This window comes from Pseudoalteromonas spongiae UST010723-006, from assembly GCF_000238255.3.
In the GTDB taxonomy this organism is placed as follows: domain Bacteria; phylum Pseudomonadota; class Gammaproteobacteria; order Enterobacterales; family Alteromonadaceae; genus Pseudoalteromonas; species Pseudoalteromonas spongiae.
This window is the reverse complement of the sequence record NZ_CP011039.1, coordinates 1,849,799-1,907,469: the sequence shown is the minus strand read 5'-3', so window position 1 is coordinate 1,907,469 and position 57,671 is coordinate 1,849,799. Positions and strand designations below refer to the sequence as shown.

At 41.4% G+C, this 57,671-nt stretch carries 49 protein-coding genes, 13 tRNA genes and 1 pseudogene (2 of these 63 running past the window's edge); 38 read left to right on the top strand and 25 right to left on the bottom strand.

Annotated elements, in window-relative coordinates:
* The 4 genes from PSPO_RS08975 to PSPO_RS21645 all read right to left on the bottom strand — a co-directional run.
* A protein-coding gene (locus PSPO_RS08975) for an SIR2 family NAD-dependent protein deacylase (protein WP_010559783.1) crosses the window boundary here: on the bottom strand, positions 1–572 show its 5' portion. The gene continues 151 nt to the left of window position 1, outside the view; 572 of the gene's 723 nt are visible here — the first part of the coding sequence; it begins with the start codon at positions 570–572; its stop codon lies off the left edge, out of view.
* Positions 565–1,467, bottom strand: coding sequence for a DMT family transporter (locus PSPO_RS08970; RefSeq protein ID WP_010559784.1), 903 nt, complete (start codon positions 1,465–1,467; stop codon positions 565–567). Before PSPO_RS08970 ends, PSPO_RS08975 begins: the two co-directional genes overlap by 8 nt.
* A gap of 298 nt (positions 1,468–1,765) precedes the next feature.
* Entirely contained in the window at positions 1,766–2,539 is a 774-nt protein-coding gene (locus PSPO_RS08965) for a delta-class carbonic anhydrase (protein WP_010559785.1), read from the bottom strand.
* A gap of 42 nt (positions 2,540–2,581) precedes the next feature.
* On the bottom strand, positions 2,582–2,725 hold the full coding sequence (locus tag PSPO_RS21645; protein ID WP_158523440.1) for a hypothetical protein: 144 nt from the start codon (positions 2,723–2,725) through the stop codon (positions 2,582–2,584).
* A 109-nt stretch (positions 2,726–2,834) separates the two neighbouring features.
* On the opposite strand from PSPO_RS21645, the gene PSPO_RS08960 reads away from it, so the two are divergent.
* The 21 genes and pseudogenes from PSPO_RS08960 (at position 2,835) to rlmM (ending at position 23,874) form a co-directional block, all read left to right on the top strand.
* Positions 2,835–2,911, top strand: a tRNA-Met gene (locus tag PSPO_RS08960).
* A gap of 221 nt (positions 2,912–3,132) precedes the next feature.
* A complete protein-coding gene (gene rimP / locus PSPO_RS08955) occupies positions 3,133–3,588 on the top strand; it encodes a ribosome maturation factor RimP (protein WP_010559786.1) in 456 nt (151 codons plus the stop codon).
* Positions 3,589–3,623: 35 nt separating this feature from the next.
* Positions 3,624–5,123: a transcription termination factor NusA gene (nusA, locus tag PSPO_RS08950; protein ID WP_010559787.1), complete on the top strand. Its 1,500-nt coding sequence runs from the start codon at positions 3,624–3,626 to the stop codon at positions 5,121–5,123.
* A 24-nt stretch (positions 5,124–5,147) separates the two neighbouring features.
* Complete coding sequence (gene infB, locus PSPO_RS08945; RefSeq protein WP_010559788.1) at positions 5,148–7,796, top strand: translation initiation factor IF-2; 2,649 nt, start codon at positions 5,148–5,150, stop codon at positions 7,794–7,796.
* A 93-nt stretch (positions 7,797–7,889) separates the two neighbouring features.
* Positions 7,890–8,288, top strand: a complete 399-nt coding sequence (gene rbfA / locus PSPO_RS08940) for a 30S ribosome-binding factor RbfA (RefSeq protein ID WP_010559789.1) — start codon at positions 7,890–7,892, stop codon at positions 8,286–8,288.
* Complete coding sequence (gene truB, locus PSPO_RS08935) at positions 8,288–9,226, top strand: tRNA pseudouridine(55) synthase TruB (protein ID WP_010559790.1); 939 nt, start codon at positions 8,288–8,290, stop codon at positions 9,224–9,226. The genes rbfA and truB overlap by 1 nt, the downstream gene beginning before the upstream one ends.
* A gap of 129 nt (positions 9,227–9,355) precedes the next feature.
* Positions 9,356–9,622 (top strand): 30S ribosomal protein S15, encoded by a 267-nt coding sequence (gene rpsO, locus PSPO_RS08930; RefSeq protein WP_010559791.1) that lies wholly within the window; start codon positions 9,356–9,358, stop codon positions 9,620–9,622.
* Positions 9,623–9,725: 103 nt separating this feature from the next.
* A pseudogene (locus PSPO_RS22020) lies at positions 9,726–9,830 on the top strand (30S ribosomal protein S15); the annotation flags it as partial.
* Positions 9,831–10,157: 327 nt separating this feature from the next.
* Positions 10,158–12,299 (top strand): polyribonucleotide nucleotidyltransferase, encoded by a 2,142-nt coding sequence (gene pnp / locus PSPO_RS08925; RefSeq protein WP_010559792.1) that lies wholly within the window; start codon positions 10,158–10,160, stop codon positions 12,297–12,299.
* A gap of 95 nt (positions 12,300–12,394) precedes the next feature.
* On the top strand, positions 12,395–13,297 hold the full coding sequence (nlpI, locus tag PSPO_RS08920) for a lipoprotein NlpI (protein ID WP_010559793.1): 903 nt from the start codon (positions 12,395–12,397) through the stop codon (positions 13,295–13,297).
* Entirely contained in the window at positions 13,294–14,376 is a 1,083-nt protein-coding gene (locus PSPO_RS08915; RefSeq protein ID WP_010559794.1) for a hypothetical protein, read from the top strand. Before nlpI ends, PSPO_RS08915 begins: the two co-directional genes overlap by 4 nt.
* Positions 14,377–14,621: 245 nt before the next feature.
* Positions 14,622–17,414 (top strand): monovalent cation/H+ antiporter subunit A, encoded by a 2,793-nt coding sequence (locus PSPO_RS08910; protein ID WP_010559795.1) that lies wholly within the window; start codon positions 14,622–14,624, stop codon positions 17,412–17,414.
* Positions 17,414–17,755, top strand: coding sequence for a Na+/H+ antiporter subunit C (locus PSPO_RS08905; RefSeq protein ID WP_010559796.1), 342 nt, complete (start codon positions 17,414–17,416; stop codon positions 17,753–17,755). Before PSPO_RS08910 ends, PSPO_RS08905 begins: the two co-directional genes overlap by 1 nt.
* A gap of 5 nt (positions 17,756–17,760) precedes the next feature.
* On the top strand, positions 17,761–19,263 hold the full coding sequence (locus PSPO_RS08900) for a monovalent cation/H+ antiporter subunit D (RefSeq protein ID WP_010559797.1): 1,503 nt from the start codon (positions 17,761–17,763) through the stop codon (positions 19,261–19,263).
* Position 19,264: 1 nt separating this feature from the next.
* Positions 19,265–19,801, top strand: a complete 537-nt coding sequence (locus PSPO_RS08895; RefSeq protein ID WP_010559798.1) for a Na+/H+ antiporter subunit E — start codon at positions 19,265–19,267, stop codon at positions 19,799–19,801.
* Positions 19,795–20,064, top strand: a complete 270-nt coding sequence (locus PSPO_RS08890; RefSeq protein ID WP_010559799.1) for a K+/H+ antiporter subunit F — start codon at positions 19,795–19,797, stop codon at positions 20,062–20,064. Before PSPO_RS08895 ends, PSPO_RS08890 begins: the two co-directional genes overlap by 7 nt.
* A gap of 5 nt (positions 20,065–20,069) precedes the next feature.
* Positions 20,070–20,399 carry a Na+/H+ antiporter subunit G gene (locus PSPO_RS08885; protein ID WP_010559800.1) on the top strand — a complete coding sequence of 110 codons (330 nt, stop codon included), beginning with the start codon at positions 20,070–20,072 and terminating at the stop codon, positions 20,397–20,399.
* Between the two features lie 484 nt (positions 20,400–20,883).
* The gene (locus PSPO_RS08880; RefSeq protein WP_010559801.1) at positions 20,884–21,795 is read left to right on the top strand and encodes a transcriptional regulator GcvA; all 912 of its coding nucleotides are present in this window, start codon (positions 20,884–20,886) and stop codon (positions 21,793–21,795) included.
* Positions 21,788–22,402, top strand: a complete 615-nt coding sequence (locus PSPO_RS08875; RefSeq protein ID WP_010559802.1) for an alpha/beta family hydrolase — start codon at positions 21,788–21,790, stop codon at positions 22,400–22,402. The genes PSPO_RS08880 and PSPO_RS08875 overlap by 8 nt, the downstream gene beginning before the upstream one ends.
* Positions 22,399–22,779: a DUF423 domain-containing protein gene (locus PSPO_RS08870; RefSeq protein WP_010559803.1), complete on the top strand. Its 381-nt coding sequence runs from the start codon at positions 22,399–22,401 to the stop codon at positions 22,777–22,779. The genes PSPO_RS08875 and PSPO_RS08870 overlap by 4 nt, the downstream gene beginning before the upstream one ends.
* Positions 22,780–22,788: 9 nt before the next feature.
* Positions 22,789–23,874, top strand: a complete 1,086-nt coding sequence (gene rlmM, locus PSPO_RS08865; RefSeq protein ID WP_010559804.1) for a 23S rRNA (cytidine(2498)-2'-O)-methyltransferase RlmM — start codon at positions 22,789–22,791, stop codon at positions 23,872–23,874.
* Positions 23,875–23,936: 62 nt separating this feature from the next.
* Here rlmM and cysZ read toward each other — a convergent pair whose 3' ends face one another.
* Positions 23,937–24,665 carry a sulfate transporter CysZ gene (gene cysZ / locus PSPO_RS08860; RefSeq protein WP_010559805.1) on the bottom strand — a complete coding sequence of 243 codons (729 nt, stop codon included), beginning with the start codon at positions 24,663–24,665 and terminating at the stop codon, positions 23,937–23,939.
* 166 nt (positions 24,666–24,831) lie between these two features.
* Here cysZ and PSPO_RS08855 point away from each other — a divergent pair, with 166 nt between their 5' ends.
* The 8 genes from PSPO_RS08855 (at position 24,832) to PSPO_RS08825 (ending at position 36,752) form a co-directional block, all read left to right on the top strand.
* Positions 24,832–28,254, top strand: coding sequence for an AAA family ATPase (locus PSPO_RS08855; RefSeq protein ID WP_010559806.1), 3,423 nt, complete (start codon positions 24,832–24,834; stop codon positions 28,252–28,254).
* Between the two features lie 128 nt (positions 28,255–28,382).
* On the top strand, positions 28,383–29,108 hold the full coding sequence (zipA, locus tag PSPO_RS08850; RefSeq protein WP_010559807.1) for a cell division protein ZipA: 726 nt from the start codon (positions 28,383–28,385) through the stop codon (positions 29,106–29,108).
* 69 nt (positions 29,109–29,177) lie between these two features.
* Entirely contained in the window at positions 29,178–31,190 is a 2,013-nt protein-coding gene (gene ligA, locus PSPO_RS08845; protein WP_010559808.1) for an NAD-dependent DNA ligase LigA, read from the top strand.
* 3 nt (positions 31,191–31,193) lie between these two features.
* Complete coding sequence (locus tag PSPO_RS08840; RefSeq protein ID WP_010559809.1) at positions 31,194–31,538, top strand: DUF3392 family protein; 345 nt, start codon at positions 31,194–31,196, stop codon at positions 31,536–31,538.
* Complete coding sequence (locus PSPO_RS08835; protein ID WP_010559810.1) at positions 31,535–32,032, top strand: DUF2919 domain-containing protein; 498 nt, start codon at positions 31,535–31,537, stop codon at positions 32,030–32,032. The genes PSPO_RS08840 and PSPO_RS08835 overlap by 4 nt, the downstream gene beginning before the upstream one ends.
* Positions 32,033–32,420: 388 nt before the next feature.
* Positions 32,421–34,724 (top strand): BspA family leucine-rich repeat surface protein, encoded by a 2,304-nt coding sequence (locus tag PSPO_RS08830; RefSeq protein ID WP_010559811.1) that lies wholly within the window; start codon positions 32,421–32,423, stop codon positions 34,722–34,724.
* A gap of 876 nt (positions 34,725–35,600) precedes the next feature.
* A complete protein-coding gene (locus PSPO_RS21640; protein ID WP_010559812.1) occupies positions 35,601–35,765 on the top strand; it encodes a hypothetical protein in 165 nt (54 codons plus the stop codon).
* A 501-nt stretch (positions 35,766–36,266) separates the two neighbouring features.
* Positions 36,267–36,752 (top strand): DUF2919 domain-containing protein, encoded by a 486-nt coding sequence (locus PSPO_RS08825; RefSeq protein ID WP_010559813.1) that lies wholly within the window; start codon positions 36,267–36,269, stop codon positions 36,750–36,752.
* 42 nt (positions 36,753–36,794) lie between these two features.
* Here PSPO_RS08825 and PSPO_RS08820 read toward each other — a convergent pair whose 3' ends face one another.
* The 11 genes from PSPO_RS08820 to PSPO_RS08770 all read right to left on the bottom strand — a co-directional run bounded on the left by PSPO_RS08820 (position 36,795) and on the right by PSPO_RS08770 (position 42,194).
* Positions 36,795–38,072 (bottom strand): M56 family metallopeptidase, encoded by a 1,278-nt coding sequence (locus tag PSPO_RS08820; RefSeq protein WP_084616570.1) that lies wholly within the window; start codon positions 38,070–38,072, stop codon positions 36,795–36,797.
* Positions 38,062–38,442: a BlaI/MecI/CopY family transcriptional regulator gene (locus PSPO_RS08815; protein ID WP_010559815.1), complete on the bottom strand. Its 381-nt coding sequence runs from the start codon at positions 38,440–38,442 to the stop codon at positions 38,062–38,064. Before PSPO_RS08815 ends, PSPO_RS08820 begins: the two co-directional genes overlap by 11 nt.
* A 105-nt stretch (positions 38,443–38,547) precedes the next feature.
* Positions 38,548–40,167: a response regulator gene (locus PSPO_RS08810; RefSeq protein ID WP_010559816.1), complete on the bottom strand. Its 1,620-nt coding sequence runs from the start codon at positions 40,165–40,167 to the stop codon at positions 38,548–38,550.
* 127 nt (positions 40,168–40,294) lie between these two features.
* Positions 40,295–40,370, bottom strand: a tRNA-Val gene (locus PSPO_RS08805).
* A 17-nt stretch (positions 40,371–40,387) separates the two neighbouring features.
* Positions 40,388–40,463 (bottom strand) — tRNA-Val (locus PSPO_RS08800).
* Between the two features lie 19 nt (positions 40,464–40,482).
* Positions 40,483–40,558: transfer RNA gene (locus PSPO_RS08795), tRNA-Val, on the bottom strand.
* Between the two features lie 22 nt (positions 40,559–40,580).
* Positions 40,581–40,656 (bottom strand) — tRNA-Val (locus PSPO_RS08790).
* A gap of 22 nt (positions 40,657–40,678) precedes the next feature.
* Positions 40,679–40,754: transfer RNA gene (locus PSPO_RS08785), tRNA-Val, on the bottom strand.
* 19 nt (positions 40,755–40,773) lie between these two features.
* Positions 40,774–40,849: transfer RNA gene (locus PSPO_RS08780), tRNA-Val, on the bottom strand.
* Positions 40,850–40,868: 19 nt separating this feature from the next.
* Positions 40,869–40,944: transfer RNA gene (locus PSPO_RS08775), tRNA-Val, on the bottom strand.
* A 242-nt stretch (positions 40,945–41,186) separates the two neighbouring features.
* Positions 41,187–42,194 (bottom strand): alpha/beta hydrolase, encoded by a 1,008-nt coding sequence (locus tag PSPO_RS08770; protein ID WP_010559817.1) that lies wholly within the window; start codon positions 42,192–42,194, stop codon positions 41,187–41,189.
* Positions 42,195–42,308: 114 nt separating this feature from the next.
* Here PSPO_RS08770 and PSPO_RS08765 point away from each other — a divergent pair, with 114 nt between their 5' ends.
* The 8 genes from PSPO_RS08765 (at position 42,309) to PSPO_RS08730 (ending at position 46,668) form a co-directional block, all read left to right on the top strand.
* On the top strand, positions 42,309–44,237 hold the full coding sequence (locus PSPO_RS08765) for a winged helix-turn-helix domain-containing protein (RefSeq protein WP_010559818.1): 1,929 nt from the start codon (positions 42,309–42,311) through the stop codon (positions 44,235–44,237).
* 203 nt (positions 44,238–44,440) lie between these two features.
* A tRNA-Ala gene (locus PSPO_RS08760) sits at positions 44,441–44,516 on the top strand.
* Positions 44,517–44,569: 53 nt separating this feature from the next.
* Positions 44,570–44,645 (top strand) — tRNA-Glu (locus PSPO_RS08755).
* A 95-nt stretch (positions 44,646–44,740) separates the two neighbouring features.
* A tRNA-Glu gene (locus PSPO_RS08750) sits at positions 44,741–44,816 on the top strand.
* A 96-nt stretch (positions 44,817–44,912) separates the two neighbouring features.
* Positions 44,913–44,988, top strand: a tRNA-Glu gene (locus PSPO_RS08745).
* A 105-nt stretch (positions 44,989–45,093) separates the two neighbouring features.
* Positions 45,094–45,169, top strand: a tRNA-Glu gene (locus PSPO_RS08740).
* 125 nt (positions 45,170–45,294) lie between these two features.
* Positions 45,295–45,777, top strand: a complete 483-nt coding sequence (locus tag PSPO_RS08735; RefSeq protein ID WP_040642778.1) for a prepilin-type N-terminal cleavage/methylation domain-containing protein — start codon at positions 45,295–45,297, stop codon at positions 45,775–45,777.
* A 243-nt stretch (positions 45,778–46,020) separates the two neighbouring features.
* Positions 46,021–46,668, top strand: coding sequence for a Qnr family pentapeptide repeat protein (locus PSPO_RS08730; protein ID WP_010559820.1), 648 nt, complete (start codon positions 46,021–46,023; stop codon positions 46,666–46,668).
* A gap of 69 nt (positions 46,669–46,737) precedes the next feature.
* Here the strand turns inward: PSPO_RS08730 and gloA are convergent, their stop codons facing one another.
* A complete protein-coding gene (gene gloA, locus PSPO_RS08725) occupies positions 46,738–47,127 on the bottom strand; it encodes a lactoylglutathione lyase (protein WP_010559821.1) in 390 nt (129 codons plus the stop codon).
* A gap of 569 nt (positions 47,128–47,696) precedes the next feature.
* Here gloA and PSPO_RS08720 point away from each other — a divergent pair.
* The gene (locus PSPO_RS08720) at positions 47,697–48,896 is read left to right on the top strand and encodes a type III PLP-dependent enzyme (RefSeq protein ID WP_010559822.1); all 1,200 of its coding nucleotides are present in this window, start codon (positions 47,697–47,699) and stop codon (positions 48,894–48,896) included.
* A 75-nt stretch (positions 48,897–48,971) separates the two neighbouring features.
* On the opposite strand, the gene nth is transcribed toward PSPO_RS08720, so the two are convergent.
* From nth to PSPO_RS08680, 8 genes are all read right to left on the bottom strand, one after another.
* Positions 48,972–49,607 carry an endonuclease III gene (gene nth, locus PSPO_RS08715; RefSeq protein ID WP_010559823.1) on the bottom strand — a complete coding sequence of 212 codons (636 nt, stop codon included), beginning with the start codon at positions 49,605–49,607 and terminating at the stop codon, positions 48,972–48,974.
* 4 nt (positions 49,608–49,611) lie between these two features.
* Positions 49,612–50,310 carry an electron transport complex subunit E gene (locus tag PSPO_RS08710; RefSeq protein WP_010559824.1) on the bottom strand — a complete coding sequence of 233 codons (699 nt, stop codon included), beginning with the start codon at positions 50,308–50,310 and terminating at the stop codon, positions 49,612–49,614.
* Positions 50,303–50,941 carry an electron transport complex subunit RsxG gene (gene rsxG, locus PSPO_RS08705; RefSeq protein WP_010559825.1) on the bottom strand — a complete coding sequence of 213 codons (639 nt, stop codon included), beginning with the start codon at positions 50,939–50,941 and terminating at the stop codon, positions 50,303–50,305. The genes PSPO_RS08710 and rsxG overlap by 8 nt, the downstream gene beginning before the upstream one ends.
* On the bottom strand, positions 50,941–51,996 hold the full coding sequence (rsxD, locus tag PSPO_RS08700; protein WP_010559826.1) for an electron transport complex subunit RsxD: 1,056 nt from the start codon (positions 51,994–51,996) through the stop codon (positions 50,941–50,943). Before rsxD ends, rsxG begins: the two co-directional genes overlap by 1 nt.
* 1 nt (position 51,997) lies before the next feature.
* Entirely contained in the window at positions 51,998–54,673 is a 2,676-nt protein-coding gene (gene rsxC, locus PSPO_RS08695) for an electron transport complex subunit RsxC (RefSeq protein WP_010559827.1), read from the bottom strand.
* Between the two features lie 9 nt (positions 54,674–54,682).
* On the bottom strand, positions 54,683–55,237 hold the full coding sequence (rsxB, locus tag PSPO_RS08690) for an electron transport complex subunit RsxB (protein ID WP_010559828.1): 555 nt from the start codon (positions 55,235–55,237) through the stop codon (positions 54,683–54,685).
* Positions 55,238–55,819, bottom strand: coding sequence for an electron transport complex subunit RsxA (rsxA, locus tag PSPO_RS08685; protein WP_010559829.1), 582 nt, complete (start codon positions 55,817–55,819; stop codon positions 55,238–55,240).
* Positions 55,820–56,011: 192 nt separating this feature from the next.
* Positions 56,012–57,671, bottom strand: the 3' portion of a protein-coding gene (locus PSPO_RS08680) for an EAL domain-containing protein (protein ID WP_010559830.1). The gene runs 272 nt beyond the window's last position; the window shows 1,660 of its 1,932 coding nt (coding positions 273–1,932); its start codon lies beyond the right edge, outside the window; it ends in the stop codon at positions 56,012–56,014.

Below are 57,671 nucleotides of genomic sequence, written 5' to 3'. Positions count from 1 at the left end.
AACGATGTGCCGATGAATACCATTTTATCGGCGTTATACATGCGGTTTTGCGCCTCAGTGATTTGGTACAAATCGGTATAAAATTCATCAAACAGTAAAACATAAGGTTTTAGTGACACATTGAGCTCTGGCCCGTGTTTTGAAATCTTAAAAATATCGAGCAATGATGTTTTAAGGTTTTGCTCGTCAACGTCCTGCCATGGCGCGTTAAAACGTTCAACAACCGGCCCTTGTTCATGATAAAGCGTAACGTGATCAATACGGCCATGAATTGAAATGTAATGTTGATTGCCCGCTTTGCCATCAAGGCCATCTATATTTTGTGTAATGAGGTTTTTGTCGGCTAGCCAATAGTGTGCCTTGTTGGGGCCGTGGTTGCGGTAAGTTACAAAACGCGTGTAATACCAAGCCAAAAACTCCGCCGGATTATGTTGATACATGGCACGGGTTGCCATCTCTTGTGGCGTGTAATTATTGCTGCCAATGGTCCAAAAACCGTCTTCGCCACGAAAGGTCGGTATACCACTGGCACTACTTACACCTGCTCCAGTGATATATAAAGTATTAGTCATATCGCAATGCACTTCTTTTTTTGCTTTTAAGTAGTTTATCGCCAAATTGAAATAAACCAAGACCAGTGACAATAATCACCGCGCCAATAATTAGTGAGGGTGACAGAGGTTCATTGTTTAACAGTGTACCCAATGCAATGGCAAACCCTGGTGTAATCAGTGTGATCAAGGCAACCGTGCTGGCTTCTAACTTTTGTAACACATGAAAATACGCCAAAAAGCCAAGTAGCGAACCAAATACACCTAAATATAAAATTGAGGCGATGGCTCGATGACTCCAACCGCTCGGCGCAAAGGTACCATCCACCAGTAACCAAGTGATAAAAAATAGAGGCGTTGCAATAATGAGTGCGCCAAAGGTGGTTGCCATTGGATGAATAGCCAGCTTTACGGTTTTAACCATCACACCGCTTAAGCTAAAGAAACACACCGCAGCGAGTACACACAAAAGACCCACATCAAACACCGAACCGCCAGCGAGTTGATCTTTACACACTAGCGCTAAACCGCACACCGAGAGCATTAAGGCAATCACTTTTACTTTGCTAAATTTGGCTTCATTTAAAATACGCTGTGCTAGCAAGCCCGATAAAATTGGTGCAAGGCCAAAAACCAGTGAAATAACGCCAGAAGGCACGGACTGCGCTGCAAAGTAACTGAGCATCATGCCGCCATAAATGCCAAGCGCTGAATAGGCGTATAACTTTATCGCTCTGCCATGCCAAGGTAAGCGAATATTCGCAATCGCCATTACAAATGCGCCAAGCACTAGGGCGATTAACATGCGCAAAAATACCGACATGGTTGGCGGAATAGAATCACTGCTCCATACAATGCCAAGCGGCGTGGTTGACCAAATTAGCACGACAAAAAAATACGATACCTTAACAGGCATAATAGCGTTCCTAAATTTGGCAGATAAAAGAAGTGAGAGGGAGTGACTAACCGCTTTTACCTGCGGTTAAATCATTTAACCGCGTTAAGTACGACGTAGCAGGGCATTGACCGTGTTGGCCTGCCATGTATTCCATACTAGATGCGAGTTAAAGAGTGTCATTTATTTTCAATGTAAGTATTCGTTTAAGAAGTTATAGATTCGTTTGGAATGGGAATGAAGTCAAGCAGAAAAAAGGGTAATTAAATTACCCTTCATAAAACAAATGTAACAAGCTATGTTAGCGTGAAACGAAAACTTAGTTAATTGGCGCTAATAACGTTGGGTTGGTTACTAACTGACGCACGCCATGCGCGTGATCTTCTTTAAAAACGTTCGCTTCACACCATTTACCAATAGTATTGATGTTTAGCTTTGCACACTGTGGACGTACATTCCATGTAACTTGAAGTGGTGAACATGATTTTTCGCTAAAGCTTGGGCCTGTAGTTGAACCTAAAAACTCAACTGGCGCACCCGTGTTATTTGGAATATGTTTAGCTTGGTGATAACCGTTTACGACATTGCCGTCGTAGCTTAAGTCGTTAAAATCCAGTGCATCGTCATCATTTACTAAGGTAAATACTTGAGTTTCTACGCGTAGGTCTGGATTTGCACATTTTTCACTTAAGCATGAACCTAAACCTTTACCCGGTTTAACATCACATGAGGTGTGTACCCAATGCACTTCAATGGTGTCCCCCGGTTTTAAGCCTTTACAAATTTTACCTTTTGGCGCTTTTAATTCAGCGGCACTAAGTGACTCAGAGATATTACATTGGTAACCGCCATATTTACCGTCACCTGCAAATAAAGAAAAATCTTTCGCTTTGTGTTCGGCATTTTTATGGAAGTGGATATTACATAAGTTAAGCTGTTCTTTGGCCGGTGCTTTGCTGAAAACTACTTTATTCTCGCCAACTAGGTTATCAATATCGCGCGGTGTTTGCGGGCCAAAGCCCTCACAGGTATCGGCAAGTGTTGTCGTGGCAAAGCTCAATGCGATGGCTGAAAAAAGTGCTTTTTTTATCATTATGGTTTCCCTTAAAAAGTTGTCTCGGCATACGCAACGCACTTATACCGCTGCAAAAGCATTGGCTTTTGGCAAATAGGCGGCGGTGGCAACGTATGGTTCTTTTTCAGGGGAGCGCGAGTGTAGCACGGCGTTTATGGCTTTTTGTGAATTTAATGATTTTTTTAATTGTTTTTTATTTAACATTATCGCAACAATAAAAGCTTGATAAGAGGTTGCTTATTGACTTATGGAAGCTTATAATCCTCACCATATTTTTAGTCGTGCACTGCGTGACTAACTAAGTAGTCATTGGCGCGGGATGGAGCAGCCTGGTAGCTCGTCGGGCTCATAACCCGAAGGTCGTCGGTTCAAATCCGGCTCCCGCAACCAACTACCTGTTACTTTTGTAACTTGCGCGCATTACTTAATGCGCGTTTTGCGTTTAGGCAAAGAGTATTTGCCTAATTTGGTTTTCGACCCGCACCAAGCTTGGCCAACGGCCACACAGATTAGTTTTTGATGTGACGCCCCGCTTGGTTCGGGGCGTTGTTGTATCTGAAACGCTAGAAGTTGGGGCATATGCCCTTTTTTTGTTTGTACGGAGAGATGTTGTGACTAAACTCGAACAAGATTTAATAGCGATGTTTGAGCCTACCATTGAAGATATGGGCTTTGAATTATTGGGCTTAGAGTTGGCGCAAGCGGGCCGCAATTCGACGCTGCGCGTGTATATCGATCATGAAAACGGCGTAAATGTAGATAACTGTGCCGATGTCAGCAGGCAAATTAGCGCTATCTTAGACGTTGAAGATCCGATAACGAATGAATTTAACTTGGAAGTATCTTCGCCAGGCATTGACAGACCATTATTTAAACCAGAACACTTTGTTAAAGCCACAGGTGAAGAAGTGCGTTTACGCACTAAGCTTCCACAAGACGGTCGCCGCAATTTTAAAGGCGACTTAACCCAGGTTAATGGCGATATGATTACGCTTAACATCGACGGTACGGATTGTATGATCATGCTATCGAATGTTGAAAAAGCGAACATCATCGCTAAGTTTTAATCGTGCGAAAGGAATAGGGCAAGCGAGGCAAGAAGATGGCAAAAGAAATACTTTTGGTGGCAGAAGCTGTTTCGAATGAAAAAGCAGTACCACGAGATAAAATTTTTGAAGCACTAGAGTTCGCACTAGCGACAGCGACAAAGAAAAAGCACGAAGGTGATATTGACGTACGTGTAAGTATCGACCAAAAAACAGGTGAATACGATACGTTCCGTCGTTGGATGGTGGTAGAGCCACAAGAAGACGGTAGTTTAGAGCATCCTTTCCGCGAGATTACGTTTGAAGCTGCGCAGGTTGATGAACCTGAAATCCAGCTTGGCGATTTTGTTGAAGAACAAATTGAATCAGTTAAGTTTGACCGTATTACAACACAAACTGCGAAGCAAGTAATCGTGCAGAAAGTACGTGAAGCTGAGCGCGCATTGGTTGTTGAAGCGTACAAAGATCAAGAAGGTGAGATGATCACCGGTGTTGTTAAAAAAGCAACGCGTGACGCAATCGTACTTGATTTAGGTAACAATGCAGAAGCGGTTATTTACCGTGATGATATGTTACCACGTGAAAACCACCGTCCGGGCGACCGTGTACGTGGTTTACTTTATGCAGTTAAGCCAGAAGCGCGCGGCGCACAATTATTTGTAACGCGTTCTAAGCCTGACATGCTAATTGAACTTTTCCGCATCGAAGTGCCAGAAATTGGCGAAGAGATGATTGAAATTAAATCTGCAGCGCGTGATCCAGGATCACGTGCCAAGATTGCGGTTAAGTCAAACGACAAGCGTATTGATCCAGTAGGTGCGTGTGTAGGTATGCGTGGTGCACGTGTACAAGCCGTATCAACTGAGCTATCAAACGAACGTATTGATATCGTGCTTTATGATGATAACCCAGCGCAATACGTAATTAACGCAATGGCACCTGCCGAGGTAGCGTCGATTGTTGTTGATGAAGATTCGCGTTCAATGGATATCGCAGTAGAAGCCGATAATCTAGCGCAAGCGATTGGCCGTAATGGTCAAAACGTACGTTTAGCAAGTCAATTAACTGGCTGGGAACTAAACGTAATGACAGTGGAAGATATGCAGAAGAAGAATGAAGAAGAGTCAGATAAGCTGGTTTCTTTATTCACTGAAGGTCTGGATATCGACGACGATTTTGCAGAGTTCTTAATTCAAGAAGGCTTCTCTTCACTTGAAGAAGTAGCTTATGTACCTGTAGCTGAATTCCTTGAAATTCAAGGCTTAGATGAAGCAACAGTAGAAGAGCTTCGCGAGCGCGCAAAGGCTGCGTTAACTACGCAAGCACTTAAAACAGAAGAGTCTCTAGAGGGCGCAGAGCCTGCAGCAGACTTATTAGGCCTAGAAGGTCTAGATCGTCACCTCGCATTCGTAATGGCGAGCAAAGGTGTAGTTACCCTTGAAGATCTTGCAGAGCAAGGTGTGGACGAACTTGTAGACATTACTGAACTAAGCGAAGAACAAGCGGGTGAGCTAATCATGGCTGCACGTAATATTTGCTGGTTTGGCGACGAATAATTATTGACGGAGGTAAAGTAAATAATGGCAGAAGTAAGTATTGATAAACTCGCCAGCGACATAGGTACAACTGTTGATAAACTAGTGCAACAGTTCAAAGACGCTGGAATTGAGAAATCTCCGTCAGATCAAGTTACTGAAGATGAAAAAGCGCAGTTACTTGATCATTTAAGCCGCGCACATGGTGGTGAAGGTACAAGTGCACCAACGCGCATGACGTTACAGCGTAAGAGCAAAAGCACATTAAGTGTGCCAAGTGGCTCAGGCAAAGCAAAGTCAGTGCAAGTAGAAGTACGTAAAAAGCGCACTTATGTTAAGAAAAGTGCACTAGAAGAGCAGGCGGCTGAGCAAGCAGCAGAGCAGGCACGTATCGAAGCTGAGCAACAAGCACAGCAAGAAGCAGAGTTAAAAGCAAAGCAAGAGGCTGAATTGAAAGCGAAGCAAGAAGCAGAACGCAAAGCAAAAGAAGAAGCTGAACGTAAAGCAAAAGCAAATGCTGAGCCAAAAGCAAAGGCACCTGAAGCACCTAAGATGACCGCTGAAGAAAAAGCGGAAGAAGAACGTCTTCAACGCGAAGCTGAAGAAGCGGCTAAGCGTAAAGTTGAAGAAGAAGCAAAGCGTGCTGAAGAAGAAGCGAAGCGTTTAGCTGAAGAAAACGAAGCGCGTTGGAAAGCGGAAGAAGAAGAGCGTAAACGTCGTGAAGAAACGGCGGATTACCACAGCACTTCATCTGAAGCAGCGCGTCTTGCTGAAGACGAGTCTGACATGAAAGAAGAACAGTCAGCCCGTCGTTCAGGCAAGAAGAAAAAGAAAAAAGAAGATGCACCTGCACCACGCGGTAAAGGTAAAGCAGGTAAAAAGGGCAAGCTTAAAGCGCCTCAGTCACTGCAACACGGTTTCCAAAAACCAACTCAAGAAGTAACGCGTGACGTTCGCATCAGCGAAACAATCACAGTAGCTGAACTTGCTTCTCGTATGGCGGTTAAAGGTACTGAAGTTATCAAGACCATGATGAAAATGGGCGAAATGGTAACAATTAACCAAGTACTAGACCAAGAAACAGCATCACTTGTTGCTGAAGAAATGGGTCACAAAGTTGTATTGGTTAAAGAAAACGAGCTGGAAGAGAAAGTACTTTCAGATCGTGGTGCAGACGGTGAGCAAGCGCCACGTGCACCAGTTGTTACTGTTATGGGTCACGTTGACCATGGTAAAACATCAACACTTGACTACATCCGTTCTAAGAACGTAGTAGACGGTGAAGCCGGTGGTATTACGCAGCACATTGGTGCATACCACGTTGAAACAGACAACGGCATGATCACTTTCCTAGATACTCCGGGTCACGCAGCGTTTACCTCAATGCGTGCACGTGGTGCGAAAGCAACGGATATCGTAGTACTTGTAGTTGCAGCAGACGATGGCGTAATGCCACAAACAATCGAAGCAGTACAGCACGCGAAAGCAGCTGAAGTACCACTGATTGTTGCAGTGAACAAAATCGATAAAGAAGGCGCAGATCCAGATCGCGTTAAGAACGAGCTTTCACAGCACGACGTAATCCCTGAAGATTGGGGTGGTGACGTACAGTTTGTTCATATCTCTGCGAAAGTAGGTACTGGTGTTGATGATTTATTAGAAGCAATTCTAATGCAGTCAGAGCTACTTGAACTAACAGCTGTTCATGAAGGCATGGCATCTGGTGTGGTTATCGAATCACGTCTAGATAAAGGTCGCGGTCCTGTTGCTTCTGTACTTGTTCAATCAGGTACGCTTAAGCAAGGCGATATCGTACTGTGTGGTCTAGAGTACGGCCGTGTTCGTGCGATGCGCGACGAAGATGGTAAAGAAATTAAAGAAGCGGGCCCGTCAATCCCTGTTGAGATTCTAGGTCTTTCAGGTGTGCCTGCGGCTGGTGATGAAGCAACAGTTGTTAAAGACGAGCGTAAAGCACGTGAAGTTGCACTTTATCGTCAAGGTAAATTCCGTGATGTGAAACTTGCACGTCAGCAGAAAGCGAAGCTTGAGAACATGTTCTCTAACATGACCGAAGGTGATGTGTCTGAAGTGAACGTAGTACTTAAAGCAGACGTACAAGGTTCAGTAGAAGCAATCTCTGATGCACTTGTTAAGCTTTCTACAGATGAAGTTAAAGTTAAGATTGTTGGTACTGGTGTTGGCGGTATCACTGAAACTGATGCAACACTTGCAGCAGCGTCAAATGCAATCGTTGTTGGCTTTAACGTGCGTGCCGACGTATCAGCACGTAAAGTAATCGATAGCGAAAACCTAGACTTACGTTACTACAGCGTAATCTACGACCTTATCGATGAAGTTAAGCAAGCAATGTCAGGTATGCTTGCACCAGAATTCAAGCAAGAGATCATTGGTCTTGCAGAAGTACGTGACGTGTTTAAGTCACCGAAAATTGGTGCAATCGCTGGTTGTATGGTTACTGAAGGTCTTGTTAAGCGCAATAACCCAATTCGTGTTCTACGTGATAACGTTGTTATCTACGAAGGTGAACTTGAATCACTACGCCGCTTTAAAGACGACGTTCAAGAAGTTCGTAACGGTATGGAATGTGGTATCGGTGTTAAGAACTACAACGACGTTAAAGTTGGTGACCAAATCGAAGTATTTGAAGTTGTTGAAGTTCAGCGTAGCCTGTAACTTTCACTTCAATAATTAGATAATTCTTTGGGGGCTTTATGCCCCCTTTATGCTATTTTCTCAAATAGTATTTAAGAGGAATAAGAAAAGTTTATGAGAGAATTTTCTCGTACAGATAGAGTGGGTCAACAGATCCAAAAAGAAGTGGCACTTATTTTACAACGTGAAATTAAAGATCCACGTCTTGGTATGATCACTGTGAGCGCAGTAGAAGTATCACGTGATTTATCGTACGCCAAAGTGTTTGTTACAACGCTTAATGATCACGACGAAGAAAAGTCAAAACTGATCATGAAAATTTTAGGCGAAGCACAGGGCTTTGTACGTTCATTACTTGGTAAACGTATTCGCGCACGTATTGTGCCTGAAATTAAGTTCGTAATGGATACTTCATTATTAGAAGGTATGCGCATTTCGAATTTAGTTGATCAAGTAATTCGCGACGACAACGAAAAGCGTGGCGATGAGCCACAAGAAGGTCAAGAAGACTAATGGGGCGTAGGCAAAAAGGTCGTGCAATTGACGGCATTTTACTGTTAAACAAACCAACTGGCATCTCATCAAGTAAAGCACTGCAAATTGCTAAGGGCATTTACTTTGCGCAAAAAGCAGGACATACCGGTGCACTTGATCCACTGGCAACAGGCATGTTGCCAATTTGTTTTGGTGAAGCGACCAAGTTTTCGCAGTTTTTGTTAGATACTGATAAAACCTATGTGGTGCGTGCTAAGTTGGGCGAACGCACTGACACCTCAGATTCAGATGGCGAAATTGTTGAAACTAAGCCAGTTAATATCACTAAGCAGCAGTTAGTTGATGCAGTGAAATCATTTGAAGGCGAATCGGACCAATACCCATCGATGTACTCGGCGCTGAAATATGAAGGCAAACCTTTATATTACTATGCAAGACAAGGCATCGAAGTGCCACGTAAGTGCCGTAAAATCAATGTGTTTAGTTTAACCCTAGACGAAGTTGATTTTGACAATAACGAAATTCAAATGACCGCGCATGTGAGTAAAGGCACTTACATTCGCACTATTGTTGACGATTTAGGTGAAAAGCTAGGCTGTGGCGCACACGTTATTATGCTGCATCGCAGTGCAGTGGGTCATTATCCGGCTGAACAAATGATGACGCTTGACGAATTACAAGCGATTCTTGATGACGCAAAAGCAAACGACATCACACCGAGCGAAAAGCTTGATCCATTATTATTGCCAATGGATACCGCATTATATGGTATGACAGAAGTGTTGGTAACCGATGGGCAGGCGAAAGCGTTTAGTCATGGTCAGGCGGCAACTATGCCAAACCTACCCGACGGTGAGTTTAAAGTTATCCGTCAAAGCGATAACCGCTTTATGGGCATTGGTGAGCGCAATAGTGACGGCCAACTTAAATCTAAGCGTGGATTATCTAACGCTTAGCAATAAAGTATTTACTGCTACTTGTAGTAATTTTAAATGCTGGTAGAATACGCCAGCTTAAACGCTTTGGCTGAATTAGTGATCGGCTAAAGTAAATTCAATTAACTCACTAAATTTTGGAGTCTAACAATGCTAAGCATTCAAGAAAAAGCTGAAATCGTTGCTAAATTTGCACGTGCTGAAGGCGATACTGGTTCACCAGAAGTACAAGTTGCACTTTTAACTTTCGATATCAACAAGCTTCAAGGTCACTTCGCTGATCACAAGCACGATTTCCACTCACGTCGTGGTCTTCTTCGCAAAGTAAGTCAACGTCGTAACCTTCTTGACTACCTAAAGCGTAAAGACGTTGAGCGTTATTCAGCGCTAATCAAAGAGCTTGGCCTACGTCGCTAATCACTTTGATGCCAAAAAAGCAGCCTCGGCTGCTTTTTTTGTGTCTGAAATTCGCGTTTATACGTTTTAAAATAAAGCTTCATTCAAAGAAGTAAGAGTAGTGCTTGTAAGTCAACGTACTTTCATAAACCCGCTTCTTGACACCCTAAAGCGTAAAGACGCCCGGCGTTATTCAGCGCTAATCAAAGAGCTTGGCCTACGTCGCTAATCACTTTGATGCCAAAAAAAAGCAGCTTCGGCTGCTTTTTTTGTGTCTGAAATTTAACAATATATAAGATTAACACCTTGCCATTTGGCATAAAAAAACATGACATAGGCTGCTTTTTTACGCTGCGACACTACCATCTTTCGCGCTATGCAGTATACTAGCGCACAAGTGAAATGCTTGGTGCTAAACAACGCTAAATCATTCACTTAATAAACTGATGCCAATTGTAGTAGTTAATCGATTTTGCTCGCTTAATTTATCGTCAAATACGATTAACTACTGTAATTGGTGTTATTCAAATAGCTATACAAAATAAAGGATTTTTTAATGCAACCAATTATTAAAAAATTTCAGTTTGGTCAACATGAAGTGACTTTAGAGACGGGCGCAGTTGCTCGTCAAGCAGATGCAGCAGTTATCGCGAGCATCGGTGATACAGCAGTACTTGTATCAGTAGTAGGTAAGCGCGAAGCGGCACCTGGTCAAGATTTCTTCCCACTCACAGTTAACTACCAAGAGCGTATGTACGCTGCTGGTCGTATCCCAGGTGGTTTCCTTAAGCGTGAAGGTCGTCCAAGCGATGGCGAAACACTTACAGCACGTCTAATCGACCGTCCAATCCGTCCACTTTTCCCAGACGGTTTCGTAAACGAAGTACAAGTAATTGCAACAGTTGTTTCAATTGACCCAGAAATCAAGCCTGACATCGTAACGTTAATCGGTACTTCTGCGGCACTTGCTATTTCTGGTATTCCATTTAATGGTCCACTTGGTGCAGCGCGCGTTGGTTATATCAATGACCAGTATGTACTTAACCCATCAGCAACTGAGCTAGTTGAAAGTAAACTAGACCTAGTTGTTGCAGGTACTGAAAACGCAGTACTTATGGTTGAATCAGAAGCTGAAGTGCTTTCTGAAGACGTGATGCTTGGTGCGGTTGTATACGGCCACGAGCAATCACAAGCAGCGATTAAAGCAATCAATGAATTCCAAGCTGAAGCGGGTAAGCCAGCATGGGATTGGACTGCTCCAGAGAAGAACGTAACACTTGCTGACAAGATTGCAGCGATTGCAGAAGAGAAAGTAGGCGCAGCTTACTTAATCACTGACAAAGTAGCACGTAAAGAAGCCATTTCTGCTGCAAAAGCTGAAGTTGTTGAAAAACTAACAGCAGAACTAGCAGAAGACGAATCACTAGACGAGCAAGAAGTAGGTAAATTATTCGGTTCTCTAGAGAAGAAAATCGTACGTGGCCGCATCATTGCTGGCGAAAAGCGTATCGACGGTCGTGAACCAGACATGGTTCGTGCACTAGACGTAATGACGGGTGTACTTCCACGTACTCACGGTTCAGCTATCTTCACTCGTGGTGAAACGCAAGCACTTGTAACTGCAACACTTGGTACAGAACGTGATGCTCAGATGATCGACGACCTAACAGGTACTAAGACTGATCGTTTCATGCTTCACTATAACTTCCCTCCATACTGTGTTGGTGAAACTGGTTTTGTAGGTTCACCTAAGCGTCGTGAAATCGGTCACGGTAACCTAGCGAAGCGTGGTATTGCTGCAGTAATGCCAAGCCTTGAAGAGTTCCCGTACTCAGTTCGTGTGGTTTCAGAAATCACTGAATCAAATGGTTCTTCTTCAATGGCATCAGTGTGTGGTACTTCACTTGCGCTTATGAATGCAGGTGTACCAACTAAAGCGTCTGTTGCTGGTATAGCAATGGGTCTAGTGAAAGAAGGCGACGACTTCGTTGTTCTTTCTGACATCTTAGGTGATGAAGATCACTTAGGTGATATGGACTTTAAAGTAGCAGGTTCATCAGAAGGTGTAACTGCACTTCAAATGGATATCAAGATTGAAGGTATCAACAAAGAAATCATGCAAATCGCGCTTAACCAAGCAAAAGCGGCTCGTATGCACATTCTTTCAGTAATGGACCAAGCAATCGACAAGCCAAGCGAAGAGCTTTCTGAGTTTGCACCGCGTATCTATGTTGTTAACATTCCACCTAAGAAAATTGCTGATGTTATCGGTAAAGGTGGCGCAACAATCCGTGCACTTACTGAAGAAACGGGTACAACAATCGAAATCGAAGATGACGGTACAGTTAAAATTGCTGCAACTAACGGCGAAAGCGCACGCGCTGCAATCGCACGTGTTGAGCAATTAACTGCTGAATTAGAAGTAGGTACTATCTACTCTGGTAAAGTTGTTCGTATCGTAGACTTCGGTGCATTTGTTAACGTACTACCAGGTAAAGATGGCCTAGTCCACATTTCACAAATCAGTGAAGAGCGTGTAAACAACGTAGCTGATCACCTAAAAGTAGGCGACGAAGTACAAGTTAAAGTACTTGAAGTTGACCGCCAAGGCCGTGTACGTCTAAGCATCAAAGAAGCGCTTAAGAAAGACGACGCACCAGCTGAAGCAAACGCTGAAGAAAAAGCATCAGAAGAATAAGTCGACTAAATAAGACTTAGCGATAAAAAAGGGGCTGAATAGCCCCTTTTTTTATGCTCTAATAGCAGAGCAGTTAATTTTAAGGATAGATTTTAGTGAATAAATTGAAACGGCTTCTTGCAACTTTAGCGATAGGCGCGAGCCTAGTCGGCTGTCAGGCGACAAATGATGTTGAACAGGGCGACCACCCGGTTGTTAATGTGCCTTTTGCGGGTCCATTACAACACGACTTCCGTAAAGAGTTGGAAATTGCACGTATTAATCAAGCGCTAAATAGTCCTGAAATTACCACCGAGCAACGTGCCGCACTACACCATAAACGCGGTGCACTATACGATAGCGTTGGTTTATCAACACTCGCTCGCCTTGATTTTAACTATGCGTTAAAGCTAAAGCCTGATTTTGCTGAAGTGTATAATTTTACTGGAATTTACTACACCTTAGCGATGCAGTATGAACAAGCCTATGAAAGCTTTGATGCGGTAATCGAGCTATTACCAGAACATCAGTATGCTTATTTAAACCGTGGTATTGCACTTTATTACGGATCGCGTCCTGATTTAGCAGAGCGCGACTTAAAAAAATTCTTAAATGCTGACGATAGCGATTCATATCGTGCTGTATGGGTTTATTTAGCAACGCGAGAAGTAGATGCAACGCGCGCGCTAACCGAGTTACAGCAACATGCTGAAAAACTCGATAAATCACGTTGGTCGTATCAGCTTGTACAATACTTTTTAGGTGAGCTAAGCGAGCGCGATTTATTACTTAATGTGCAAAAAGACTTAACCAGCCACCGTGAGTACTTAGAGCGTTTATGTGAAGCGTATTTCTACCTGGCAAAAGATGCCGTAGCTGATAATAAGCCGCTTAAAGCAGAAGATTATTTTAATTTGGCAATGGCAACTAACGTGTATGAATTTGTTGAATATAAATATGCTCGCTTAGAGCTACGTTTACTATACAGTGACGAGCAAACACCTGACGAAATACAGTGAAGTGGTTAACTGTCCTCTTTTTAAGTAGCTTTCTTACTTCAAGTTACTGTTATAACGAAAAACGCCTGTTACAGGCGTTTTCTGCTTTTCCAAACCCGTATTATGCAACTTTGGCAGAGCGCGCAATATTGCCAAATGTGCAAACTTATCACCATTCAATCGCCCATTTACGTGTCTATGCCAATAATCAAAACGCCGATGCGATGGCGCTGCTTGCCAATGAGTTTTCAAATAACCAACATTTGTACCAATCCACGTTAATCAGCGCGGCAAAGCAGGGCTCACTGATTGCAAGAGAACAGTTAGCTGCCCATTATGAAGAAGCAAAGCAGTGGCAAGCGCTGCATGATTTCCCTTGGCCGCTAACACACAAACAACAGACTCGCGTTGCAATGGCACTTGGTTTACCGCTTGCGGCAACAGCGCATCAATTAGTGCCGATTTATAAAAACGAGCAATGCACGCAAAAGATAATGCTAGCGGTAACTGATTTTAAGGCTTACAACCAGGTCACTCAGCTAAAGCAGCGTTTTGAAAAAGCGTTTTCGCTGCCCGTGTGTTTAAGTCAGCCTGTTTACTTTGATCGTTCTAAATTACGATGTAGTGGTGCAGCCGGAAGGCGCATACGCTGCGAAATACTTGATAAAAAAGCGTTTTCACAGCTTTCGCACGATAAAATCGCATTTTTTAGCGAAATGGGTATTGCTAACGCGTCGGGTAATTATGTTTTTATGCGTTCTCAACAATCAGAGCGTGTATTACTGCATGAACTAATGCACTTGTACGGTTTTATTGATGAGTATCCACTTAAAAAACAACTGGCAAAGCGACTGTGCAATGTGACAAAACCAACTCGCATCGCTAAAAACTTAATTGTTGTGCCAAAGAAAAAAGAAGTTACCCGCACGCTGAAGGTTGACGGGCACACTTGGTATTTGACCAACACCTGTAATCAGGCAGAGGGGCGGGCGTACAAGCCGGTTAAATCAACCTCAAATCTAGAGCTGCTTGATCTGCCACTACCCAATTTATATGAAACTTGGCTAAAACAGGCTATGAGCGAATTTAACAGCTTGTAGTTAAAAGATTTACATCCTTTTTCAATAGTCTTTATTTAGTATTTACACTATATTTATTAAAACTGCGAAATGGCTTGTTTTGTGTTCAATTACATACGCTTAATCTAGACATGACAGGCGTTTTTAACGTATAAATATAAAAATGTATGCATAGCGCAATCACGCGCGGCTACGCAACTTACTTGCTAGCATAACTCACGCTTTAACCTTGTTGTAAAAATAGGGAAAAGCCAAAGGATAAAACTATGTCATTAATGTGGATACCTGTGTTATCCCTATTAGGCAGCTTATTTGCAGCGACGACGAATAAACTTTCGCGTACCTACGCTGCATTATCAATTGCAATATTTCCGGTTGTAGCGCTTGCCATTGTTCTTTATCACACATCAGCTGTGCTTGATGGCAATGTGCTAAGAGAAAGTGTGCAATGGATCCCGCTGCTTGGAATTAATCTCAGTTTTCGACTTGATGGATTAGCGCTTCTTTTCTGCCTAATGATTTTAGGCATAGGTTTGCTAATTATTTTGTATGCGCGCTACTACCTCAGTAGTAAAGACAATATGGCGCGTTTCTATACTTTTTTAATGCTGTTTATGACAGCAATGCTTGGCATTGTGTTGTCTAACAACGTCATTCAAATGTGGGTGTTCTGGGAGCTTACCAGTATTAGCTCATTTTTATTAATCAGCTATTGGTGGCATACATCCGAAGCACGTCAAGGCGCGCGCATGGCACTTACCATTACCGGCGGCGGTGGTTTAGCCTTGCTTGCAGGTCTGATTTTAGTCGGTAACATTGTTGGCAGTTACAATCTTGATGATATTTTAAATAACGGCCACATAATTAAAGAACACGCGCTTTATCCTGTTACATTAATTTTGATTCTTCTAGGCGCCTTTACCAAGTCGGCTCAGTTCCCATTCCACTTTTGGTTGCCACATGCGATGGCCGCACCGACTCCGGTAAGTGCGTATTTACACTCGGCGACTATGGTAAAAGCAGGTATCTTTTTACTTGCGCGTTTTTATCCAGCGCTATCAGGTACTGAGCTGTGGTTTGCTATTGTCACTTTGACCGGTCTGGCAACCTTAATTGTCGGTGCTTACGTTGCGTTATTTAAACATGACTTAAAAGGTTTATTGGCGTATTCAACGATTTCGCACTTAGGTTTAATTACCTTATTACTCGGTTTAGATACTGAAATGGCAGCAGTTGCTGCGATTTTTCATATTATTAACCACGCGACATTTAAAGCGTCACTGTTTATGGCAACCGGTATTATTGACCATGAAACCGGCTCTCGCGATATGCGTAAGCTTAATGGCTTATGGAAGTATTTACCGTATACCGCAACGCTTGCTATGGTTGCAGCCGCTTCAATGGCAGGTGTGCCGCTGCTAAATGGTTTCTTATCAAAAGAGATGTTCTTTGCTGAAACCTTACATCAGCACGTGCTTGGCTCAATGTCTTGGCTTATTCCGGTACTCGCAACCCTAGCAGGTGCGTTCTCGGTGGCGTATTCAATGCGCTTTATTCACGATGTATTCTTTAACGGTGAGCCAGTTGGTATCAGCAAAGAAATTCATGAACCGCCACGCTATATGCGCGTGCCGGTAGAAGTACTTGTGGCACTGTGTATTATCGTTGGTATGTTCCCGAATTTTGTTGTTGATTCGCTTCTGGCGAGTGCATCGCTAGCGGTGATTGGCGATGGTAGTTTGCCACAATACAGCTTAGCAATTTGGCATGGTTTGAATTTACCACTGCTTATGAGTTTTCTTGCCGTAACCATTGGTTTATTAATTTACTGGCAGCGCAAGTATTTATTCCAATTTAACGCGTCATTACCCGATGTGGACCCTAAATCAGCGTTTTTAAATGCGTTAGATAGCATTGCGACAGTGTCTGAAAAGATAATGTACCGCATGGAAACAGGTTCACTACAGCGTTACATTGCTTGGTTGTTGGTGACTGTTTTGGTGTTTGCAGGTATTCCACTGTTTGATATGTTGGAACTGGCAGGTGACCAAACGCCGCAACCAATCGATCCGCATAATGTGATTGGCGCAGGCTTACTTATTGTTGGTGCAGTTGCGACTGTAATTTGCCACCGTTCACGTATGACATCGTTATTAATGATTTCGATTGTAGGTTTAATGGTATCGGTAGCGTTTACACGTTTTTCTGCGCCTGATTTAGCACTGACGCAGTTAACAGTAGAAGTAGTGACAATTGTACTGCTGATGTTGGCACTGTTTTTCTTGCCACATCGCACACCAAAAGAGTCAACGTCGCTGCGTCTTGTTCGTGATGTGGGTATTGCATCGGCGGTAGGTGTGATTATTGGTTCTATCTGTTATGCAATTATGACTCGTCCGCTTAATTCAATTTCACAGTTCTTCGTTGAAAACGCGAAAACTGGTGGCGGTGGTACTAACGTTGTAAACGTGATTCTGGTTGATTTCCGTGGTTTTGATACCTTAGGCGAAATTACCGTATTAGGTATTGCGGCGTTGGGTATCTACAAATTGTTACTTAACTTACCGCTCTTTATGCCAGCAAGTGATGGTGAAGGGCGTCCGTGGGCTATTGAGCGTTACCCAATGCTACTTGCCAGTATTTCTCAAGCATTATTGCCATTAGCACTTATGGTAAGTGTGTATATTTTCTTGCGCGGTCATAACTTACCAGGTGGTGGTTTTATCGCTGGCTTGATTACCGCGATAGCCATGATTTTACAATACATTGCACGTGGTTCAGATTGGATCTATGAGCGACTGGATATTAATTACCGTAAGATTATTGCATTCGGTATTGCGATTGCTTTTGTAACGGGTATCGGTAGCTGGTTCTTCGACAGACCATTCCTGACGTCTTGGTTCGAATACTTTGATATTCCGTTTATCGGTAAAATTGAACTAGCAAGTGCGATTGCATTTGATTTAGGTGTTTATTTAACGGTAGTGGGTGCAACCTTAATGATTCTAGCAAGCCTAGGTAAACTCACATTAGCTAGCCAACCGAAGGAGGCAAAATAATGGAAGTACTCTATGCAACATGCGTTGGGGTGTTATTTGCCTGCGGTGTATTTTTAATTTTACGTGGCAGAACCTTTCCAGTGGTGTTAGGGCTTACTATGATGTCGTACGGGGTTAACCTGTTTCTTTTTGCATCAGGTCGAATTCACAGTAACAAGGCTGCAGTATTAGGTGAATCAGCACAATATGCTGATCCTCTGCCACAAGCGCTGGTACTAACGGCCATTGTAATTGGCTTTGCGATGACGGCATTTGTGGTGATTCTTGCCATACGTGCACGCGCAGATTTAGGGCATGACCATGTACATGCGCGTTTCCCGAAGATTAAAGGCAAGGAGTAGTATACGTGCCACATTTTGTATCTTTGCCCGTTTTAGTGCCGATGTTGGCTGGTATTTTATTATTACTACCACCATCGGGGAAAAACTTACAAGCGCGACGCATTGTTTCAAGCATCATGGCATTGCTTACTCTTGTAGTAAGCGGCTATATGCTAAACAATGCGCTGTCTGGTGAAATATTTGTTTATGCTATCGGTAATTGGCAGGCACCTTTTGGCATTGTATTAGTAGCCGACGTAATGTCATCACTGTTAGTGACACTGACATCTTTTCTTGCGCTGATTTGTGTACTTTATTCACTGTGTGGTGATGATGAAGCCGGTAGCTTCTTCCACCCACTATTACATTTCTTATTGTTAGGTGTGAACGGTGCATTTTTAACGGGCGACTTATTTAACCTCTTTGTATTCTTTGAAGTCTTACTGATTTCATCGTATGCATTATTGATGCACAGCTCTGATAAACACAAAACGCAATCTGCGTTGCATTACGTGGTTTTAAACTTGGTAGGCTCAAGTGTGTTCTTGGTTGCACTCGGTATTTTATACGGCGTGTTAGGTACCTTAAATATTGCAGACATGGCGGCAAAAGCGGCGCAGTTATCGGGCGATGACCGAGCACTATTAAATATCGGTGGCATGCTGTTACTTATCGTGTTTGCACTTAAAGCAGCAGTGATCCCATTGCAATTTTGGCTGCCGGCAACTTATGCATCGGCACTGCCAGTGGTTGCCGCGTTATTTGCGATTATGACCAAAGTTGGTATTTACGCGATTATTCGTGTTTACCCAACAATTTTTGTTGACCCAAATGATACAAGCACCCATATCGCACAAGTGTGGTTATGGCCTGCAGCAATTATCACATTAGTTATCGGTATGTTGGGCGTACTTGCCAGTAAAGATCTTCGTATGATTGTGGCAAATCTTGTTATTGTATCGATAGGGACGTTAATCGCTGCTGTGGCATTTAATACGCCAGGCGCAATTGCGGCAGCGCTGTATTATTTAGTGCATTCAACATTGGTGACAGCGGGCTTATTTTTACTAGCAGATGTGATTGGTAAACAGCGAGGCAAAGTAGGTGTACGTCTTGTGCCAGCCAAACCAATTGGGCAACCTATTTTATTGGGTACCAGCTTTATTGTGTTTGTGCTTGCTGTGGTTGGTATGCCTCCGTTCTCAGGGTTTATTGGTAAAGTTTGGTTATTACAAGAAGCCCTCAACGTTGATAAAGCAGCTTGGTTCTGGGCAGTTTATTTGGTTGTATCTTTACTTGTATTGGTAACGCTTACACGCGCAGGTTCGCAGCTGTTTTGGCGTCATAACGGGCAAGAGCCGTCAGAGACAAAGGCAACGAGTTGTCAGTTAGTGGGCGTAATCAGCTTGTTGCTTTGTTCGCCACTATTAAGTATTTTCGCAGGACCGATCAGCGAAATTACCACGCTTGCCGCAACACAAGTATTTGATACCCTTGGCTTGCAACAAGCTGTATTAGGAGGCAAGTAAGATGCGTTTTGAAGCTCGCTTTAGTCTTTTTCCAACACCATTTCGAAGCATTTTATTGTTTTTCGTCTGGTTACTGCTAAATAACAGCTATTCGCTCGGGCATATCGTGTTAGGAGCTATTCTAGCTACAGTGATCCCACTTGCAACGCTACGCTTTCGTGAGCCTCAGCCGCTGATTATGCGAAAGTGGCTTGCGTTTAAGCACTTTTTATTGGTGTTATACGATATTGTTACCGCCAATGTGCAAGTAGCGTTTCTGATTTTAGGGCCAATTAAAAAATTGCGTCCGGCGTTTGTAAAAGTACCGCTTGATTTAACTCATGAAATGCCAATCACCATACTAGCGAGCACAGTTTCCTTAACACCGGGTACTGTGAGTGCAGAGGTGTATCCGTTTCCTGAGTCGTTAGACGAGGGCGAAGAAGTGACGCAGCGTTATTTGCTTATTCATGTTCTTGACTTAGATGACGAAGCAGAACTAATTGCGACGATTAAAAGCCGTTATGAAGCACCGCTTAAGGAGATTTTTCAATGTTAAGCACCGTTATACTAATTGTATCGGCAATGATTGGCGTATCACTGTTACTTAATTTATGGCGCCTAATTCTCGGACCATCTGTGCCAGATCGCATCTTAGCGCTTGATACCATGTATATAAACAGTATTGCGCTTATTGTATTGTACGGAATTAAAGTGGCGTCAGAGCTTTATTTTGAAGCAGCATTGTTGATTGCCATGCTCGGGTTTGTCAGTACGGTGGCAATTTGTAAGTTTCTTTTACGCGGCGATATTATAGAGTAATTATTATGGCAGAGATTATTGTTTCACTACTGTTGTTGTTAGGCGGCGTGTTTATTCTAATCGGTTCAATTGGTATGAACCGTATGCCGGACTTCTTTATGCGTTTACATGGTCCAACTAAGGCAACTACGTTAGGCATGGCGGGTGTGCTGATTGCTTCTATTGTTTATTTTAGTGCAATCGTTAATGAGCCAAGCGCGAAAGAAATTTTGATATCGATCTTTTTACTGATCACGGCACCAATCAGTGGCTATATGCTAATTAAAACGGCAATTCATCACAAATTAAAAGCTCACAAAGGCACTAAAGGTGTAGAAAACATCGAAGAAGATTAGCGGGTTATGCTCTTTGTTGTCACTTTTTGGTTTAGCCAACTAGGCCTGCAAAGCGACGCCGCGATCAAAACGGTTTGGATATGAACAGAATTTAAACCATAAAGGTCAACACGCTCGAACACCTTTGCATAAAAGGCATTAAAAAAGACGCAATATGCGTCTTTTTTATTGGGCAGATTAAACGTGAATAACCCACGTTTTAATTGTTTGAGTTTCAGCAGCAGGTTATTCGCAGTGTAACGCTTATTTTATGCTGCTAAAAATCACTAAGTTTGCCTAAATTAAACAAACTCAATTTATGCATCTGGGTTGCATAAATATCTAAGTTCTAAAATGCTACTTAAATGATTAAGGGGGAAAACTATAATTTGGTTGGCAGTTTTTCCTCTCGGAGTAAATAATAACCAAGTTGTTTGCCTTTTAAAAACGATGATTTATAATGCATTCAGATAAAAAAAACTAATGAATACGTCATCAGGTTGTCATGTCGAGAAGATTGCCCCCGCTAAACTCACTCAAAGCGTTTGAAGCAGCCGCCCGTAATTTAAGCTTTACCAAAGCAGCAGACGAGCTGTTTGTTACACAAGCCGCTGTTAGTCATCAAATTAAAACCTTAGAAGAACACTTAGGCTTAAAACTATTTTTAAGGCGAAATCGTTCACTGTTACTAACAGAAGAAGGGCAGGCGTATTTTCTCGATATTAAAGAAATATTCACCCAATTGGTTGATGCAACAGAAAAGTTATTAGCACGCGGTGCAAAAGGTTCGGTAGCAGTAAGTTTAACCCCGAGTTTTGCAATTCAATGGTTGGTACCACGCTTGCAAGCGTTTAACGAGTTGCATCCGGAGATTGATATTCGTATTAAAGCGCAAGATTTAGACGAAAACTCGTTAACTGATGATGTTGATGTGGCGATTTATTATGGTCGCGGTCATTGGAGTGGCGTACAAAGTCACAAACTTCATACCGAATACTTAGTGCCCTTATGCAGTCCGTTATTGTTAAACGGGCCCAAGCCGCTGGCAGAGCCAAACGACTTACAGCACCATACATTGCTGCATGATATGACACGTAAACCTTGGAAAAGTTGGTTCAAAACGTTGGGCGTTGCTAATTCGCGGGTAAATCAGGGGCCTATTTTTAGTCACTCTTCAATGGTATTGCAAGCCGCGGTGCATGGGCAAGGTATAGCACTGGTAAACAGTGTTTTAGCCAAGCCAGAAATCGATTCTGGGCGATTAATAGTGCCATTTAGCCATCACTTAGAAAGTAAAAATGCCTTTTATTTAGTGCTGAGAGAATCGCAGTCTGAATTAGGTAAAATCGTGGCATTTAAAGAGTGGATGCTCAGCATGGTAGAAAAAGAACAGATTGAGGCAGGTTTTAATGATTAATTGGGTAAATGCAGATAAACCCATTGCGCAATTGATTTTGGCGCACGGTGCTGGTGCAGGCATGGATTCAGAGTTTATGGTCACCATGGCCAACAATTTAGCGAAATTAGGCGTCACAGTTGGCTTATTTGATTTTGAGTATATGCAGCAAGCCAAATTAGAGGGCAAAAAACGCCCGCCTCAACGAGCACCAAAACTATTAGCCTATTTTGAAAGCATACTTTCAGAGGTTGATGCTAACTTACCTTTATTTATTGGCGGTAAATCAATGGGCGGACGAATGGCATCAATGTTGGCGTGTGAACAAAGCGTCAAGGGCGTTGTTGCTTTTGGTTACCCATTTCATCCACCTGGCAAGCCAGAAAAGCTTCGAATCGAACATTTTCCTGATCTCAACGCGCCACTTGCAATAATTCAAGGTGAGCGTGATACCTTTGGTAAAAAAGATGAGGTAGAAAGTTATCCAGTATGCGATAATGTGCACACTTTTTGGATCCCTGATGGGGATCATTCATTAGTACCACGAAAAGCGAGTGGTTTAACCCAACTGCAAAATTGGCAAACAGCAGCCGAAATTGCATCTCAGTTTATCGCAAAACAACTATGAACAGGTTTAGCTTAGCAGCAGGTGGCATTTTTTGTGCCCTCGCCGTGATGTTAGGTGCGTTTGCAGCACATGGATTAAAATCAATAATCAGCCCAGCAATGATAGCGGTGTTTCAAACCGGTGTTGATTATCAGTTTATTCACGGTTTAGCGTTAATCTTGTTTGGATTACTGGGAAACAGCGGGTACAAATTAAAGTGGGCCAGTATTTTTGCCATTGTAGGCATTGTGTTTTTTAGTGGCAGTCTATACTTGTTGGCAACAACGGGTATAAAGATTTTTGGCCCAATAACGCCACTTGGTGGCGTGTGTTTTATTGTGAGTTGGTTACTGTTTACCGTTTCGGTTATTAACCATAAACCAGCTCAAGTTAAGTAAGTGAGAAAAATGTCTGCGATTGTAATTTATTGTCGTCCGGGTTTTGAAAACGATTGTGCCGCCGAAATAAGCCACCATGCAGCACTGCGTGAAATTGGTGGATTTGTAAAAGCAAAAGATAACAGCGGTTATATCACCTTTAACTGCTACGACCCGTTAGAAGCCGAAGTCGTTGTGCGTAAGTTGCCATTTAAAGAAATGGTTTTTGCACGTCAATGGTTTGTTGGGCAACTGGTTGATAAAATGCCGATTGAAGACCGCGTTTCAGCTATTAGCGAGGCGGTTAGCGAGTTTCCATTGTGTGGTGAGCTACGGGTAGAAACACCAGACACCAATGACGGAAAAGAGCTGCAAAAGTTTTGTAAAAAGCTATCCGTTCCACTACGTAAATCGTTAGTGGCGCAAGAAACCTTACTTGCTAATGAAGTGAAAAACCGTCCTGTTTTACACGTAATGTTTTTATCAAATAGCGCTGCATACGTTGGTTTTTCTTACAGCTACAACAATTCTCCATTTTATATGGGTATTCCGCGTCTGCGTATGCCAAAAGATGCGCCAAGCCGCTCGACGCTGAAACTTGATGAAGCGTTTCATGTTTTTGTACCAAAAGACGAGCATGAGTCACGTTTGCAACCGGGTATGCGTGGTGTTGATTTAGGTGCGTGCCCAGGTGGATGGACGTATCAGTTAGTGCGCCGTGGCATGATGGTACAAGCAATTGATAACGGCCCTATGGCTGATTCATTAATGGAAACAGGCCAAGTTAAACATAAGCGTGAAGATGGCTTTAAATTCCGTCCGGACAAACGCAATATTGATTGGCTAGTATGCGATATGGTTGAAAAACCAATTAAGGTCGCTAATTTAATGATTGATTGGGCGGTAAACGGCTTTGTAAAAGAGCAAATCTTTAACTTAAAGCTGCCTATGAAAAAACGTTTTGACGCGGTTTATCAGTGTTTAAACTTAATTCATGAAGAATTGACTAAGTACAACATCAAGTATGAACTGCAAGCAAAGCAGCTGTACCATGACCGTGAAGAAATCACAGTACATATTCAAATCTTAAAAGTACCGCAAAACGTTTATAGTTAATCGCTATGGGTACTTAAATCAAAAAAGGCTGCAATTGCAGCCTTTTTAGTGAGCGCTATATGCTAAGCGCGGTAATTGATGCGATAGTTTTCAACAAACAAACGCGTTGCACCACATACGGCTACCGGCATTACAATTAAGTTAACGATTGGCACCATACTAAAAATTAATACAGCACTGCCAAAACCGTAACTTAAGCCCTGTTTTTGCTTTAAGTGCTGACGCGCTTCAGCAAACGGGATTTTGTGATTATCAAACGGGTAATCAATGTATTGTACGGCAAACATCCACGCGCTAAATAAAAACCACATCACTTGACCAAACACCGGAATAAACAACAGTAAAATTAAAAATAACAAAGCTTTTGGTAAGTAGTACATCAGTTTTGCCAATTCACGGCCAAGCATACGTGGTACGTCTTTTAGTAAATCAGCTAACCCATCGTCGTTAACGCGTTGCCCTGTTAAATACAGCTCGACCTTTTCACTTAATAAGCCGTTAAATGGTGCAGCGATAAAGTTAGTGATAACCGTAAACACCATGGAGTAGATAAACAACACCAGCAACAATGCACTAGGCCATATAATAAATTCTAACCAAGATAAAAAGTCAGGCAGGTAGCCATTGACGTAGTTAACGCCTTGTTCAATCCAACCAATAATAAAAAACAACGAGCTACCAAATAGCACCAAGTTAATTAGTAATGGGATCAGCACAAAGCGTTTTAACCCTTTTTGGCTGATTAAACTAAAGCCCGATAAAAAGTATTCGAACCCTTTTCCTAATTGCATGGAAAACTCCAATAAAACAACAACTCACCATAACGATTATAATAAGCCGTAGACTCCCTTTAAACCAGATTTTGTTGTTAAGCGTTACAAGTTGTTTCATTTAGGGTAAATCTGATAAAGTTGGCCTTTAATTTTCTTACTATTTAGACAATCAAATAAGAATAAAATGCGTCTAGCCTCAATTAAGCTCGCGGGTTTCAAATCGTTTGTAGAGCCAAGTAAAATTCCATTTCCCGATCAAATGACCTGTGTTGTTGGTCCAAATGGCTGTGGTAAATCAAACGTCATCGATGCTGTGCGCTGGGTACTAGGTGAAAGCTCGGCTAAAAACCTGCGCGGCGACGCCATGACAGACGTCATTTTTAATGGCTCAACAGAGCGCAAACCAGTTTCACAAGCGTCTGTTGAATTATTATTTGATAATACTGAAGGACGTTTACCGGGCACGCTTGCGTCACGTAACCAAATAGCGATTAAACGCTTAGTTACCCGTGAAGGCGTATCACAATACTATTTAAATGGTGAGAAATGCCGTAAACGTGATATCACAGATATTTTCCTAGGCACCGGACTTGGCCCACGCAGTTATGCGATTATCGAACAGGGCATGATCTCGCGTTTAATTGAAAGTAAGCCACAGGATTTACGGATTTTCCTCGAGGAAGCGGCTGGCGTTTCAAAATACAAAGAAAGACGACGCGAAACACAAACGCGCTTAAACAGCACGCGCGACAATCTAGAGCGTTTGCTTGATTTACGCACCGAACTTGAAAATCAACTCAATGTGCTAACAGAGCAGGCAGAAAAAGCGCGCACTTACACCACGGCTAAAGCCAAAGAACGTACCTTAAAAGCGCAAATATGCGTGCTTAAATGGCAAGCACTGCAACAAAAACTACTCGAAAGCGAAGAAAAACTGGCGCAAATTAATGAGCAAATCGCATTTCTTAGCGAAGCGCACAGCGGTCATGATGATGTGATTTCGGCATTAAAATTGGCAATCGAACAAGCTAATGACATGGTGAATGATGCGCAGCACCAAGAATATCAGTTGCGCAACAAGTTGGCGCGTGACGAACAAGATAAAGTGCATAAGCAAAGCCAAAAAACACAGCTCAGCCAACGCATTGCGCAGTTACAAACACAGTATCAGCAAATCCAGCAAGAGCAGCAGCAAACAAAGCAACAGTTTGATGACATTAGCGAACAAGTTGCGTTTTCAAACGAAGCGCTTGAAAGTACCGCAGAACAGTTAGAAATCAGCTTACACAAATACGAAGAACAAAAAGTACAGCAAGAAACCTGTTATAGCGCTTATCAAGCATCCTTGTTGGAAAACCAAACGATTATAAAAGCGCAAACTGAGCAGCAAAAAGCACTGTCTGCATTAAATGTTAAATACGCGCAACTGTCAGAGCAACAAAGCGCTTGCCAGCAGCGCCAAAGCCAACTGAAATCAGAGCGTGAAACACTTGTTCAGCAACTGGAAGCTATTGATTTAACACAAGCAAAAACCCTCGTACAACAAGCCGAAGCTGAATGTGAAAGCGCAAATATTCAGCTCCAACAAGCGCAAGATGTGCTTGCTCAAAAACATACAGCAGCGAGGAAAAGCGAGCAAACCTGTAATGATTTAGCGGCAAAACAAGCGGCGCTTTTAACGGTTGTAGGTGAAAATACACAGAGCCAGTCAGGCTCACCAACGCTTGTCTCTAAGCTTAGTGTCGATAAATCTTGGCAAGTGGCAGTTGAAGCAAGTTTGTTTAATTTAAGCCATGCGCATGTTAGCGCGCAGTTCGATGGCGAATGCAAAACCCCCAGTATTTGGCCGCAAACACACCATTGCGCAAATGGGTCATTGGCTGAGAAAATCACTACAGGGCCCATCCCACAATACTTTAATGCGATTGCTGCTGTTGAAAATATCGATACGTTAGAAGATGATTTTTGGTCAGGGCCATTTTTATTTGCGGTGGATCAGCGCGGCGATTTACGCGGCGCTAACTGGTGTATTCCCTGTGAGTTTGACAGTGAAAGTTCACACATCGTAAAACACCAGTTATTAAAAGACATAGAGAAAGCGATACCCGCTGCACAAAGCGAACTCGAAAGTGCGCAAAAAGCGCTTACTGCAGAGCAAAAAAAGGTTGATGAGTTGCGTGTTGTTTCAACACAAAAGCAACACGCGTTATCATCATTAATGCAATCGCTCACACAAAAACAAGCAGAACATAATTTTGCTAGCGAACGTTTAGCGGCTATTGCGAAGCAATGTGACGAAACACAAAATGAGCTAGCGGCACTGATTACTCAACTTGACGCTGTAGGCAACGAACAAGCGCCGTTGACTGCGCAATTAACTAAAGCCGAAACACGCCTCAGTGATTTAAAACAGCAGCAAGAATCCTTAGAAGCGGATTATCATAATGCCAAACTGGTTACTAGGCAGCTTCAAAATGCCTATGAAAATGAGAAAAATCAGCACCATAAACAACAATTACATTTAGAGAGTGTAAAAAACCAAGCAGCCTTATGTGAGTCCAAATTAGGCCAGTTTTCATCACGCTTTAGTGAGCTTAACGAGCAACTTGAAGAAGCAAAGTTTACACTTGAAGACATTCAACTGCCGCTGGTTGAACTTGACGAGGCGATTGCGGAACAGCACCTAATGCTTGAAACGCTTATCGAGCAAAAATCGCAAAAGCAGCGCAATCTAGATGATGCGAAAGAGAAATTAAAGCAAGCCGAGTCGGGCATAGGTACTGAGCAGCTAAAGCTCGACAACCTGAAACAACAAAAACAAAACATTATACTTGAACAACAAGGGTTTCAGCTGAAATCGGAAGCGGCACTGTCACCGCTTGCAGAATTAAACACACAGTTAAAAGACGTGATTGCAACGCTTCCTGAAGATGCCAAACTTAATAGTTTACAAAGCCAATTGAACAAAGTCTCGAGCGATATTGCTGGATTAGGTGCAATTAACCTAGCGGCGATAGAAGAGTTTGATAAAGCATTTGAGCGTAAAAATTACCTTGACCAACAATACGATGATTTAATCAGCGCGCTTGATACATTAGAAACGGCAATCGTTAAAATAGACCGAGAAACCAAACAGCGCTTTAAAGCCACATTTGACCAAGTGAACAATGGCTTGCAGAACTTGTTTCCAAAAGTATTTGGTGGTGGTTCAGCGTATTTAGAGCTGACATCAGACGATTTACTTGAAACGGGGGTGGCAATCATGGCACGCCCTCCGGGTAAGAAAAATGCGACGATTCATTTACTCAGTGGTGGTGAAAAAGCACTGACGGCGTTGTCGTTGGTTTTTTCTATTTTCCAGTTAAATCCCGCGCCATTTTGTATGTTAGATGAGGTGGATGCGCCGCTCGATGATGCCAACGTTGGGCGTTTTTGTCGTTTAGTGGAAGAAATGTCACAAGACGTGCAATTTGTGTATATTAGTCACAATAAAATCGCCATGGAAATGGCCGCGCGCTTAACCGGTGTCACCATGGCTGAGCCAGGTGTTTCACGTGTGGTTGCGGTGGATATTGAAAAAGCGTTAGAAATGTCAGAATCCGCTTAGCTTTCGGTATAAATTATCAGCAACTAGTCTTATCTGTGCACTTTGCATAAGATAAGCGGTTGAAATTAAGTGCCGCTTGCTTAATAATTTTGAAAATCGGAAAAAAATATAAATTTAAGGGTACTTGAATGAGTGACGAACTAAGGTGGGTGTTAATTATTGGTGGTGCGTTAGTAATTGGCGGCGTACTGCTTCATGGCCTTTGGTCAATCCGTAAAAATGACAGCCGCACACTTGTTCAAGAACCAAGTGCCGCTCCAGACAAAAAAGAAGCAGCACCTGAAAGTGAAAAAACATCTGTGGTTGAACCACAAATGAGCGCAAAATTAAATGTGAACGATGAACCAGAACTAGGCGATTTATCGATTAGCATTGATGACGATGAGCGAAGCACACAAGTTAGTGACGAGCCAGAACAAGCGCCTGAAGGTAAGACAGCAGTTCAAGACTACATCATCATTCATATTCAAACCGAAGAAGGTTTGCCGATGCAAGGCTCTTCGCTACTGCCGTTATTACTTACATTAGGTTTTAAGTATTCAGAGGATGGCTTCTTTAATCGTCATGAAGATGCATCAGGCCAGGGCCCAGTGCTATTTCGTTTAGCAAATATGTTTAACCCAGGCACGTTCGATATTGATAATATGGAACAACTTCAAACTGAAGGCGTAAGCTTGTTTATGACACTGCCTTGTGCAGGTGACAGTTTACCGTCGTTTAATATGCTTCACAGCGCGGCTAAGAAAATTGCCGATGAGTTTAGCGCGACAGTTCTCGACCATAACCGCGAAGAGCTGGATGTTGCCACTGTTAGGCAATATGTTGAAAAAATCAGAGAATTTGACGAACTGTAACGTCACAACCAGATTTAAACAAAAGCCACCCTTGCGGTGGCTTTTTTAACGAATATAGAGGAAGTCTCCGTGAGCGCGGCTGAACAAATAAACCAACTTAAAGCACAAATTGAAAATTACAATTATCAATACTATGTGCTAGATAATCCGACGGTACCGGACGCTGAGTATGACCGTTTAATGCGTGAGCTGATTGCGTTAGAAGAGGCAAATCCAGCGCTTAAATCAGCAGATTCGCCAAGTCAGAAAGTCGGCGGTATGGCGCTTGCTGCATTTGAAAAAGTAAACCACGAAGTACCGATGTTGTCGCTTGATAATGCGTTTGATGAAAGTGAGTTTTACGCATTTGATAAACGTATGAAAGACAGACTAAAAGATGCTAGTGATTTAGCGTTTTGCTGTGAGCCAAAGCTCGATGGTTTAGCCGTGTCTATCTTGTATGAAAACGGTGTATTAGTGCGCGCTGCAACGCGTGGTGATGGTCAGGTAGGTGAGAACATTACCGAAAATGTAAAAACTATTCGCAACGTGCCGCTACGTTTGCGTGGTGATTCAATTCCAGCGCGTTTAGAAGTACGCGGAGAAGTGTTTATTGACGATAAAGGGTTTGCCAAACTTAACCAAACGCAACAAGAAAAAGGGGATAAAACCTTTGCTAACCCGCGTAATGCAGCTGCAGGTAGTTTACGTCAATTAGACCCTAAAATTACTGCATCTCGCCCACTGATGCTTTACGCCTACAGCACAGGCGTAGTTGAAGGGTTTGAGCTGGCAGCAACCCATTATGAGCAATTAATGCAGCTAAAAGAGTGGGGCTTACCAGTATGCCCTGAGATTCGCACTGCAGACAATGCCAAAGACGCCTTTGCCTATTATTCAGATATTCTTGCTCGTCGTGCCGCGCTAGGCTACGAAATTGACGGCGTAGTAATCAAAGTTAACGATAAAGCGATTCAGCAAACTTTAGGTTTTGTCGCCCGCGCACCGCGTTGGGCAATAGCTTGTAAGTTTCCTGCACAGGAAGAATTAACCACCTTATTAGATGTTGAGTTTCAAGTAGGCCGCACCGGCGCAATTACGCCGGTTGCACGCTTGGAGCCAGTTTATGTTGGCGGTGTAACAGTATCTAACGCCACCTTACATAATGCCGATGAAATTGAACGCCTAGGCGTACACATTGGTGATACTGTGATTATTCGCCGCGCAGGAGATGTGATCCCGCAAGTCGCAAGTGTCGTGCTTGATCGCCGCCCAGAAAATAGTAAAGAAATTGTATTTCCGATAGCGTGTCCTGTATGTGAATCGCACGTTGAACGTATTGATGGCGAAGCGGTTGCCCGTTGTAGCGGTGGCTTGGTGTGTGAAGCGCAGCGCAAAGAGGCGATTAAGCACTTTGCTTCACGTAAAGCGCTCGATGTAGATGGTTTAGGTGATAAAGTAGTGGAGCAGTTAGTTGATCGTAAACTGATCCAAACTCCAGCTGACTTATTTAGTTTAAGCCAAGGCCATATTGAGTCGCTTGAGCGTATGGGACCAAAGTCGGCCGAGAATTTAGTTGCGGCACTTGAAAAAGCCAAGCAAACCACACTTGCTAAGTTTTTATATTCACTGGGTATTCGTGAAGTAGGTGAGGCGACAGCGCAAAATTTAGCGAATCATTACAAAACCCTTGATGCATTACAAAACGCCTCAATAGAGGGCTTACAGGACGTTTCTGACGTAGGTGAGATTGTTGCTAAGCACGTTTATTACTTCTTTAAAGAAGAACATAACCAAGAGGTGATTGACGCATTAATCGCTGCTGGCTTGCAGTGGCCAGATATCGAAGAAAAGTCACAAGATGAAATGCCGTTGGATGGTTTAACTTATGTGCTAACAGGTACACTAAATCAAATGGGGCGCAGCGAAGCAAAAGCTAAACTTCAAGCACTCGGTGCAAAAGTGTCGGGCAGTGTCTCCGCTAAAACACACGCTTTAGTCGCTGGTGAAAAAGCAGGCTCTAAGCTCACTAAAGCACAAGACTTAGGTGTTGATGTGTTGACGGAAGATGACATGCTAGTCCTTTTTGCGAAGTACGAGTAACCAATGTCAGAAGTTGTGAGCTTTTTTTCATCATTAAATAGCCAAGTTGCGACTTGGCTTTCACCTTATCTAAGCCAGATTGTATTAATTGCCTTAATTTGCTTAACCGCGATATATGGTGCGAGTCTTAACAAGGCAGTAAAACGTTTAATCGGTCAGCGTAACTTCTTTGCGCGGACTTTGGTTTTTATTCTTGTTACGGGCATAGGGGTTGGTAGCTTAATTGTTTTTGTAAGCCCTTATTTAGTGCGATTGTTTCAACAAATCGAGCGAGGCTTTTTGCCACTTTTAGTCTTTTCACTTTTTGTTGTTCTTGGTGTGCTGGCTGATAGGAAAAATCAAGTATGAGCCGGTTTGGACCTGAATATTGGGATAAAAACGGCTTTTTTCGTGCCCCATTAGGTTTTATCTTGGTGCTGGTGCTACTGCTAAGACCCTATATTTTGTGGTTATTTGCAGCAGCATCGCGACGTGAAGATTTAAACTTGATGGCGATTTTCTACCCGCAAAAACAACAGTTTTTTGTTGCCCTTGCTATCGCTGCCATAAGTATTTTGGTGACTTTTTGTTATTTATTTAGGCGCCCAAATGCAATGCAATGGCCTAAGTCTATTTGGCGGTATGCGCGCTGGTTGTTACTTGCTAATGTGGTGATGGATTTAACCTGGTCATTGTTGCAGGCAAAAAGCCAATATTATAGCTTTTCAATAGGCTTGGCCGTGCAATTGGTATTACTCAGTTGGGCAGGGCTATACCTACTTAAAAGTCGTTATTTAAGTGTATATTTTAACGAGTGGCCTGAGCCAGAACTCGACGAAGATAAAAGTGACGACTATTCATAGCGCTGTATTAATCATGCTGTTTGTGTTTTTCAGCACGCTTTATTTTTCGCTTTTTTAAAAGTAAATAGTAGGGTTAGAACAGATTCTTTTGTGATTTTCAAAAGTTGTTAGAATGTTTTCTAGACGCTGTTTTGATATAAATAGGGAGGTTGATGGGTTTTTAGCAGTATGCTAAATACAAAACTTTGCCCGTCGTTATCCTTTACTTGACTATCAAAAATTGAACTTTTTTGGAATCAAAATCGTGAATTTAAAGGAGCTATTAACTCTTTACGATTGAAATGGTAGATTTAGCATTTCAATATCAGCTGCCTATTTAGAACAATAACCGAAGGCATCTAATAGAATTAGCAAGTGCTAAATGTGCAAGTATTATTTAAGGGAAAACATGAGTATAAAAACAAGATTGTTGGCTTTGGCATTCATTGTATTAGGAGGATGCGGTGGAGGGTCGGGCGAAGTCCCTGAAGCTGACAAAGATATAGTTCCTCCGCTTATTAGCCTAAATGGTGAAGCACACATCACAATTGAAGGGGGAGCTGATTATCATGAGCAAGGAGCAACAGCAACCGATGGTGTTGATGGTGATGTTTATGTTGAGATATCTGGTACCGTAGACACTAAGAAAGTTGGAGAATACACCATAACTTACAGCGCAAGAGATGAAGCTAATAATAAATCAAGTATTTCGCGAATTGTTGAGGTTGTTGACACAACACCACCCAGTATCATCCTAAACGGTGAATCAATCCTGTATGTAGAATTTGAGAATGAATACCAAGAACTAGGTGTTACGGCATCGGACAATATTGACGAGGATATAAGCGTAACAATATTCGGCATTGTTGATACAAGTAAGCTTGGAGAGTATGTCCTAACTTACAGTGCAAAAGATAGACAAAATAATACAGCTAAAAGCGTAAAACGAATTGTTCACGTTATTGACACAACTCCGCCTAATATTGTTTTAAATGGTGAAGCAACTCTCACTATAGAATTAGAGAGGGAATACGAAGAACATGGAGCTGTAGCAAAAGATAACGTTGACAGTGATGTAAATGTCATAATATCAGGCAGCGTAAACACCAGTAAAGTTGGCGAGTATATCGTTACTTACAGTGCGAGTGACAAATCGAATAATATAGCTAGCATTACTCGAACTGTTCAAGTTGTAGATCTAACACCTCCAAATCTTGTCTTAAACGGTGAATCAATAATCGAAATTATCGTTAATCGAGGGGAATATAAAGAGCTGGGCGCAACTGCTACAGACAACGTGACTGATGAAGTGATTGTTACTATTACAGGTGAGGTGGACGTAAGTAAAGTGGGTGAGTACATCATTACTTATACTGGTATAGATGAAGCGAACAACACATCCCAAGTGCAACGCACCGTTATAGTTAGAAAGCCTAAACCATTTAAAACGCGTTGGGAAATTACTTACGATCATGGCTTAGATATCACTTTATATGCCAATACTGATTATGACTATAATTATACAGTGGACTGGGGTGATGGAACAGTTAATGAAAATGTAATGAATACAATAACTCATACATATGAAGAACCTGGTGAATATATAATTTCTATACATGGGAAGTTCCCTCATTTCTCTCGCAAACCCACTAATGCTAATCCGGTGGCTGAGCATAGATTAACGTCTGTGGTCCAATGGGGGGAAACTGAATGGCAAAGTATGCTGTACTCGTTTGCATACACACCTAACCTTACTCAAATAACCCCTAGTCTACCCGATCTAAGTCAAGTTGATTCCTTAGGCTATATGTTTTACAAAAGTTCATTTAATGGCGATATTTCGCAGTGGGATATTAGTAATGTAAAAAGTATGGAAAAAATGTTTTATGACAGCTCATTCGCTGGTGATATTTCCAAATGGGATGTGAGTAATGTTTCAAATTTGGAAGGGTTGTTTGAGAACAGTTTATTTAATAGTGATATTTCCCAATGGGATGTGGGTAACGTCACAAATATGAGAAATATTTTCTCTAGAACCCCATTTAATGGTGATATTTCCAAATGGGACGTAAGTAATGTAACCAACATGGCTGGTATGTTTTTTGAAACTCCATTTAATGGTGACATTTCTCAATGGAATGTGAAAAATTCAACAGATATGGGCTATATGTTCTATAAAACACCTTTCAATGGTGATATTTCTGAATGGAATGTGAGTAATGTTACTAATATGATTGGTATGTTTTCGTTTTCGAGCTTTAATGGAGATATATCGCTATGGAATGTGAGTAATGTCACAGTAATGGCTGAAATTTTTATGTCTAGTCAGTTTAATGGTGACATATCTTTGTGGGATGTCAGTAATGTGACGGATATGTCAAAAATGTTTCGATATAGTCATTTTAATGGTGACATTAATAGATGGAATGTGGGTAAAGTGACTTCGATGAAATGGATGTTTCACGAGAGCCACTTTAATGGCGATATTTCTAAATGGGATGTGAGCAATGTTCAAGATATGTGGCTTATGCTTTCTAATGACACGTTCTCACAGGAAAATTACGATAAATTACTAAAGGAATGGTCCCAGTTAAACTTAAGGGTTGGTGTTCGACTAGATGCAAATCAATTTTTCTCTCTTGAAAGCTATAGGAGTAGAGAGGTGTTGATCCACACATTCAATTGGACTATTAACGATAAAGGTCTTAGGTGATTGGATTTGATGGTATTTATCAAATTTTATTGATTGTGGTTAATATTAGAAGAGCCTTATTAAGGCTCTTCTACTTTTTATTATTCAATATAGTGTAATTAGTGTAATTGCATTACTGATAGAACCCTTTAAGCAAAAAATTGAACCCTATTTGCACTTTTTCTACTCTGGGTTTGCTTGCGGAAGTCATATCAATAAGACTACTAATTGTTGCGAGCAATGCCTTTTTATGTACGTGTTTTGGTATCCCATTAAAGCAGACGATAAAACCTAAAACTCTACAAGCAGTTTTATTTTTCACTTTTAAAATAGCCTACCGTTTGGGTTAGAAGTATCGTTTTAGTTCAAAAGTTCATTTTAGCAATTAGAGGAATTAATGGACAAAGGGGTATTGACCCAAATTTTCAAGTTGAATCGACTTATATTTAAAGCTCTTAAAGTAATTTTGCCACTGAATTTAAATAACCATCGAGGAATAAGCCCGTTCACACTCATTATTTATAAAATGTATATATAGGTTGTTCTTTAATTTTATTGAATATCTTAAAAGTATGCGCATTTGCAAAGATAAAATAGCTAACTAATCAAAATATGATTTTACTTCTAATTAAAAAGATTTATTAATTCTTGCTTAACCTTGCCCATAAAATTCAACTTATTGATTAATTGTTAGATTTTTAAAGCTCTTTAGTATTTAATAGGTCGTAACTGAGGTCTCGCTTTCTTTCTAGAAATGTATACATCAACGCCTTTAAATTTTTTATTAATATTAATCAATTGTTTGTTGTTGTTTTTATCAAAATTTTAGTGATGTCTGAAAGTTACATATCCGGGATTCTCGATAATAAGCGTTAAATGCCAAGTAGTACTCTGCACATGGAATCTAAGATAAACCTCAATAAATACACCTTAGAAAAGCTTTATGAGTCTGCAAAATCAATTGAACGTTACGCTACCCTCTACAGAGCCAAAGAAATAGATGGCATTATAGTTAAGCGTGAAAATGAACTACCACCAAAGGGCCTTAAAGATAACACTTAATATAAAATTGTAGAAAAAACAACTAGTTGAATAGCCCATAAAGCTCCTTTCCCGACGCGGTAATTCATATGGGAGCTGCGATGCGTCTGTTTAGGTATTTCGGAACGGAAGCGTTTACAGATTCTAGTGTTTACCTTATAAGTATCGCATTCATGGGTTATCCATGACTCTAATTTTGCGAGGCTACTATTGTTTAATTATGGGCAAATTATTGGTAAATAAATCATTATTACTCGAATTGAAAACCTTGATGGTACGAAACCCAATTTCAAAAAAATATTGTAACTTAGAATCTTTTCAATGAGTCGATGTTCGATTATACCAAGTGACGGTTAATATATTGCTGGCTTTATAAACCCGATATTTATGTTCGGTAAAGAAAGCTGGTGTTTACGAGCTTATATTACTAAGACAAAAGTTAGTTATTTGGGCACTTAACAAGCAACTCAACACGTATTTGGTTTACGGTCTCACGTTTTGCAAATAAAGAAAAAACCAAGTATGAGCCGGTTTGGACCTGAATATTGGGATAAAAACGGCTTTTTTCGTGCGCCTTTAGGTTTTATCTTAGTGCTGGTGCTACTACTAAGGCCCTATATTTTGTGGTTATTTGCAGCAGCATCGCGACGTGAAGATTTAAATTTGATGGCGATTTTCTACCCACAAAAACAACAGTTTTTTGTTGCCCTTGCAATAGCTGCTATAAGTATTTTGGTGACTTTTCGTTATTTATTTAGGCGTCCAAATGCAATGCAGTGGCCTAAGTCTATTTGGCGATATGCGCGCTGGTTGTTACTGGCCAATGTGGTGATGGACTTAAGCTGGTCATTGTTGCAGGCAAAAAGCCAATATTATACTTTCTCAATAGGTTTGGCCGTGCAATTGGTATTGCTCAGTTGGGCAGGGCTATACCTACTTAAAAGTCGTTATTTAAGTGTATATTTTAATGAATGGCCTGAGCCAGAAACAAAGAACGAAGCGAAATAGTAGGACTAAATTTAGCCTACTATTTCTCGTGATTTAATACTATTAAGGTGTTTGTAAGGGTATTGAAAGATCAAGTTGACTAACTGACGGCTTATTTATCATGGCTCTTGATGGTGTGACCTCAAGAGAAATTAGATTATCTATTCTCATCTCAGCGGTGTTTCCAAATAAAACTTCAAGTTTTGGTGTTGCAACAACTTCTCCATTTATAGACATGTAAAAATCAATTAATGCGGTTTGTTTTAAATCTGTAATTGTATATTTAAAGCTTGTATTCAATTCATCATTTACATCAAGTGAAACTTGTTTATCAAAATCTGATAGCACATCTGTTGCTTGTGTAAAAATACTATCTTCCTCAGCTTGAAAAGTTGTTTTAATTTTTAAAGCAACGCCTTGTCTTGGCAACTGAACATTTCCTGTTTGAGCAACTTGAGCAAGTACTAGAGTTGATGTAATCATGCTGCTTATTAACGTTATTATCGCGATGATTGATCTTTGTAGTTTAGTTAACATTTTATTCTCCTTTAAATAGATTAATCGAATGATCCCTTGGTTTTTTGAATTAAATAAAGTTGTGTTGAAAGCAAAAGATTCAGGCTTTTGATAGTGCTTAATAAGTTGTGCTAAACCCATCAAGTATTCATTAGTGCCTAACTTCAATGCTGTTTTTTCATCACAGCGTTGTTCAATCGTGAGCTTCGTCTGTTGAACTAATTTTCTAACAAGTGGGTTCCAGAAAAATAAATAAGAAATTAAGCCACTAGTGAAAACAAGAATATGGTCACGGTATGCAATATGAGTTAACTCATGATTGATAGTGACCGAAAGTAAATCACGTTCATTTAAATCTTTATCAATTAATATGATGGGATTTAAAAACCCTACTAGTAAGCCTGGATTCTGTTGTGCAGTGCGATAAATAGGGTGTCTAAAATTTTCAGAAAGTACTTCATCTTTTACACATATTGAACGAATAGAATTACTCCAAAGAATAAACTTTAATGCTTTATAGGCTGCTGTTAGTGCGCCAATAACTAACAAGAAATAAAGATAATCACTCAGAGATAGGCTGTGATCGTATATATAACTATTAGCGCTGGCTATTGTTTTACTAGTTTGAGTACTTAGTATCATAAATGAGTTGTTGGCATTTAAATTACTAATCCAATTAACTAGCAAATCATAGGGTATACACCATGAAATTAACACAGCAAACAGAAGCGGAACCGCGACTTTTGCTGATAAGTTACAATATCGATGTATCAGTAAAGTTGAAATAGAGAACAGTAGATTAATCAATATATAATTAATCATCATTAAGTTCCTTTTTACGTTTGGCTAAAATGCTTTCCAAATATTCAATTTCTTGCTTATTTAATGTTTCTTGTTCAACTATGTGCGCTGCTAATTCAGACGGCTTACCACCAAAAATACGGTCGATAAGTGACTTTACAATAGGCTTTTTCGTTACTTTTGGTTCAGCAACCGCTGTATAAAAAACAGTTCTTCCTTCCTTGCTAGTGCGTCTTAGCGCTCCTTTTTGTTCTAAACGGTCAATGAGTGTCTTGACTGTTGAATAAGAGACAGGTCGTATTTTTTCAATTACTTTATGAATTTGAGGTGCTGAATTTACTCCATTTTGCCAAAAAATTTGGAGAACTTGTGACTCTGAGTCAGATAATTTCATTTTCAATCTCTACATTTGTAGTTTTCTCATCTACAAATGTAGAGATTGATACTGAGTTTGTCAATAATGTGAAACTTAAAAATAAATTAGAAGTGCTAAGTGTAGTTAAATAACGCTGTTTATCATCGGTTTTAATTTATCGAGCCTAGCCTGTTGCTCCGCGTCGAGTTTGGCGTTGTTTATGGTGTCCATACAGCGAGAAATCATAGCTTTATTAAGACTTTGGCTACCAGGGTGTTTCGTATCTAACATCACCTGTAACAAGTTTAATGCGATGTTGGCGTTTTTTGGCATAATGCGAAACGCTTGAGTAAAGTAATTAAGCGCTTCTTCGTATTTGCCTTTTTCGTAGCTATGTACTGCATTATTGTTTAATTCTTTTGGTGAATGGCGAATTTCATCACGTTCTTGTTGCTCTTGTTTTAGATAGGCGTTTAGAGGTGCGTTATCGCTTTGGTATTTGCCACAATGCTCGGTTAACTTGGCAAACAATTGATTCGCTTTGTGGTGCATGCCTAACTCATGAAACGCTTTGGCTTTATCGAGGGTATCATCTACTGAGCGGATGATAGGCTGGTCTTCAAGTTGTTCAACAAGCGCAATGGCTTTTGAGCGTTCATCTTTTAAATAGTGAATACGCGCATTGATCACATCTATTTGTTCTTGTGCTTTGCTGTCGGGGAACTGTTTGCGTAATTCAGATAAACACTCGTTACTTTGTCGGGTGAGGCGATTTACGATATCGGCTTGGTCGAGCGTGAGGGCGTAATCAATACCTGCGCGGGCCAAATTAAGGTATATGTCAGGCTTATCGTGCATTGAGTGCTTAGCGTATTTCACAAGCTCTTTATTAACGCGGAAATGCTTTTCATGATCGTGATTGTATTTGCTTAAAATAATCAGATCTTCTTGGCGTTCAATATTGCGCGGCGCTAGCTTAGAGGCCAGCGACAAATAATGTTGCGCCTGTTGATAGTTCTCTAAAAACAGCTCTAACTTACCCAGTAAATGATAACCTACTAAGCGGGTTTCTGGCTTGGTTAGCATAACCTCTAAAATATTTTTGGCCTGGGTAAACTCACTGTTTTGAATGTAGGCTTCAACTAAACCAACACGTGCCCACGTAAATTTTTGAATATTCAGCACAGATTTAAAGAAGTCGATGGCTTCTGCGGTGCGTTTTAAACGCAGTAATAGTTCACCACGCAACTTTAAAAGAATAGGGGATAGGTGATTTTTACTACTGTCTGCCAGCATTTCATTAACGTAGCGTAGCGCTTTTGAGTCATTGCCAACATCAATAAAATCGTAAATTTGCGCCAATGCCTGTTTGCGCTTTAATAGCTTAATAATGCGCTCACCAAATACTTTCAATGAAAAAGGCTTTGCTAAAAAGTCATCGGGTTGAAGCTCAATCACACTGTGTACTAGGCTAGTGTCGGTTTCTGCACTAATAAAAATGAAGCCACAAATGTTTTTAATTAAACGCTTGGTTTTTAGTTCTTCGTATAGTTGGTAGCCGTCTTTGAGTTTACCAAGGTTAAATGAGCATAAAACCAAATTAAAGGTATGCTCTTGGCAAAGACCCAACGCCATTTTTGCATTTTCAGCAATTGAGATATCACTAAAGCCTAAGCTTTCAAGCGATTGTTTCATATAGCTTAATGCCAATGGTTGATCGTCTATAAGTAAGATACTGGATTCGTATAAGCGTTTATTTTTCATCGCATTTCTATCTGCGCGGTCATAGTTAAACTATATAAAACAGTGGCAATAGTAGCAATAAATTAACGCTGAAATAGTGAATAAGTTTTGATTTTAAAGGATTTTTTAATAAGAGGTAGGTTCAATATGGTGGGTCGTACTGGACTTGAACCAGTGACCCTCGCCTTGTAAGGGCGATGCTCTCCCAACTGAGCTAACGACCCATATTGATATTCTATAATGGTGGGTCGTACTGGACTTGAACCAGTGACCCTCGCCTTGTAAGGGCGATGCTCTCCCAACTGAGCTAACGACCCATTATAGATTTTAATTTAGTGGTGGGTCGTACTGGACTTGAACCAGTGACCCTCGCCTTGTAAGGGCGATGCTCTCCCAACTGAGCTAACGACCCGCTAAATTAACGTGTTTTGCAATGGTGGGTCGTACTGGACTTGAACCAGTGACCCTCGCCTTGTAAGGGCGATGCTCTCCCAACTGAGCTAACGACCCGCTAAATTAACGTGTTTTGCAATGGTGGGTCGTACTGGACTTGAACCAGTGACCCTCGCCTTGTAAGGGCGATGCTCTCCCAACTGAGCTAACGACCCATGCAAAACTTTGACTAAATGGTGGGTCGTACTGGACTTGAACCAGTGACCCTCGCCTTGTAAGGGCGATGCTCTCCCAACTGAGCTAACGACCCCAAATAGTCATTTCTAAAGTGGTGGGTCGTACTGGACTTGAACCAGTGACCCTCGCCTTGTAAGGGCGATGCTCTCCCAACTGAGCTAACGACCCGCTTTAGAATCACAACACATTGCTGCGTTGTTGTGGGGCGCTATTATAGATTTAGTTCAACTATAGTCAATACTTGTTTTCACAAAAATGTGTTAAGTGGCCTTAAAATGAACAACTTGGATAAATGTCAAACGCCTTGAGTGCTTTTAGAGCAAGTGTTAACGCTTAAATTTCGTTTTTGGGCTGTTTTTTGTGCGCCTAACACTTGAAATTGTATTGGCAGTCGACAAAAAAGAGAGTTTTTATTGCAACCGCGATGAATTTATTAGTTTAGCTGCGCTTTGGTAGCCTTCTTTTTCAAGATATTGCTCGATTTCTGTTATTGATTCTGCAGCAGTTGAGTAATGGGCAATTAAGTAATCATAGATTTTGGTGACTTCTTGGTCATTATTATTTATTGCGAAATAGGCGAGCAAGCGAATAAGGTCATCTTTGCTGGGTAATACTTGAAAGCCGAACTCCTTTTGCAGCGCACTATAGTGTGCGAGTAACGGCGCTAATCCAGCAATTTTTGTTTCATAATTGGCTTGCCAGTGTGAAAAGCGTGTTTGAAATGCGTTAACTAGTGCAATTACCTTACTTGATTGGTGACTATATTGAGCATACTTTTCATTTGTGAGCGATAGAGATGGATGTTTTTCTAACATAGTAACCAACGAATTAAATGGTTGTTGCATATGTTCACCTTCATTTGCAATGCTCAAAAACAGGTGCGCTTTTAATTCTGTTACCGATTGAGCAAGTGAAACAATATAACCATCATCAAGTGAAGGGCTAAAGATAAAGTAATCGTTAAACAATGGGCTTTTTGTTAAAAACTGTTTCATCGCAAAGCGCCCCGCATTTGAATGACCAATTAATATTGAATAATCTGCGGTGCGGTAATTGTTCTTTATATACGGAATAAGCTCAGACGTGAAGTGTTGCCTAAATAAGCGTGCATTTTCATTTATGTTAGTGTCATTAGGTTGCAATTGCTCACCTTTGCCAATGACTTGCACAATAATAAACTCGGGTATTTCATTTTTTAATGTATCGCTGATGGATTGAACAAGCGTAAAATCCCATTGCCCATGCAATACGTAAATTACTGGGTAGGACTGGTTCAGGCGTGTGCCATATGATGTGGGAACACTTACCTTAAAAGTAACCTGTGTATTTAGTGCCTTTGAGGTGAAAGATTCGCTATTCACTTCTGCAAAAGTGCTTATGCTTAAAAGCAATAGGAAACAATAAAGTGCAGTTTTCATTGGATTGTCCTTGTGTGTTAAAGTCGAACAACTTTGTCAGTTGAACAAAAAAACACAAGGATTCAGGCCTTTAGAATAGCTTAAGTTTTACTTAGGTCAGGGCAGCACCGTATTATGCACGATTCTCAGCAGTATAGTTACCAAACCTTTCAGTTTGATTTTTCTCGCTGTGAGGTTGTTACAACAAATGGAATAAGTGAGCTCGAACCTAAAGTAATGGCAGTGCTTGAGTTGCTTTATCATAACCAAGGTAAAGTAATAAGTAGCGAGGATATTTTTAACCAGGTATGGCCGGGGCGAGTTTTTAACGCTAGCTTGATACAAAGAGCGATTGCACTTATTCGCAAAGCCCTTAATGAACAAGCGGCAACTGCGAACTATTTAGTTACCTATCCTAAAAAAGGCTATTGCTTAAAAGAAGAGGCCGCAAAATTTAGTGGGAATCGGATAAAACTATTTCTTTTGGCGATAAGTGTTTTAGTGTTTTTTGTTGTGGGGGTTGTCGCTCATGTATATAAAAAGCAACATTTAGTACCCATGCACTTCACATCATTATCACCACTGACACACAAACAACAGAATGCGTTTGCGTTTTCACAAAATAGAAATGCCAATGAAATGCTATTTGTTAAAGAGGGCGACTTAGGATCGGCGTTATGGTTAAAAAGTGGCGTGAATGAAAGTGAAATTTTTAACACGCCGCAAAAAATAACCCATACATTTTGGTTTAAAGGTCAACCTGCATTTACAACGCGCAACAATCATCAAGGTACTGATGTTTTTGTGTTAAATCATTTGGGACAAGCAAACCAGTTATTTAGTGTTGAGTATTTAATGAATGTGGCGCCTAAAAGTGTTGGGCAGCGCATTTATATTGCTCATTTGAATCAAATAACCGTATTTGATGATAAAGCCGCTAAGTTGCACGCATTTTCGGCATTTGAAAATGCGAAAGGTGTGATTAGTTTTTCAGTCTCGCAAGATCTAGAAAAGGTTGCGGTACTGACTGATGAAGGGCAAATGCGCAAAGCGGTTTCAATTATCAATATAGAAAGCAAAAACAAAGAGCGTATTTTTCAAGATGTGGGTAATTACACATCACTTGATTGGCATGCAAGTGGCTTACAACTATTACTAGCCAAGAATACCCAACTTATGCTTTTGGATGTTGAACGTGGCAAAACTGAAGTATTGCCATATGCAACGAACAAAACGATTACCCAAGCGCAGTTTGATAAACACGGTGACGCAATCTTAATTGAACACACACATTTAAATGTAGTGCTTGTGCTTAAATCAGTTAACGAAAACCCTACTACGTTTAAAAGAATTGATTTGGCTGGTGCGAATTTAATGCCAATAGCAAATAGCAGTGGGGATATACTTTTTTCATCTGACTTCTCTGGTGAGCAGGCGCTGTATCGATCTCGCAATAATGAATTAACGGTCCTAGCCGAGCTGAATAAAGGGCAGCATTTAAACGGTTTTACTTGGTTGTCTGATAACGCATTTATCTACTCGTTGGGCAAGCAGTTAGTTATTAATAATGGTAACTCGGTAAAACAAACACAATCGCTTTCGCATTCAGTATTTATTAGGCAATTTTTACCGCAACAAAATACACTATTGGTTCACCAGTTGATTAATGGCAAAACGTACCCAAGTACACTGTCATTAGATTCGTTTGAAGTTACCCAGCTAGGTAATGAGCAAGCGAGTTGTGTAACAGGTGATGATAATGGCAATATTTATTTTGTTGAAAATAACAACACCATTAAGCAACGAAATAAAAAAGGGCAAATCAATACACTGTTAACGATTCCTGATAATACGGTGGATGATCTTTTGAGTGATGGTGAAGATTTGTTTGCCAGTATTAAAAAAGCAGAAGGCTACATGGTAATTCGCATAAACCCACGCACAGCAGAATTTGAAACAATATTGGTAGATGAAAATGCGATATTGGCAGGTGTAGAAAAACAAGGGAAATTTTGGTTTTATCAGGATATCGCAGTTAAATCTTCCTTGATGCGACTATATTAGCGTCAATTATTTGTATAAATATTGATAGCTAGGCTGTTGAAACAGGTCGAAAAATCACAATCTTGGTGAACAAGTGTTCATCTTGATTAAAAATGGTGCGAACAATGCACTATGCTTAAAAAAATGTTGACTTTGTTTTGCTAGCTCCATAAAATGCGCCCCGTCTTCAGCGATACACGAGTTATCTCTTGAGGATGCAGTTTGGGGCTATAGCTCAGCTGGGAGAGCGCCTCGCTGGCAGCGAGGAGGTCTGCGGTTCGATCCCGCATAGCTCCACCAATAACTCTTATGGTTTGAGTATAAATAACCAGTCCTAGTGACAACACCATGTTGTCCCCTTCGTCTAGAGGCCTAGGACACCGCCCTTTCACGGCGGTAACAGGGGTTCGAATCCCCTAGGGGACGCCACTTACTTTTAAGCTTAGTTTTAAAAGAGTGGGGTGAGTCATTAAAGCTCGTATGGTAAGAGTGAAAATAACCAGTCCTAGTGACAACACCATGTTGTCCCCTTCGTCTAGAGGCCTAGGACACCGCCCTTTCACGGCGGTAACAGGGGTTCGAATCCCCTAGGGGACGCCACTTATTTTTAAGCTTATTTTTAAAAGAGTGGGGTGAGTCATTAAAAGCTCGCATGGTAAGAGTATAAATAACCAGTCCTAGTGACAACACCATGTTGTCCCCTTCGTCTAGAGGCCTAGGACACCGCCCTTTCACGGCGGTAACAGGGGTTCGAATCCCCTAGGGGACGCCACTTATTTTTAAGCTTAGTTTTAAAAGAGTGGGGTGAGTCATTAAAGCTCGTATGGTAAGAGTGAAAATAACCAGTCCTAGTGACACATTATCTTTAAGATACTGCGTCCCCTTCGTCTAGAGGCCTAGGACACCGCCCTTTCACGGCGGTAACAGGGGTTCGAATCCCCTAGGGGACGCCACTTATTCTGAATCTATTCTTCTGAAACTCTCAGAACCTAAATCAAGCAATCACCTCATTTAATTTCGAATTACCAGATAATTGCTATATTATAAACGTCCCAGTTCTTATTGATTTAACGCTGTTATGAAATCACGTGGATTTACGCTTATAGAATTGATTATTGTCATTGTCATACTCGGTGTATTAGCTGTTACTGCTATTCCAAGGTTCATGGGACTATCGAGCGATGCGCGCAGTGAAGTGATCAATCAAATTCAAGTAAGTGTTGAACAAGCCAATGATCTTGTTCACTACAAATCTCTAATGAAAAGCTACTCAACACAAGCCGTCCCTGGTCGACCTGATCTTTTCGATGTTGATCTTGATAATAATGGCTCGTTTGAGACGCGACTTATGTGGGGCTACTTGGATAACACAGATATTGAGAAGCGCATTAACTTATCCGACGATCTGCAGATCCAATATCAAGGTATTAGATTTACCTATATTGGTTGGGATTTTGATGGGGATACGCAAATAAGCGATGATAATTGCTATTTTCGTTATACCCAAGCCGCATCAGCCAGCACGCCGCCTGTGTATCAACAAGTACTTACTGGTTGTTAATAATTAAATAAAGCCAACCGTTAATTAATTTTTTAAATCAACGCTAGAATCGCGTTTAAGCGCATAAATTATTTTTCAGCTCGGTTTCTTGGCTTGAATTATTTTCTCGCTTCCAGTTGTTAATTAGGTGTCTTAAAACCCAGATTTGAGCGATTTTAAATTTTTGTATTTTAAAGAGTTATTTTTATTGAATAATCTTTCTCTAATGTTAATCTGCCGCTAACTAAATTAACGGGTAACGGCATGTTTGAACAGCAGACTTATATTGAAAAAGATTTCTCTCAACAAGATTTAACTCATAGTGTGTTTAATCAATGTCATTTTTTGCGCTGCAACTTTTCACGAACACAACTGCAAGATACGCAATTTATTGAGTGTGTATTTATAGAGCAAGGCGATGAAATAGGGTGTGATTTTTCATATGCCAAATTGCAAGATGTTCAGTTTATTAGTTGTCAGTTGTCTCTTTGCTCGTTTATTGGTGCAAATTGTTTTGGTGCTAAGTTTAATCAGTGTGATCTCAAAGGCGCGGACTTTTTCAGAACGAGTTTTGCAAATCAAATCTCATACCGAAACTATTTTTGCAGTGTTGAAATGACTAACTGCAATTTATCGTATGCGAATTTCGATAATCAATGCATTGAAAAATGTAAGCTCAATAATAACCGCTGGATTGGCGCTAATTTACAAGATGCGTCTTTGTCTGGCTCGGACCTAAGTGGCGGTGAATTTTCACCGGAAAGTTGGCGACAATTTAAGTTAACGGGCTGCGATCTGACCGATATCGATCTAGACGGATTAGATCCCCGTCGAGTAAATTTAACGGGTGTTAAAATTAACCCATGGCAGCAAGCGTCATTGCTAAACTACTTAGGCGTAGTGGTGGTGTAATAAAAGACTATACCTGTTGGTTTGGTTAGCTCAGTGATTATCATGAGCTAACCGATAGCCAATTGGCTACTACTTAAATTTATTTTGTATTAGCTCAATAGAGTAACCATCTGGGTCTTTGACAAACGCAATTTCGGTTGTGCCGCCTTTTACTGGGCCTGGCTCGCGCGATACAACACCACCTAGCGCTTTGATTTCTTCGCACGCAGCGTAAATGTCATCATATTCAATGGCTAAGTGACCAAATGCATTACCGTGGTCGTAGCTGTCGGTATCCCAGTTGTAGGTTAGCTCAATAACCGCATTGTCTTTTTCGTCGCCATAACCAACAAATGCCAACGTATAACGGTATTCAGTATTTTCAGAACGTCGTAGCTCTTTCATACCGAGTACTTTGGTATAAAACTCAACAGACTTATCTAAATCCGCAACACGGATCATGGTGTGTAACAAACGCATATGTGCCCCTATAAACAGGTTTTATATTTTTACGCTTAACAAAATTGTTGCTTATCGCTAAGCGTAAAACAGTAATTTACTGTTATAGATTATTGGGCTCAGTACATTATTTTTAAAGGCTTTGCGGACAAAGCCTTTAAATAAATTGCTAGCGCCTAGTTGAGGCTAGTTTATTTGGCTGCTTTCGGATTATTCATAATAAAATCGCGCAACGCTTGTATTTTGTTGTTTTCGGCATTTTCTTGCTTGCTCACATTACAAGTTAAGCATTACGCTTGATTATTACTTTTTATAAAACGCCATAGTTAATTGATATTTATAGCTTTAATTTTATTTTAAATATTTTTATTAAATTTTAATAAAAAAAGATTGCATCTAAAAAAATCTGATTTATTATTCGCACGCTTCTTGTTGATAGCCAATCCGAGTACATTGCAATTTATTGCAGCAAGGCGATAGAGCAACTATCCAAGAGTGAACTTGAATGTTTAAGTATGTTTAACTCGCTCGAACTCATAATGAGTTTATTTGATTAGTTTAGTTTTATTGACACTGCTCGGAGAATCGCTATGTCTTTAACACCTGTAATGGCCCCTATTACCAATGTTGATGCTTGTCACGGTTTAGTAATTGAAAAACCACAAGCTGAACAATTAGTTGCTCAATTTGGTTCACCGCTTATGGTGCTAGATTGTGATCTGATCAGAACACAATATCGTGCGTTACAGGCCGCATTACCGAATGTTGATTTGCACTATGCGCTAAAGCCATTACCACACCCAGCTGTTGTAACTACGTTGCTTGCTGAAGGTGCGTATTTTGATTTAGCAACAAACGGTGAAGTCGACCTTGTACAATCGGTCGGTGTACCGAGTGAGCGTACAATTCAAACGCACCCAATTAAGCGTGATATTGATATTTCACATGCACTTGCGTATGGCTGCAATGTGTTTGTGGTTGATAACATCAACGAAATTGATAAGTTTGAAAAATACAAAGATCAGGTTGAGTTATTGGTACGCGTTAGCTTTCCAAACCCTGAGGTATTAGCTGACTTATCGAAAAAATTCGGTTGCTTACCTGAAGATGCTATAACACTAATTCAACATGCATTTGATTTAGGTATTCGCATTAAAGGGCTATCGTTCCATGTTGGCTCACAAACCAAAAGTGGTGTGAAATACGCAGATGCGATTACCAAATGCCATCACATTATGTTGGCGGTAATTGATGCGGGTTTACCTGCACTGAGTACACTTGATATTGGTGGTGGTTTCCCTGTGAAATACACACCAGAAGTGCCAAATATTGCTGATTTTTGTGCACCTATTCGTGATGCATTGGCGAAGTTACCTGAAACAGTACGCGTGATTGCTGAACCAGGGCGTTTTATTGTGGCAACGGCAGTAACTAATATTGCATCAGTGATGGGGCAAGCAGTGCGTGGCGGCAAAACTTGGTATTACTTGGATGACGGTTTATATGGCTCGTTTAGCGGTTTAATGTTTGACGAAGCTAAGTATCAAATTGATTCAGCGCAAACAACTGGTGAGCGTTTTATGTCGGTACTTGCAGGTCCAACATGCGACAGCATTGATGTGATCCGCGAAGAAATTATGTTACCTAAACTGGAAAATGGCGACCTTATTATCTCAACTATGATGGGCGCGTATACTTCATGTACGGCAACAGATTTTAACTTCTTTAAGCGCGCAGCTACTGTGGTATTAAATGAAGTTGAGAGCACCAACCTAGTTGTAAGTGCTTAATCACTTTGTTTACGTGAAATACTCGCAAAAAAGGGCATTTAAAATGCCCTTTTTACTTTATTAAATATCTGTGAACTACAAATCAATCTTCTCTTTAAATTCACATAAATCTTCAATTAAACAGCTGCCGCATTTGGGTTTTCGCGCAACACATACGTATCGGCCATGTAAAATAAGCCAGTGGTGTACGTCTACTTTAAATTCTTTTGGTACCACTTTTTCAAGTTTTGCTTCTACTGCATCAACGTCTTTACCCATGGCGAATTTAGTACGGTTTGATACGCGGAAAATATGGGTGTCGACTGCAATTGTTGGCCAACCAAAAGCACAGTTTAAAACAACATTTGCAGTTTTGCGGCCAACACCGGGTAGGGCAACTAACGCCTCTAAACTTTCAGGTACTTGGCTGTTATGCTTTTCAATTAATATTTGGCTAAGTTTATAAACATTGTTAGCTTTTGAGTTATAAAGGCCAATGGTTTTTATGTATTCTTTGAGGCCTTCAACACCAAGTGCCACAATGGCTTCTGGCGTATTGGCTACGGGAAATAGCTTACGTGTTGCTTTATTTACGCCAACGTCCGTTGCCTGTGCTGATAACGTAACCGCAACCAATAATTCAAACGGATTTGAGTATTCTAATTCCGATTTAGGCTCTGGGTTGTCGGCGCGTAAACGCTCTAATATTTCGCGGCGTTTTGTTTTATTCATGTGCTTAGTCCAGGCTTGTTACACGTGCGCGTGGCGCTTTTTCAGTAATTGGTTCGTCTTGTTGTGATTGCTGTTTAGCGTCAATGTAATTTTTTAACGCAATAAGCAAGCCCATGCCTAAGAAAGCACCTGGTGATAGAATCGCAAGTAAAAACTTTGTTTCGGTTTGCATTATTTCAATGCGTAACACTTTTGCCCAATCACCCAGCAGTAAATGTGCACCATCAAATAAAGTACCTTGTCCTAATAATTCACGCATCGCGCCCAATAGCATTAACACAGCAAGAAAACCCAGTCCCATCATCAAACCATCAAATGCTGCAAGTGGCACTGAATTTTTAGAGGCAAATGCTTCCGCACGACCAATAATGGCGCAGTTGGTAACGATTAATGGAATGAAAATACCCAGTGATAAGTACAGCTCGTGACTAAAGGCATTCATTAATAACTCGATCATTGTCACAAATGCGGCGATGATCATCACAAATACTGGAATGCGAATTTCTTTTGGCACCCATTCACGTACTATTGCTACGGTGACGTTTGACCCTAACAATACAAACAAGGTGGCTAATCCTAAACCAAGCGCATTGGTTACGGTCGCCGATACTGCCAATAATGGGCATAAACCAAGCAGTTGTACCAATGCTGGGTTATTTTTCCACAGTCCTTGGTTAATTATATCGCGCAGTTGTTCAGTCATTATTTACTCCGCATAAATTATCTTGATTAAACAGCGCTTGATGCTGATTTTGGGTATAAAGACTTGCACGTTTAACGGCATTAATCACGGCGCGAGGCGTGATTGTTGCACCTGTAAATGCGTCAAATTGACCACCATCTTTTTTTACTGCCCATGACGTATCTTTAATTGAAGTAGGGCGTTTGCCATCAAAACTGGTTATCCAGTCTGAGCGACGAATTTCTACTTTATCACCAAGCCCTGGCGTTTCCTTGTGTTCAATAACGCGTACACCAGCTATTGTGCCATCAATATAAATGGCAGAAAGAATTTCAATATTACCGCTGTAACCATCTGGTGCAGTTGATTGTAGAACCACTGCGACGGGCTTATCACCACTTTTAGCGCGATAAACTTTGGTAACACTCGCGTGATTTAAATAATCTTCTTTAATCTGCGCACAATCTAAATAAAGTGTGTTGTCGTAGTCACTTTCACTAATAACTTGGCCTAATGTTGTCATTAGTTTTTGCTGTTTATTGTGTTCAATCGCAGGCTTAGTTGCGATGTAAGTAAGGGTTACTACCGCAGTGCTGGCAATTGCAAACGCGCCTAAAATTAGTGCGTTTTTAGAAATTGATTTAGATAACATTATTGCTCCTTAGCGCCATACACTTTTGGCTGCGTGTAGAAGTCAATTAAAGGCACCGCCATATTGAGTAACAATACAGAGAACGCAACAGCGTCAGGGTATCCACCATAAGTACGAATAAGGTAAACCAACAGGCCAATTAAGGCACCGTAAATTAAACGGCCTTTATTCGTTGTTGATGCAGACACCGGGTCGGTGGCAATAAAAAATGCAGCTAACATGGTTGCGCCACTAAATAAATGAAGCACAGGACCGGTACTAACACCTGGGTGAAACATCACACCAATGCTGGCACAAATAGCAAGGCTAGCTATAAAGCTTACTGGAATATGCCAGTTAATAACGCGCGCTTTTAATAAATAAATGCCGCCTAATAGGTATGCTAGATTAACCCATTGCCAACCGATTCCAGCAAGTTCGCCAAAAATTGGGTTTTGCAAACTTTCTGAGGTGGTGAGCCCTTTGCTAAGACTAATTTTTAGCGTATCGAGTGGGGTTGCCATAGACACGCCATCTACGCCGAGTCTTAACTGCTCTGTTGTGAGTCCGCTTTGGGTTATGCCAGTAAAGATAACGCTAATTTCATCTAACAGGGTATGTTGATTAAATGCAAGTTCAATGGGAGGTGACCATGTTGTCATTTGTACCGGAAACGAAATTAACAACAGCACATAGCCTGCCATCGCAGGGTTAAATAAATTAAAACCAAGGCCGCCATACAGTTGTTTAACAAAAATAATGGCAAACGCGGTACCAATAACAATCACCCACCAAGGCGCAAGCGGCGGTATACTGATAGCAAGTAACACGGCAGTAAGTACCGCGCTATAATCGCTTAACGCGGATTTTATATTGCGCTTACGTAGTTTTAGCACAAAAGCTTCGGCCGCAATCGCAGTGATAATTGCCAGCAATAATTGAATAATTACACCAAAACCAAAAAAGTAAGCCTGACAGGCAATGCCTAGGCTTGCTGCAAAGGCAACTTTGAGCATAAGTGCACCGAGCGACTTATGGCTGTGTTTGTGTGGCGAGCTGCTTAAGGATAATTGCACGTTATTCCGATCCTTTATCTTGTTGCGCTTTTTTGGCTTTAGCCTTTGCGATTGCAGCGGCTATCGCTGCCTTTTTCTTCGCTTCAGCATCGAGTTTTGGTTTCTCAGTTGTCTCAACTGCAGCTAGGTTATCTTGTTGCTCCACATCGTTATCGTTCGATTGTGGCAAGTCGTTTTGCTCAGCCGCTTGCTTGGCTGCTTTTTTGGCTTTTGCACGAGCAATAGCGGCAGCGACTGCGGCTTTACGTGGATCATCATCGGCGCTTTCGTCTGCGTCTTGAATTTCCGTTTCATCTAGCTCTTTTACTGATGATTCTTCAGTTTGCTTTGCAGCTTTTTTAGCTTTTGCACGAGCAATAGCAGCGGCAACAGCTGCTTTACGTGAATCATCACTGGCGCTTTCGTCTGCGTCTTGGGTTTCCGTTTCATCTAGCGCTTTTGCTGATGATTCTTCAGCCTGCTTTGCAGCCTTCTTGGCTTTTGCACGAGCGATAGCTGCGGCAACAGCGGCTTTACGCGGATCATCATCGGTGCTTTCGTCTGCGTCTTGAGCTTTGGTTTCATTTAGCGCTTCAGTTGATGATTCTTCAGCCTGCTTTGCTGCCTTTTTGGCTTTTGCACGAGCGATAGCAGCGGCGACTGCTGCTTTACGTGGATCATCACTGGTGCTTTCGCTTGCGTCTTGAGCCTTGGTTTCATCAAGCGTTTCAGTTGATGGTTCTTCAGCCTGCTGTGCAGCCTTTTTAGCCTTTGCACGAGCAATAGCAGCGGCAACAGCGGCTTTACGTGGATCGTTATCGCTCGATGTGTCCGTTTCATTAGTAGCGCTATTATTGGCATCGTCATCGGAACCTTTCACTTCTTTTTTAGCTTTGGCGCGAGCTATTGCTGCGGCGACGGCTGCTTTACGCGGGTCGCTCGTATTATCTTTTACATCTTGCTCGTTTGTTTGCTCGGCTTTTTTCGCTTTTGCACGTGCTATTGCAGCTGCAACGGCATCTTTCTTACTGTCATTACTTGTCGCTGCTGGTTTTTCTTCTTTATATGCGCGAGCTTGTGCTTTTCGTTCTTCACGCAGCTTTGCCATTTCAGAATTATCTGGCTCACCATTATCTGAACGTTTTGCTTTAGCGCGCGCTAAAGCTGCTTGAACAGCTGCACTTTTATCATTTGATGAAACTCGTTTCGAGGCTTCTTCAACTTTCGACTTAGCGTCATCGTTCGTTCGTGTTGCCGCGCGTTTGTGTCGGTTTTGGCGTTCTTCTTGTTCGCGCTTCAAACGTTCATTACGTGCTTCAAAACGCTCTTTTGCACGTTCTGCTTTAACCTTATCTTCGCGCTCTTGACGAATTTCTGCCTTGGCAACACGGTAATATTGCACCAGTGGAATTTCACTTGGGCACACATAGGCACACGCACCGCATTCAATACAGTCAAATAAGTTATGTTCTTCTAACTTGTCGTATTCTTTACTTTTGGCAAACCATTGTAGCTGCTGTGGTAGTAGTGTAGCAGGGCAGGCGTCGGCGCACGCACTGCAGCGAATACAGGCTTTTTCTTCACCGGGCATCGGCATTTCATGTTCACTTGGCGCGAGCACGCAGTTACTGGTTTTTATTATTGGAAGGCGTACGCTCGGTAAGGTAAAGCCCATCATTGGACCGCCCATAATTACACGTTGCCACTGCTGTGGCTGAAAGCCGCTTTGTTCGAGCAAGAACTTGATTGGTGTACCGAGTAAACTCCAAACATTACCGGGTGTTGAAATGGTTTCACCTGTTACCGTTACAACACGCTCAATAAGCGGTTTGCCTTCGTATATGGCCTGATAAATAGCGAAAATAGTACCGACATTATGAACCACCATACCAATATCAGATGGGATCCCACCTTGTGGTACATGTTTTGACGTTAACAGTTGAATAAGTTGCTTTTCACCGCCCGATGGGTATTTAGTTGGCACCGGGCATACTTGAGTATAGTGGTCATTTTCACAGGCTTTTTTCAGTGCAGCGATCGCTTCAGGCTTATCGTCTTCAATACCAATTAAAATTTTGGTTGGCTGATAAAGTTTGCGTAATACCTCAATGCCTTTAATTAACTCGCTAGCATGCTCACGCATCAGCATGTCATCGGCGCTGATATATGGCTCGCATTCAACACCGTTAATGATTAGAAATTCTATTTCATTTTTAGGCTGGGCTTTAACATATGCAGGAAAACCCGCACCGCCCATACCGCTGATACCGGCACTGTGAATACGGGTTACAATCTCTTGGTCAGATTTGGCATAAAAGTCAGGCCATGGAGATAGTTCACACCATGTGTCTTCACCATCTGGCAGTAATACTACACTCGGCTCAGGCAATGCACTTGGGTGTGTGGTTGGCTTCATCGCGATTTCGCTGATAGTACCAGAGGTTGGTGCATGTACAGGCACGCTCCAGTGGCCTGCAGGTTCGGTTAAGGCTTGACCTTTTAATACACGATCACCCGTTTTAACGAGCAAACGCCCGTTATCGCCAATGTGTTGCTTAAGCGGAATAGTTAAACTTTCAGGTAACGGTAAGCGCTTAATTGGTTGTTGTGTTGAACTCGCTTTATTCGGGGCAGGGTGTACACCGCCCGGAATCGACCAAAGCTTACCACGTTCAATTTGTTCTAAAATAGATTCCACCAACAACCTCTAATCGATATTTGTTACTGGAATGGCTTGTAAGTCCCATTTCCAGTTTTTACTTGTGGTTTTAACTGGCACCATGTCGATGCAGTCTACCGGACAAGGTTCAACGCACAGATCGCACCCTGTACATTCGTCAATTAATACCGTGTGCATTTGGCGTGTTGCGCCGACAATGGCATCAACAGGACATGCTTGAATGCATTTAGTACAGCCAATACATTCATCTTCTCGAATGTAGGCAACTGTTTTAATCGGTTCTTTTTCTTCGCCGCCAGCAAGCGGTTTGGCTTCAACTCCCATTAAATCCGCGAGCTTTTGTACCGTTGCTTCGCCTCCCGGTGGGCACTTGTTAACGTCGTCACCATTAGCAATGGCTTCTGCATAAGGGCGACAGCCAGGGTAGCCACACTGACCGCATTGCGTTTGCGGTAATATTTCATCGATTTGTTCGACGATAGGGTTGCCGTCAATTTTATAGCGAATTGCGGCAAAGCCAAGAATTGCGCCAAATAACAGCGCTAAACCGCCTAAGGCGAGTAGGGCGTAGAATAAAGTCATTTACAGTTTTACCAGTCCGGTGAAGCCAAGAAATGCCAACGACATTAAACCAGCTGTGATCATGGCGATAGACGCGCCTTTAAATGGGGCTGGTACGTCTGCTGCCGCTAATCGCTCGCGCATTGCCGCAAATAAAACAAGTACCAATGAAAAACCGACTGCGGCGCCAAAGCCGTAAATTGCCGATTGTAAAAATGAGTGTTGCTCACGGGTGTTTAATAGCGCTACGCCAAGTACCGCACAGTTGGTGGTGATTAACGGTAAAAATATACCCAGTAAGCGATACAATGTCGGGCTGGTTTTACGTACCACCATTTCGGTAAATTGCACAACAACTGCGATTACTAAAATAAAGCTCATAGTGCGCAGAAAAGTGAGCTCGAGCGGTATAAGAATATATTGATTTACGAGGTAACTGGTGACTGATGCCAACGTGAGTACAAAAGTAGTCGCAAGAGACATACCAATTGCGGTATCCAGCTTGCCAGACACACCCATAAACGGGCACAGGCCTAAGAACTGTACCAAAACAAAGTTGTTTACTAATACTGTGGCAATGAGTAACAGTAGGTATTCGGTCATTGAAATCTTATATGCGCTACATTTGACGCTTATTATCCAAATTTTCGGATTAAAGCTCAACTTATTCCGCTAAACAAATCTCATTCAGTTTCAATTGTTAAAGTAGTGTGGGGGAGTTTAGTGTGAAATTTAAACAAAAGGTAATTGTGGCGTTAAAAAGGGGCGATAAAGCCCCTTTTTAAATGGTGTAAATTAAATCTCTTTGGGCTTTTCGATGTAATAGCCTTGTGCACCATCTAAACACAGTTGTTCAATAATGTGTTTTTCTTCTTGGCTTTCGACTCCTTCGGCAAGTACAGTAACGCCAATGCGGTGAGCCAAATCAACCATTAAACGCATAAAGTACTGGTTGTTTTTATCTTCTTCTAAGCCGCGCGTGTAGGTTGCATCCATTTTAATAAAATCAGGTTTTAAATCGCGGAAAAACTTAAATGAGGTTAAGCCAACACCAAAACGTTCAACGGTAATACGCGCACCTACACGGTGGATCATATCAATAAAGCGTTTTGATGCTTTTACGTTTTGTTGTAAACCGAATTCACTCACTTCAAAAATTAATTTAGCGGCAATGGCATTATCTTTTAGTAAGCGACGTTCAAGCCAAATCGAAAACTGCTCGTCGTGAGCGCTTTTAGCCGATACGTTTACACCGAAAAACTGGTCGTTCAGGTTACGCGTTTTAATTGCATTAATTGCTTCTTCGATAACAAGACGGTCTACATGTGCGTGTTGATTGAGCTTTTCACTCATTGCTAAGAACGAAGAGGTTGGCAAAATGTGTTCGTCAGACGTTTTAAAACGCGCGAATATCTCAGAGTAGGCCTTAGCACTACGACTGGTTGGCATAATGGTTTGGATCATTAACTGAATGCGATTGTTGTTTAATACATCATCAATCACTTGACGCCAATTTTGATTACCAAAACTTGCTGAAACATTATCAATTATGTCGCTTTCTTTTTGAATATGGTAGCCATTTGTGGTTTTACTTTGTGCAAGGCTAAGAGCAGTATCTACTTGCGCCAATAGTGGGCTAAGTGGCTTGCCTGTTTCAAAAGACACAATACCGGTATTTGCGACACTGGTAAGTTCAACGTGTTGTTGAAATTCAGTGAATTTACTTTGCAGTACTTCGCCAAGTTTTTCTGCTTCTTTAATTGGTACGTTGATTAACAGTACTGCGAAGTCTGAACTATTTAAGCGATAACTGGTGCTGCCAGAGTAAGTGCCAATAGCTTGGGTGATGAGATCTGACACATCTTTAATGTATTCATCGCCTTGCTGATAACCGCGCGTTTGGTTTATTAAGTTCAATTCAGTACAGCGTATAACGGCAAGGGTACCGAAACACGGTTTATCGGCGTTTTCAATTTGGTGTTCGTAGTGCTCTATAAATAAATTACGGTTGCCTAGCCCTGTCACAGTGTCTTTGTAGGCTTCACGTTTAATATCAAGGGCAGAGGATTCAATGTCTTTTTGCTTGCGCTTTAAAAAGCCATTTAAGCGAACAATGCTCGGAAAAATATTGCTCACTGCGTTATCAGCAAGAGATGAGTCGAGTTTGCCATCTTTACTGTCATTTTCAATGTACTTATCGACCATATTTGAAATGGCATCGCCCATACGATTTGACGCTTGCATTAATGTCAGCTTTAACGTGATAAAAGGCACAAGGGTGAGCACTAAAATGATCAAAAATAAAATCAAAAACGCATTTTGTACGATTTCAGCGGTTTGCTGTAGGCGTAGCGTAAACTCGATTTTAAGACCTAAATCGCTTCCCGCGCCATGTTGAGAGCGAATAAACGGTTTGTAATTTTGTAGGTGTTTTACTAAAAAGGGCAGGTAGTTT

Excerpts from the sequence above, each read along its gene's own strand:
- nth (WP_010559823.1), bottom strand. The coding sequence starts at position 49,607 with ATGAATAAAACAAAACGCCGCGAAATATTAGAGCGTTTACGCGCCGAC.
- rlmM (WP_010559804.1), top strand. The coding sequence starts at position 22,789 with ATGTCTGCGATTGTAATTTATTGTCGTCCGGGTTTTGAAAACGATTGT.
- PSPO_RS08835 (WP_010559810.1), top strand. The coding sequence starts at position 31,535 with ATGAGCCGGTTTGGACCTGAATATTGGGATAAAAACGGCTTTTTTCGT.
- PSPO_RS08870 (WP_010559803.1), top strand. The coding sequence starts at position 22,399 with ATGAACAGGTTTAGCTTAGCAGCAGGTGGCATTTTTTGTGCCCTCGCC.
- rsxB (WP_010559828.1), bottom strand. The coding sequence starts at position 55,237 with ATGACTTTATTCTACGCCCTACTCGCCTTAGGCGGTTTAGCGCTGTTA.
- rbfA (WP_010559789.1), top strand. The coding sequence starts at position 7,890 with ATGAGAGAATTTTCTCGTACAGATAGAGTGGGTCAACAGATCCAAAAA.
- PSPO_RS08730 (WP_010559820.1), top strand. The coding sequence starts at position 46,021 with ATGTTTGAACAGCAGACTTATATTGAAAAAGATTTCTCTCAACAAGAT.
- PSPO_RS08765 (WP_010559818.1), top strand. The coding sequence starts at position 42,309 with ATGCACGATTCTCAGCAGTATAGTTACCAAACCTTTCAGTTTGATTTT.
- PSPO_RS08970 (WP_010559784.1), bottom strand. The coding sequence starts at position 1,467 with ATGCCTGTTAAGGTATCGTATTTTTTTGTCGTGCTAATTTGGTCAACC.
- PSPO_RS08965 (WP_010559785.1), bottom strand. The coding sequence starts at position 2,539 with ATGATAAAAAAAGCACTTTTTTCAGCCATCGCATTGAGCTTTGCCACG.
- PSPO_RS08770 (WP_010559817.1), bottom strand. The coding sequence starts at position 42,194 with ATGAAAACTGCACTTTATTGTTTCCTATTGCTTTTAAGCATAAGCACT.
- PSPO_RS08855 (WP_010559806.1), top strand. The coding sequence starts at position 24,832 with ATGCGTCTAGCCTCAATTAAGCTCGCGGGTTTCAAATCGTTTGTAGAG.
- PSPO_RS08890 (WP_010559799.1), top strand. The coding sequence starts at position 19,795 with ATGTTAAGCACCGTTATACTAATTGTATCGGCAATGATTGGCGTATCA.
- infB (WP_010559788.1), top strand. The coding sequence starts at position 5,148 with ATGGCAGAAGTAAGTATTGATAAACTCGCCAGCGACATAGGTACAACT.
- PSPO_RS08815 (WP_010559815.1), bottom strand. The coding sequence starts at position 38,442 with ATGAAATTATCTGACTCAGAGTCACAAGTTCTCCAAATTTTTTGGCAA.
- rsxA (WP_010559829.1), bottom strand. The coding sequence starts at position 55,819 with ATGACCGAATACCTACTGTTACTCATTGCCACAGTATTAGTAAACAAC.
- rpsO (WP_010559791.1), top strand. The coding sequence starts at position 9,356 with ATGCTAAGCATTCAAGAAAAAGCTGAAATCGTTGCTAAATTTGCACGT.
- PSPO_RS08735 (WP_040642778.1), top strand. The coding sequence starts at position 45,295 with ATGAAATCACGTGGATTTACGCTTATAGAATTGATTATTGTCATTGTC.
- gloA (WP_010559821.1), bottom strand. The coding sequence starts at position 47,127 with ATGCGTTTGTTACACACCATGATCCGTGTTGCGGATTTAGATAAGTCT.
- PSPO_RS08820 (WP_084616570.1), bottom strand. The coding sequence starts at position 38,072 with ATGATGATTAATTATATATTGATTAATCTACTGTTCTCTATTTCAACT.
- PSPO_RS08875 (WP_010559802.1), top strand. The coding sequence starts at position 21,788 with ATGATTAATTGGGTAAATGCAGATAAACCCATTGCGCAATTGATTTTG.
- PSPO_RS08885 (WP_010559800.1), top strand. The coding sequence starts at position 20,070 with ATGGCAGAGATTATTGTTTCACTACTGTTGTTGTTAGGCGGCGTGTTT.
- PSPO_RS08910 (WP_010559795.1), top strand. The coding sequence starts at position 14,622 with ATGTCATTAATGTGGATACCTGTGTTATCCCTATTAGGCAGCTTATTT.
- pnp (WP_010559792.1), top strand. The coding sequence starts at position 10,158 with ATGCAACCAATTATTAAAAAATTTCAGTTTGGTCAACATGAAGTGACT.
- PSPO_RS08710 (WP_010559824.1), bottom strand. The coding sequence starts at position 50,310 with ATGACTGAACAACTGCGCGATATAATTAACCAAGGACTGTGGAAAAAT.
- PSPO_RS08830 (WP_010559811.1), top strand. The coding sequence starts at position 32,421 with ATGAGTATAAAAACAAGATTGTTGGCTTTGGCATTCATTGTATTAGGA.
- PSPO_RS08720 (WP_010559822.1), top strand. The coding sequence starts at position 47,697 with ATGTCTTTAACACCTGTAATGGCCCCTATTACCAATGTTGATGCTTGT.
- PSPO_RS08840 (WP_010559809.1), top strand. The coding sequence starts at position 31,194 with ATGTCAGAAGTTGTGAGCTTTTTTTCATCATTAAATAGCCAAGTTGCG.
- truB (WP_010559790.1), top strand. The coding sequence starts at position 8,288 with ATGGGGCGTAGGCAAAAAGGTCGTGCAATTGACGGCATTTTACTGTTA.
- PSPO_RS08905 (WP_010559796.1), top strand. The coding sequence starts at position 17,414 with ATGGAAGTACTCTATGCAACATGCGTTGGGGTGTTATTTGCCTGCGGT.
- cysZ (WP_010559805.1), bottom strand. The coding sequence starts at position 24,665 with ATGCAATTAGGAAAAGGGTTCGAATACTTTTTATCGGGCTTTAGTTTA.
- rsxG (WP_010559825.1), bottom strand. The coding sequence starts at position 50,941 with ATGTTATCTAAATCAATTTCTAAAAACGCACTAATTTTAGGCGCGTTT.
- PSPO_RS08825 (WP_010559813.1), top strand. The coding sequence starts at position 36,267 with ATGAGCCGGTTTGGACCTGAATATTGGGATAAAAACGGCTTTTTTCGT.
- PSPO_RS08880 (WP_010559801.1), top strand. The coding sequence starts at position 20,884 with ATGTCGAGAAGATTGCCCCCGCTAAACTCACTCAAAGCGTTTGAAGCA.
- PSPO_RS08895 (WP_010559798.1), top strand. The coding sequence starts at position 19,265 with ATGCGTTTTGAAGCTCGCTTTAGTCTTTTTCCAACACCATTTCGAAGC.
- zipA (WP_010559807.1), top strand. The coding sequence starts at position 28,383 with ATGAGTGACGAACTAAGGTGGGTGTTAATTATTGGTGGTGCGTTAGTA.
- PSPO_RS21640 (WP_010559812.1), top strand. The coding sequence starts at position 35,601 with ATGGAATCTAAGATAAACCTCAATAAATACACCTTAGAAAAGCTTTAT.
- nusA (WP_010559787.1), top strand. The coding sequence starts at position 3,624 with ATGGCAAAAGAAATACTTTTGGTGGCAGAAGCTGTTTCGAATGAAAAA.
- PSPO_RS08810 (WP_010559816.1), bottom strand. The coding sequence starts at position 40,167 with ATGAAAAATAAACGCTTATACGAATCCAGTATCTTACTTATAGACGAT.
- PSPO_RS21645 (WP_158523440.1), bottom strand. The coding sequence starts at position 2,725 with ATGTTAAATAAAAAACAATTAAAAAAATCATTAAATTCACAAAAAGCC.